The sequence below is a fragment of the Paenibacillus sp. 2003 genome (assembly GCF_031455635.1).
In the GTDB taxonomy this organism is placed as follows: domain Bacteria; phylum Bacillota; class Bacilli; order Paenibacillales; family Paenibacillaceae; genus Paenibacillus; species Paenibacillus amylolyticus_B.
The window spans coordinates 2,479,875-2,537,545 of record NZ_JAVDTB010000001.1; the positions used below are offsets into that span (position 1 = coordinate 2,479,875).

Annotated in this window: 38 protein-coding genes and 1 other annotated feature (1 of these 39 only partly in view); of the genes, 13 read left to right on the forward strand and 25 right to left on the reverse strand. The window is 43.8% G+C overall.

What is annotated here, in order from left to right; all coding sequences use genetic code 11:
• Nucleotides 1-58: 58 nt before the first annotated feature.
• The 7 genes from J2X75_RS10685 to J2X75_RS10715 all read right to left on the reverse strand — a co-directional run bounded on the left by J2X75_RS10685 (nt 59) and on the right by J2X75_RS10715 (nt 7,804).
• Complete coding sequence (locus tag J2X75_RS10685) at nt 59-1,309, reverse strand: putative amidoligase domain-containing protein (protein ID WP_310336261.1); 1,251 nt, start codon at nt 1,307-1,309, stop codon at nt 59-61.
• Between the two features lie 200 nt (nt 1,310-1,509).
• Complete coding sequence (locus tag J2X75_RS10690) at nt 1,510-2,070, reverse strand: outer spore coat protein CotE (protein WP_062835006.1); 561 nt, start codon at nt 2,068-2,070, stop codon at nt 1,510-1,512.
• 75 nt (nt 2,071-2,145) lie between these two features.
• The gene (locus J2X75_RS10695) at nt 2,146-3,123 is read right to left on the reverse strand and encodes an aromatic acid exporter family protein (protein ID WP_253437983.1); all 978 of its coding nucleotides are present in this window, start codon (nt 3,121-3,123) and stop codon (nt 2,146-2,148) included.
• Between the two features lie 348 nt (nt 3,124-3,471).
• On the reverse strand, nt 3,472-4,230 hold the full coding sequence (locus tag J2X75_RS10700) for an ABC transporter permease (protein ID WP_310336749.1): 759 nt from the start codon (nt 4,228-4,230) through the stop codon (nt 3,472-3,474).
• 71 nt (nt 4,231-4,301) lie between these two features.
• On the reverse strand, nt 4,302-5,096 hold the full coding sequence (locus tag J2X75_RS10705) for an ABC transporter ATP-binding protein (RefSeq protein WP_150366688.1): 795 nt from the start codon (nt 5,094-5,096) through the stop codon (nt 4,302-4,304).
• Nucleotides 5,097-5,125: 29 nt separating this feature from the next.
• Nucleotides 5,126-6,130 (reverse strand): ABC transporter substrate-binding protein, encoded by a 1,005-nt coding sequence (locus J2X75_RS10710; RefSeq protein ID WP_310336264.1) that lies wholly within the window; start codon nt 6,128-6,130, stop codon nt 5,126-5,128.
• Nucleotides 6,131-6,289: 159 nt separating this feature from the next.
• Entirely contained in the window at nt 6,290-7,804 is a 1,515-nt protein-coding gene (locus J2X75_RS10715; RefSeq protein WP_091011944.1) for a carboxypeptidase M32, read from the reverse strand.
• Nucleotides 7,805-8,153: 349 nt separating this feature from the next.
• Between J2X75_RS10715 and J2X75_RS10720 the strand changes: the two genes are divergently transcribed.
• From J2X75_RS10720 to J2X75_RS10735, 4 genes are all read left to right on the forward strand, one after another.
• Complete coding sequence (locus J2X75_RS10720) at nt 8,154-8,729, forward strand: beta-class carbonic anhydrase (protein ID WP_091011943.1); 576 nt, start codon at nt 8,154-8,156, stop codon at nt 8,727-8,729.
• 173 nt (nt 8,730-8,902) lie between these two features.
• A complete protein-coding gene (locus tag J2X75_RS10725; RefSeq protein WP_036613540.1) occupies nt 8,903-9,469 on the forward strand; it encodes a PadR family transcriptional regulator in 567 nt (188 codons plus the stop codon).
• A gap of 98 nt (nt 9,470-9,567) precedes the next feature.
• Nucleotides 9,568-10,071, forward strand: a complete 504-nt coding sequence (locus J2X75_RS10730; protein WP_124116370.1) for a hypothetical protein — start codon at nt 9,568-9,570, stop codon at nt 10,069-10,071.
• A gap of 5 nt (nt 10,072-10,076) precedes the next feature.
• The gene (locus tag J2X75_RS10735; RefSeq protein WP_017687903.1) at nt 10,077-10,355 is read left to right on the forward strand and encodes a YxcD family protein; all 279 of its coding nucleotides are present in this window, start codon (nt 10,077-10,079) and stop codon (nt 10,353-10,355) included.
• Between the two features lie 156 nt (nt 10,356-10,511).
• On the opposite strand, the gene tyrS is transcribed toward J2X75_RS10735, so the two are convergent.
• The 8 genes from tyrS to J2X75_RS10775 form a co-directional block, all read right to left on the reverse strand.
• Entirely contained in the window at nt 10,512-11,774 is a 1,263-nt protein-coding gene (gene tyrS, locus J2X75_RS10740; RefSeq protein ID WP_310336268.1) for a tyrosine--tRNA ligase, read from the reverse strand.
• 116 nt (nt 11,775-11,890) lie between these two features.
• Nucleotides 11,891-12,118, reverse strand: a binding site (T-box leader).
• Between the two features lie 99 nt (nt 12,119-12,217).
• Nucleotides 12,218-12,607 (reverse strand): DMP19 family protein, encoded by a 390-nt coding sequence (locus J2X75_RS10745; RefSeq protein WP_310336270.1) that lies wholly within the window; start codon nt 12,605-12,607, stop codon nt 12,218-12,220.
• A 51-nt stretch (nt 12,608-12,658) separates the two neighbouring features.
• A complete protein-coding gene (locus J2X75_RS10750) occupies nt 12,659-13,102 on the reverse strand; it encodes an Imm63 family immunity protein (protein WP_310336271.1) in 444 nt (147 codons plus the stop codon).
• A gap of 153 nt (nt 13,103-13,255) precedes the next feature.
• Nucleotides 13,256-14,725, reverse strand: a complete 1,470-nt coding sequence (locus J2X75_RS10755) for a protein adenylyltransferase SelO (RefSeq protein WP_310336272.1) — start codon at nt 14,723-14,725, stop codon at nt 13,256-13,258.
• Between the two features lie 296 nt (nt 14,726-15,021).
• Entirely contained in the window at nt 15,022-16,338 is a 1,317-nt protein-coding gene (locus J2X75_RS10760; RefSeq protein ID WP_310336273.1) for a nucleobase:cation symporter-2 family protein, read from the reverse strand.
• 321 nt (nt 16,339-16,659) lie between these two features.
• A complete protein-coding gene (locus J2X75_RS10765) occupies nt 16,660-17,430 on the reverse strand; it encodes an NRDE family protein (protein ID WP_310336276.1) in 771 nt (256 codons plus the stop codon).
• Nucleotides 17,431-17,462: 32 nt separating this feature from the next.
• Entirely contained in the window at nt 17,463-17,774 is a 312-nt protein-coding gene (locus J2X75_RS10770; protein ID WP_310336277.1) for a Dabb family protein, read from the reverse strand.
• Between the two features lie 54 nt (nt 17,775-17,828).
• A complete protein-coding gene (locus J2X75_RS10775) occupies nt 17,829-18,410 on the reverse strand; it encodes a TetR/AcrR family transcriptional regulator (protein ID WP_310336279.1) in 582 nt (193 codons plus the stop codon).
• 222 nt (nt 18,411-18,632) lie between these two features.
• Here J2X75_RS10775 and J2X75_RS10780 point away from each other — a divergent pair, with 222 nt between their 5' ends.
• The 3 genes from J2X75_RS10780 (at nt 18,633) to J2X75_RS10790 (ending at nt 21,751) form a co-directional block, all read left to right on the forward strand.
• Nucleotides 18,633-19,748 carry an NADH:flavin oxidoreductase gene (locus J2X75_RS10780; RefSeq protein ID WP_310336280.1) on the forward strand — a complete coding sequence of 372 codons (1,116 nt, stop codon included), beginning with the start codon at nt 18,633-18,635 and terminating at the stop codon, nt 19,746-19,748.
• A gap of 225 nt (nt 19,749-19,973) precedes the next feature.
• Nucleotides 19,974-20,825, forward strand: a complete 852-nt coding sequence (locus tag J2X75_RS10785; protein WP_310336282.1) for an AraC family ligand binding domain-containing protein — start codon at nt 19,974-19,976, stop codon at nt 20,823-20,825.
• Nucleotides 20,822-21,751, forward strand: coding sequence for a DMT family transporter (locus J2X75_RS10790; RefSeq protein ID WP_310336284.1), 930 nt, complete (start codon nt 20,822-20,824; stop codon nt 21,749-21,751). Before J2X75_RS10785 ends, J2X75_RS10790 begins: the two co-directional genes overlap by 4 nt.
• A 71-nt stretch (nt 21,752-21,822) precedes the next feature.
• On the opposite strand, the gene J2X75_RS10795 is transcribed toward J2X75_RS10790, so the two are convergent.
• Nucleotides 21,823-22,524, reverse strand: a complete 702-nt coding sequence (locus J2X75_RS10795; RefSeq protein ID WP_249912375.1) for a pseudouridine synthase — start codon at nt 22,522-22,524, stop codon at nt 21,823-21,825.
• A gap of 204 nt (nt 22,525-22,728) precedes the next feature.
• On the opposite strand from J2X75_RS10795, the gene J2X75_RS10800 reads away from it, so the two are divergent.
• From J2X75_RS10800 to J2X75_RS10820, 5 genes are all read left to right on the forward strand, one after another.
• The gene (locus tag J2X75_RS10800) at nt 22,729-23,361 is read left to right on the forward strand and encodes a hypothetical protein (protein ID WP_091029231.1); all 633 of its coding nucleotides are present in this window, start codon (nt 22,729-22,731) and stop codon (nt 23,359-23,361) included.
• Between the two features lie 342 nt (nt 23,362-23,703).
• Entirely contained in the window at nt 23,704-24,912 is a 1,209-nt protein-coding gene (locus tag J2X75_RS10805) for an MFS transporter (RefSeq protein ID WP_310336286.1), read from the forward strand.
• 90 nt (nt 24,913-25,002) lie between these two features.
• The gene (locus J2X75_RS10810; protein WP_310336288.1) at nt 25,003-26,241 is read left to right on the forward strand and encodes an aspartate aminotransferase family protein; all 1,239 of its coding nucleotides are present in this window, start codon (nt 25,003-25,005) and stop codon (nt 26,239-26,241) included.
• 277 nt (nt 26,242-26,518) lie between these two features.
• Nucleotides 26,519-27,568, forward strand: a complete 1,050-nt coding sequence (locus J2X75_RS10815) for a zinc-dependent alcohol dehydrogenase (protein ID WP_310336289.1) — start codon at nt 26,519-26,521, stop codon at nt 27,566-27,568.
• Nucleotides 27,569-27,639: 71 nt separating this feature from the next.
• Nucleotides 27,640-28,377, forward strand: coding sequence for an HAD family hydrolase (locus tag J2X75_RS10820; RefSeq protein ID WP_310336291.1), 738 nt, complete (start codon nt 27,640-27,642; stop codon nt 28,375-28,377).
• 144 nt (nt 28,378-28,521) lie between these two features.
• Here the strand turns inward: J2X75_RS10820 and J2X75_RS10825 are convergent, their stop codons facing one another.
• From J2X75_RS10825 to J2X75_RS10855, 7 genes are all read right to left on the reverse strand, one after another.
• Nucleotides 28,522-28,704: a YjfB family protein gene (locus J2X75_RS10825; RefSeq protein ID WP_091020566.1), complete on the reverse strand. Its 183-nt coding sequence runs from the start codon at nt 28,702-28,704 to the stop codon at nt 28,522-28,524.
• Nucleotides 28,705-28,898: 194 nt separating this feature from the next.
• Nucleotides 28,899-38,720: a non-ribosomal peptide synthetase gene (locus J2X75_RS10830; RefSeq protein ID WP_310336293.1), complete on the reverse strand. Its 9,822-nt coding sequence runs from the start codon at nt 38,718-38,720 to the stop codon at nt 28,899-28,901.
• 36 nt (nt 38,721-38,756) lie between these two features.
• Nucleotides 38,757-50,642: a non-ribosomal peptide synthetase gene (locus J2X75_RS10835; protein ID WP_310336296.1), complete on the reverse strand. Its 11,886-nt coding sequence runs from the start codon at nt 50,640-50,642 to the stop codon at nt 38,757-38,759.
• Between the two features lie 273 nt (nt 50,643-50,915).
• On the reverse strand, nt 50,916-52,121 hold the full coding sequence (gene fabD, locus J2X75_RS10840; protein ID WP_310336299.1) for an ACP S-malonyltransferase: 1,206 nt from the start codon (nt 52,119-52,121) through the stop codon (nt 50,916-50,918).
• Nucleotides 52,122-52,567: 446 nt separating this feature from the next.
• Entirely contained in the window at nt 52,568-53,425 is an 858-nt protein-coding gene (locus tag J2X75_RS10845) for a Cof-type HAD-IIB family hydrolase (protein WP_310336300.1), read from the reverse strand.
• 74 nt (nt 53,426-53,499) lie between these two features.
• Nucleotides 53,500-53,958: an SMI1/KNR4 family protein gene (locus tag J2X75_RS10850; protein ID WP_310336302.1), complete on the reverse strand. Its 459-nt coding sequence runs from the start codon at nt 53,956-53,958 to the stop codon at nt 53,500-53,502.
• Between the two features lie 50 nt (nt 53,959-54,008).
• On the reverse strand, nt 54,009-54,533 hold the full coding sequence (locus tag J2X75_RS10855) for a GNAT family N-acetyltransferase (RefSeq protein WP_256975397.1): 525 nt from the start codon (nt 54,531-54,533) through the stop codon (nt 54,009-54,011).
• Nucleotides 54,534-54,744: 211 nt separating this feature from the next.
• Here J2X75_RS10855 and J2X75_RS10860 point away from each other — a divergent pair, with 211 nt between their 5' ends.
• Nucleotides 54,745-55,905: a S8 family peptidase gene (locus J2X75_RS10860; RefSeq protein WP_310336304.1), complete on the forward strand. Its 1,161-nt coding sequence runs from the start codon at nt 54,745-54,747 to the stop codon at nt 55,903-55,905.
• 115 nt (nt 55,906-56,020) lie between these two features.
• Here the strand turns inward: J2X75_RS10860 and J2X75_RS10865 are convergent, their stop codons facing one another.
• Together J2X75_RS10865 and J2X75_RS10870 are read right to left on the reverse strand one after the other, a co-directional pair.
• Complete coding sequence (locus J2X75_RS10865) at nt 56,021-56,419, reverse strand: RidA family protein (RefSeq protein WP_310336306.1); 399 nt, start codon at nt 56,417-56,419, stop codon at nt 56,021-56,023.
• Nucleotides 56,420-56,733: 314 nt separating this feature from the next.
• Nucleotides 56,734-57,671, reverse strand: partial view of a 6-phospho-beta-glucosidase gene (locus J2X75_RS10870; RefSeq protein WP_310336308.1) — the 3' portion only. The gene runs 505 nt beyond the window's last position; 938 of the gene's 1,443 nt are visible here — the last part of the coding sequence; its start codon lies off the right edge, out of view — the gene reads right to left on this strand; the stop codon is at nt 56,734-56,736.

Below are 57,671 nucleotides of genomic sequence, written 5' to 3' on the forward strand. Positions count from 1 at the left end.
TCCGTAGCTATTACTTAAAAAGACTTGTATCTTATTATATCAAAAAAATGTCCATTCTTCATGAACCTGCCCGAATATTCCAGAGTTTGCGAATATCTCGGCTCTCATCCCAAGTTCTTCCCAGTTTTAATTGAAGAATTAACGGAGACGCATACCGTTCATAACGTGCATATCCATCCAACCTCTTCAGATCATCTACCAGAGCTGGGATGTGTTCCCGGATCACTTCACGCTTTCCTTCATAAAAAGCGGTGTGTACCTCAGCGTTCTCCAACGGACGCTGCCGTAATTGAGTATACCCGCTTGCGATTAGACCTGCCAAGGCCACTACGCCTTTCGCTACAAGGGGTGACACAAGAAAGCTGGGTAACGTACGATACTCAAACCCACCATAGGATTTCAGGCGAAAGTCACCAAGCGCTCCATAGCGGGGCCGTCTTCCCGATCCACGCGGGTCCTGAAGAAATGCCAGTGGCAATGCCAGATAATTGTCCAGTGCGCGGAGTAGTTCCCCGGTAAGATTCACCCCGCTAAAATGAATATGACCACCCAGAGGTAACCCCCGCTGTGGCATCCCTCCTGCCTGCCAGATGAGCGAGTGATCACTGATGCTGCGGGAAGCGGCTGCAAATGCCCTCATCAGATGAGCCAGTAGCTCTCGTGGTTCGGAGCTGGGAGCAGGCCGCAATTCGGCAACCGGATATATGCGCCGTCCACCAATCGTCACGGAATCACAGCCTGCCATTCCGCTACGTTCAAGAAATTTGGAGGCGGGTACGATTTTGGATTCCGGCATCTGCACCAGAAGAAACTCCGGGTCCATGCCGAGTATCGGAGTGGGTCTGTGACTCGTCTCCTCATCCAGCAGTTCCTGATGCTGCTTCCAGCTTTCCCTATAGGTAGCAGCAAGGTTGGTCCCCCCTTTCCAGGGACCCGGATCAATCGAAATCACTGCACATCCGCCGTTCCCTGAGGATTCCATTCGAACAGCCCCATGATCCAGACCTAACGTATACAGCGTTTTGATCGCAAGTCGTTCTATGCGCTTGAACAAGGTCGAACTCGCTTCACGCTCCAACAGAGTTTCCTGTGCGCCTCCCATGCCACTAGTATCCTTGCGCTTGATCCGGATCGCCTGCAGACAGCTTATCTCTACGTCATAGCGTACACGCAAGCCTGGTCCACGCTTGCGCCGATCCTGTAGCGACAAAACTTCTAGGCCTGCCTGTTTTAACCGCGCTGTTCGTTCAACAGAGGTCATATTTTCATATCGGCGTAACGCTTCCTCCGCTTGTTGCATCACACTCATTACGTCCCCCCTCCCAGATATGCAACTAAAATAAAAATAACCCCGCAATGCGGAGCCTTCCCGTGAAAGGTATTCCAGGCACAATGCGAGGCTCGTTACCACCCATTTTTCAATATTTAAGAAGAAAGAGGGCTTACGCCCTCTTCACCGCGCCTTCTGGCGCATATGATACCTTAGGTTATCAAAAACAGGCGTCAAACTCACAGTTCATCGTCGAGCAGATCGGGATCGAGATCGTCATAATCTCCATCGCCACTGCCAAAGTCATAGTCCTTGTCTTCGTAATCACCGCAACCATCTGTGCAGACCTTCACACAAACTTTGGTTTCGGCAACGAGTTCCACAGCGAATTCCCGTTCAACCCGGATAATTACACTGCTTCCACCTGCTGATACTGTGGCTTCCACACAGCTGGGTTCCTGCGTTGCATCCGCAGATACCTCCACTGTGGAAGTCCGGTGTTTCGGGTCCAGATAGGACAATGGCACATGTTCTACATACGAGACCGTTTCTTTGGCTACATCCGTCTGCGAATTCTTGTCGTAGGAATACCAAATGTTGATATCGTAAGTACCAATAACTTCAATTCCGTCACCCGCTGATACGGCTTCATATTGGTGGTTGATAATCCAAGCCCCCAAAATACTTGTCGGACCATTTGGCGGAGTCACGGTATGTGTTACGGTAGAGAACTTACGACCCTTGCCGCAGATCGCCTTCGTGATAATCTCTCTACATTGATGTTTATGACTCAATGACATCTTTAAACCTCCTCCATACAATCATTCACTACAAGTGTATGCAGGGCATTCGTCTAGGGTGACAACTATTTTCTATTATTCGTTTGTAGATTGGGACCGGTCCGATATTGGGGACGGTGCTTTGTCCTTCTTCGCGACTTTCAGATACAGCGCGAGTTCACGGCACAACTGGAGAATTGCGGAACGAATCTCGAATTCTTCCCTTGTATCCGGCAGCTCCATACGTTTGAATTCTTCTTGCACATCCGCAAGAAGTTTTTCAGTTCGTCCGGTGTAGGATTCAGTAAGCACATCCTGACTAAGCTGATCGAACAGCTCCGACACCATTTCCGCATGTGGCATCTTCTGATAGATCTGGGACACCAGATGCATCATGTGCTGGATGGAGTCGAGCTGCGTTTTGCGCATATAAAAGTAGACGCTCCATTCCTCATTCGGATGAATCACCTGATTTTCCAGAGAACGCTTGGCTGCATCAATACCGCCCAGAATCGCTTTATCTGCTTCAATCAGTTCTCTACCCGCCCATGCTTCATTGGGATTACGCAGCGTCGCCGCGAATTCTTTGAAAATCTTCGAAAAGAGTTCATCAATTCGTTTGCGAATGCGCAGCATCTGTGGATCCGCTGCCGGCATATAGGCCAGGTTAACCGCCATTGCAGAACCAAGACCAATCAGTAACAAAGCAATTTGTACGAGGACAACATTCACGTCCATCTCTCCGCCGCTGAACACCCGAAACACAACGACTGAACCTGTTACAATACCTTCCTTGAAGCCCACCCGGACAATAACCGGGAATGCAATCAATATGTATACGGCCAACACCCAATAATGGAAGCCTAAAAAGTGAAAAAGTACACTTGCAAATAAAAGTCCAACTACTGAAGCAAAAAATCGCGCCGATATGGTACGAATACTTCGTTTTCTCGTTACATCCACCCCAAGAATGGCAAGCAATCCCGCAGATGTTGGTCCTGGCAAGCCGCACCAGTCCGCAATCAGCACGGCCATTAATGCGGCGATTGCGGTTTTAATTACCCTAAAACCCATTTAACATTCCATCTCCTCTAAGCTGTAAAAAAATTCTTAGCCAGCTAGTCGCCTCATTCAATTATCTTGACTAGTATGTCTCATCCAAATGTAAACTAGACGACATCAACCGACATGCGCATGCATGCCGGTCACAGCAACACGCCCCGAATGAGGGACGCTGGCAAGTTAGATCGTTGCGACAGAACCTCAAGGCCCTCTTCTCCAATCATCGCATTCATTCCGGATCTGCGCGGAATAATCATACTAAATATGGTACTTGATTTTACGGTATCGGGCAACGTGACACCCCTTGTGAAATTGTATACATATCATACCCGGTCACATTACGAGTAAAACCCTTCCGAGTCACCTGCGACCAGCCAGCATTTTGCGTTCTGCATAGACAACAAGTTGGTACATGGCTGTTGCAACTGCAGCAATAATTAACAGACTTGATAATACAAGTGTGAAGTTGAATACCTGGAATCCGTAGATAATCAGATAACCGAGTCCTTGTTTGGCGACCAGAAACTCACCCACAATTACACCCACCCAGGCCATGCCCACGTTTACTTTCAAAGTGGATACAATCGCCGGAAAAGAAGCAGGTAATACAACTTTCGTAAAAATCTCGGAACGGTCTCCACCAAACGTACGAATGACTTTAATATAATTGGGATCCACTTCATTGAAGCTGTTATACACGACCAGTGTCGTAATAATGACCGTGATGGACAACGTTGTCATAACAATGGCTGTAAAACCAGCGCCAAACATAACAATAAAGATCGGGCCAAGTGCTACCTTTGGCATACTGTTGAACACAACCATATAGGGGTCCAGCACCTTGGACAAAAAAGGAGACCACCAAATTAAAACCGCAAGCAAGGTTCCAACGAGTGTTCCCAGTAAAAAACCAACTGCCGTTTCCCCTACGGTTACCCCAACATGTGCCCACAACTCGCCACTAGCGATGTCCTTGCCAATCTGGGCAAAAACTTTACTCGGATAACTGAACAACAACACATCAATCCAGCGAAGTCTGCCTGCCACTTCCCATAGCAAAAACATACATACTAGCATAGATAACTGTACGGCAAGCACTTGATGTCGCCATCTGGCCATCTGCTGAATATGGTTCCGATGCAGTTGCCCCATCCATTCGTCACGCTTTTCCTGCTTCGGATTCGTTTGATTCACGCGTCCTTCTCACCTCCCCCGGACTGATCCAGTTCACTCCATAACGCCTGAAACAACGCATTGAATCCTTCTTGCTCCCTGGCATGGAAGGGCTGAGCCTTCCGAATTCCATCGGGGATGATAAACTCACGACGGATGCGGCCGGGATTACGATCAAGCACAATGACGCGGTCACTGACCGCAATGGCTTCAGACAAATCATGGGTGACGAGTACAGAGGTTTTTCCAAATTGTTTTAACGTGTCCGAGACCAGATCCTCCAATTGCAGCTTGGTTTGATAATCGAGTGCTGAGAATGGTTCATCCAACAATAAAATTCCTGGGTCTGTCGCCAGCGTGCGCACCAGGGCTACTCGCTGTCTCATGCCTCCTGAAAGCTCTGAAGGGTACTGATTCTCCGTTCCGGCCAAGCCCATACTTACCAGTAGTTCCCGTACACGCTCACGGCTCCGTTCATCCAGTCTGCCTGTCAGTTCAAGACCGATCAATGCATTATCCAGAATGGTCCGCCATGGAAACAGATAGTCTTGTTGAAGCATATAACCAATCTGTGCTGAGGGGCCGCCAACGAGTTTGCCTTTAACCTTAACTTCTCCTCGGGTGGGTGTGAGCAGCCCGGCGATGATCGACAACAATGTTGTTTTACCGCATCCACTCGGTCCAACCAGACTGACGAACTCTCCTTTTTGGATCTCCAGACTCAAGTCTTCAATCACCAATGAAGCTTCCCGCTCGCTGACGTATACTTGAGAGATCCCCTCCAGTCGGATCACACTTTCGGATTCAGGCATTCTGCTCACTTCCTTTCCTGAATACCCCATTACTTTGATTTCGTAGCTTCTTCCGCATAGGCATTATCCACAATGGCATTCAAATCCACACGTTCTTTCAACTCTCCGGCGGCACTCATGACATCAAGCAGATTGTTCCACTCTTCCTCCTCAATGATCGGGTCCGTTGCATAGCTGCCCTGTTCCTTATAACGGTTTACACTACTGATCAAAATGGCTGAATCGATGTCTTTGAAAAAAGGAGAAATGACCTCCGCAATCTCTTCAGCACTGTGGGAATCTACCCATGCCTGCGCTTTGTGCAGACCATTCGTAAATTTCTGTACGATATCCTTATTGTCATTCAGATAACTCTGTTTCGTCATGAAGACGGTATAAGGCAGACGACCACTTTCTGTTCCAAACGATGCAACAACCTTGCCCCGATCTTCTTGTTCAAAGATGGATGCCTGGGGTTCAAACAGTTGAACATAATCTCCCGTACCTGAGGCGAAAGCAGACGCAATGTTGGCAAAGTCCACATTTTGAATCAGCTCCAGATCACTTTGCGGATCAATGCCATGTTTGTTCAGTGCGAACTCCCCTGCCATTTGCGGCATGCCACCTTTGCGCTGACCGAGAAATGTGGAATCCCTCAGTTGCTCCCAATCGAAGCTACCTTCTGTGTTACGAGCGAACAGAAATGTACCATCCGTCTGGGTGAGCTGGGCAAAGTTAATGACCGGATCTTCCGCTCCCTGCTGATAGACATATATGGACGTCTCCGCTCCTACCAGTGCGATATCCACTGAACCTGCGAGTAATGCCGCCATCGTTTTGTCTCCGCCAGCAGTCGTCTGAATATCCACCTCAAGTCCCTGCTCTTCAAAAAAACCTTGAGCCACAGCCACATATTCCGGTGCGTAAAATACCGAACGAGTCACTTCGCCAATCGTAATCTTGGCTTCATTCTCTTCCTTATTACAGCTGGTGAGCGCCACAATGATAATCAGCAGAATAACGATGCCCCGGACGAACCATGGCGTGTATTTCATGTTGTTTCCCTCCTTCACTGGTTTCAGCAGTTTCTCTCTATTATGGATATGCCGATGCCCAACAAAAGGTTAAGAACTTAAATGCAAAAAAGAGCCGGGCAATAATGCCCGACTCTTCAGCTCTTCGAAATGTTATTCAATATGTTATATATGGGTTACCTACAGCTTGTAAATCTCGGCGTATTTGGCTTCCAGATAATCGGCCAGATAATCCGGGTTCAACTCTTCACCCGTTACGGCAACAATCAATTCGGAAGGTGTGCGACTTTTGCCATACCGATAGATCTTGTCTGTAAGCCATTCCTTAATTGGAATCAGATTACCTTCGGCAATAAGAGTATCAAACTCCGGCATTTCCTTGCGCAATGTATGTAGAATTTGAGCTGCATACATATTACCCAGAGAATACGAAGCAAAGTAACCAAAGTCACCACCAGACCAGTGAACATCCTGAAGAACGCCGTCTCCATCATTCGTTGGCATAATACCGAGGTATTCCTTGTATTTTGCATTCCAGGTCTCCGGCAGGTCTTTCACTTCCAGACCATCGTTGAATAACATTTTCTCGATCTCATACCGGATAATAATATGCAGGTTATAGGTCAGTTCATCCGCTTCAATCCGAATGAGTGAACTCTCCACCCGATTGATTGCACGATAGAAATCTTCCAGTTCAACCTCGCTCAGTTGCGGGAAATGCTGCTGCAAATCTTTATAATAACGTGTCCAGAATGGCAGGCTGCGACCAATCATGTTTTCCCAAAGACGGGACTGTGACTCATGAATCCCCATGGACGTTCCTTCGGCAAGAAGGGTACCCGCGAGACTGTCATCAATATTTTGCTCGTACAGGGCATGTCCGCCCTCATGCAGTGAACTGAAGACTGCGCTTGCTACATCATCTTGCAGATAATGTGTTGTGATCCGCACATCACCCGGGTTAAGACCCGTTGCAAAAGGATGAACACTCTCGTCCAATCGTCCAGCTTCAAAGTCATAGCCCATTTGTTCCAAGATGAACAGACTGAATTTTTCCTGCTGTTCGGTGTCAAACAACTGATTCAGGAACTCTGTATTTGGCTTGTTTTCTGAAGCATTGATCTTCTCTTGCAAAGGTACCAAACGTGCCTTGAGGCGAGCGAACACAGCGTCCACTTTCTCAACCGTCAGATCTGGTTCATACATATCAAGCAACGTATCATAACGTGTATCCTTCACACCCCAATAATCAATAAACTCCTGTTTGAGCTTAACGATATCTGTCAGATATGGGGAGAATCCTGCAAAATCACTGTTATGCTTGGCATCTTCCCATGCCGTTTCTGACTTGGCCGTGAGCACGGTATATGCTTGCACTTTCTCAGGTGGTACAGACTGACTGCGATCATATTCTTTCTTGCAATCTTCAACCTGACGACGATCTATATCTTCGAGCTGTTCCAATACCGCTGGAGTCGTTAATGCATCCAGGTAAGTCTTCATGTCAGCCGAGGTTTGCAGCTTGAATGCTTCGGTGGACAACATACCCAGCGTCTCCGAACGTGTCGGAACGCCTTTTTTCGGCGCACCTGTGCGCAGATCCCAGTGAAGCAAACCAATGGCTTCATGATAGCTCTTAATTTTACGAGCCAGATTACGGAAGGATTCCAAATGTTCCTGTGTTTGTTTATCCATTGTTATCGTTCACCTCTTCAAAAAAAATGTTATACCCTATTGATGATACTTTTTGCATTGCGTATAATCAACTTTTAACAGATGAAAATTGCATTGTTCTCCTAAAGATACGTGTTCAAAAAGTCTGGTTTTCATTACCGAGAAGATAGAAATTGAATTCAACTTCGATGCTGATGATGCCCTTAGGCATGATTCGTAATCAAAAGTGGACTTTTTGAACAACCTCTAAAGGGTTGGAGTAATGCCATCTGCTGACCGTGAAATACTATTAAAGCAAAGGCGCGTAGGACAAGCTGCATCATATGCAAGTGGCCGTGCTCGTCGTATTGGATAACAGGAGGCAATGGACATGAACAACATTCAAGAGATTTTGGCTTACAACAAATCATTTGTCGAGACCAAAGAATACGAAAAGTATACGGCTGGCAAGTTTCCAACCAAAAAGATGGTTATCATCACTTGTATGGACACACGTCTAGTGGAATTGCTGCCCAAGGCTATGAACCTGAAAAACGGTGATGTGAAAATCATCAAAAACGCAGGCGCAATTATCTCTCAGCCTTTCGGGAGTGTAATGCGTAGTGTACTTGTCGCCATCTATGAACTGGGTGCAGATGAAGTCCTGGTAGTGGGACATACGGAATGTGGTATGGCTTCCCTTCACGCTGAGACCATGATTGGACATATGGTAGAGCGTGGTGTATCGGAAGAAGTCATGACTACTCTGGAGAATTCGGGCATCCGTTTGCAAAAATGGTTGCGTGGGTTTGACAGCGTCGAAGAAGGGGTAAAACATACTGTGGAAGTGATCAAGAAGCATCCTTTACTTCCTCCCAATGTACCCGTCCACGGCATGGTTATCGATTCTGCCACAGGTGAGCTTGATCTTGTCGCTGAGGGGTATGGACAACAGGCATCTCTCTAAATGGTTTGGAGTGCGGACCTTATGGTTCGCACTTTTTTTGTCTAAATTAAGGCAGTTGTTCTGTCAGGTTGTCAAACCATACAGTTTCAGTGTACACTTTTTATGAAAGCGGTCAAAGAAAGTAAAAACGATTGTTCTCTCTGACCTAGCCCTAATATTAAGGAGACATGTGCATGAACATACTTTCCTACGGATTGCTCGGGCTGCTTACCCGCGAGGAGTCATCGGGCTATGATCTGATGCTGAAAATCCAGCCTCATTGGCAGGCAAAACACAGCCAGATCTATCCACTCCTGTCCAAGATGGAAAACGATGAGTTATTGGCCTCCCGCTGGGTACAACAGTCTGACAAACCGGACAAGAAAATGTACGCAGTTACGGAAAAAGGCATTGAAAAGCTCTTGGAATGGATGATTACTCCTGTTACCGCACCGGTTACACGCGATGAATTTAATTTGCGTATTTTGTGTGTTGGCATAGCGGAAGACGGAAGTATGAGACGCATTCTGAATGAGCGTAAAAGCTGGTTCATGGAACGCATACGTTATTTCGAGGATCTGAAGTCACGTATACCTCAGGATAATCTTCGTGTAGGCAACCGAGATTTTGGAAGCTACATCCTGGTACAAAAAGGGTTAATGCACGCACAAACAGGCCTGGAATGGTGTCATTGGGTTACCCAATTGCTTGATGGCCAAGCTGCAATTCAAGACCCAAGTCCAAGCGTTTCGGAAATTTAATAAAATTTGAAACGTTCCTGCAAGTTGACCGTATTACATGAGTAAGGCCCATATTCGGGCGATTCAAACAAATTAATCGGGGGGTTACGATCTTTACAATGAAGAAAAAATTTGGAGTTAAACATCTAATGATGGTATTTATGGCCTTTACATTATTGTTCGCAACAGTGGGAGTAACGAATCCGGATTCTGCGGATGCAAGACGTGGTGGCGGATTCAAATCCGGTACAAAAAGTTATACCAACACACCTAAGAAATCCGATTCCAACAGCAACGTGAATCAATCCAATTCCGGTAATAACTCCGGTACTGGTGCAGCTGCAACCCGTGGTGGTGGATTCTTCGGCGGTGGCGGCGGATTCATGAAAGGCATGATGCTTGGTGGTCTTGCTGGTATGATGTTTGGCGGATTGTTCGGTGGCATGGGCGCTCTGGGTAACATCCTTGGATTGCTCGTGAACGTTGCAGCAATCATGTTGATTGTTATGCTGGCTATGGCACTCTTCAGAGCCATCTCCAATCGTCGTAAACCTGCAGCGGATGGTCGTTATGACCGTCGCAATGATCGTGATGATGACCGTAACAGAAACGGACGGTACTAATCCCTATGGTTCTGAGCATGGATGAAATTGTGAATGCAATCTGTATTCATATGGCAGAACGTAAGGGTGTACGTCCAACCGATGTGAACGTAGAACTGAGCTGGGAAGAAGATACCGGTTATTCCGCTGAAGTTTGGATTCAAGGCCGTAGTCAATATCTGGTCGAGTCCAATATGATTGAAGCGATTCTTCGTTACCTGCACAGTGAATACAACATCCGGGCGTACCGTGAGAACGTACGACTTGATCTGGATGAAGAGATCACAGCGATTGTCAATCAATAAAATAGGTCGCACACTGGCCTGTTATACTAAAGACCGTCTCCGCTCTGTCGCCTGACAGAGATGGAAGACGGTCTTTTTGTTTCTGTATTTGTAGCTTTATTTGTGTGTCTATTGTAGTCTCTATACGTTTTTGTGTTACGTTCTAATACTCAGACACTACGATTGGAGTTTAACCAGACTGTAGTTCTTCTTACCTTTACGGATAATGATGAATTTACCGCCAATGGCATGCTCTGCCGACACCGTGAATTCAAGCTCCGTGATCTTCTCACCATTCATGGAAATCGCACCTTTGGTGACATCCTCACGCGCCTGGCGTTTGGATGGCTCCAGCCCCAGATCTACGAGCCAGTCGACGATATTTTTCGCTTCGCCGTCCGTTTCGAATGTTGGCATTTCCTTAAAACCCTGCTCAATTTCATCTGCTGTCAGGGAACGGATATCACCACTGAACAGCGCCGCTGTAATCCGCTTAGCCTGTTCAAGCATTTCTTCGCCGTGAACGAATTTTGTCATTTCTTCCGCGAGTGCTTTCTGTGCTTCACGTCTGTGCGGCTCTGTCTCTACCTTTTCAGCCAAAGCTTCAATTTCTTCTTTGCTCAGGAAGGTAAAGTATTTCAAGTATTTAATGACATCCCGGTCATCTGTATTCGCCCAGAACTGGTAGAACTCAAATGGTGTCGTTTTGTTCGGATCAAGCCAGATTGCCCCGCGAGCTGTTTTACCAAATTTGGTACCGTCGGATTTGAGCATGAGCGGAATGGTCAGACCGTACGCCTTCGCTTCAGATCCTTCTTTTTTACGAATCAGATCAAGACCACTCGTGATATTCCCCCATTGATCCGAACCGCCGATTTGAAGCTGTACATCTTCGTTCTGGAACAGGTGCAGGTAGTCGAGTGATTGAAGGATCTGGTAGGAAAACTCGGTGAACGAGATTCCGCCTTCCAGTCTGCTCGCAACGACATCCTTAGCAAGCATTGTGTTGAGGTTAAAGTTTTTGCCGTAGTCACGCAAGAATTCAATGACATTAATTTTGTGTGTCCAATCGTAGTTGTTCACCATGCGAACCTGATTATCACCGTCTGTTACGAACAACTTCTTCATCTGCGCGGTCAGTGCATCCACATTCTCCTGCACTTGCTCCATCGTTTGCAAAGAACGTTCTGCCTGACGACCACTTGGATCACCAATCGTACCTGTAGCTCCACCAATCAGAATGACCGGACGATGTCCTGCCAGTTGAAAACGTTTCAGCATCATGAATGGAATGAGATGTCCGATATGCATGCTATCCCCCGTAGGGTCAACGCCGCAGTACAGTGAGACTGATTTGGTTTCAGTCAATTCACGCAGTCCCTCTGCATCCGTCTGCTGGTTAATGGCGTCACGCCACTGTAGTTCATCAATAATATTCATTTGTATAACCCCTTTTCTATCCTCAAGATTCAGTCATGATCTACGTTAAATTACGAAATTACACGCTGGAACGGCTTTTTGGGACACAAAAAAATCGCCTCCTTGTCTTCATTAGACACAGGGACGATTATCATAACCGTGGTACCACCCAAATTGCATGGACAACACGTAACCTTAACACGTTATCCATACCACTTTTGGCAATATATCGTTTGCCCATCCGCTTGGCATTACCCAAGTACTCCAGAGTGTAATTCGCAGCCCTTGTATGTATCAGGTTCCATCAACCCCTGACTTTCTGTAACAGGGACAAAGCCGCTACTGCGCTCTATCAACGTGATTCATGTATTCAATTTATAGCAAGTATAGCCGAACGTTTCAGTCATTGCAAGACCAAGTATGCAATCTTTGAACAGAACAACGGATGCACATTTGAAACCAGATTATATGATCATCATGTTCAATTTTCCGTGATAATAACCATAGGCTTTCTCCGCGATCTGATCCTCATTATTCCAAAATTGCTGATCCAGCTCATCTAACTGGCGTTCTTGTTCCTTTGTCAGTAATTTAGGAATGTCCCACAGTTCAGTAAGCCTTTCATCCTCTTTCAAGTGCTCGATACAGCCGTATGCTGACGTTATAATCTCCACGACTTGAGTCGCACCAATGATATGTAACGCCCGCAACGCGTAACGATATACCTCTTCCCCCCAGTTACAAAAAAACTGTATAAAACCGCCATTAAAGACATCCGCCTCTAACAGCCATAAAGCAGCAATGTCCTGCTCGTTCGAAGTCAACGATGCCCAGCCCTGTTCGGATATAGTCATACCATACGTCATTAATATCTTGCTCGCTCATGTAACACACCTCACTTTTCTTTATGCCATGCCCTCTAACTCCTGACGTTTACCCGTCTGATGCCAATGTAAATACGGAATACCGATCTGCTGGAAGGCTTCCAGAACCCCCCTGTTCAGGTCCTTCATCACATCATTTGTATAGTTCAAATGCGTCTCTTTATTATCCACGCCATGTCTTTCCAACAACCCTACATGCGTCGCGGTGAAAATAATATCTTCCAGCAACCAATAGATGACTTCATCCGGCTGTTTCACCTGTTTCTCCAATGAGACTAGACCACGTTCGTATATTCGAACGATATACGTTTCTTCTCTACTCTCCACATAGGGCACACCATCCCATTTAAAGGTCTCAAACAAGCGGTTAACATAGTTCTGCATCTGTTCCATAGGGAAAGATGTACGCTCTAAAAGCTGTATAAGGATGTCTGCCAATTGTTGTTTGCTTAACATGTTGGACATGAATGCACCTGCCTCTGTAAAAGTAAATCTCTACTTCTCTAATTATTGCATGACATTCTCCAAATTCAATAAATACGTTGGATTCTAACGTCGAAGACAGAATGAAAAATGAAAAAGCTGCCCAAGGCAGCCTCTTCATTCCATACTGTTCAATCAGGTTCCACAAAAAGTCTGATACGAAGTATTGCACTGTGCTGGCAGTTCGGCATATTCAGCCTGCTCAGGTGAGTGCGCGAACGGGTCTGAAAGAACTGCCAAAAGCTTCTGCATCACGCTAAGATCTCTGTGGTTCTCCGCTTGCTCAAGGGCTTCCTCGACCCGATGATTTCGGGGAATGACGGCTGGATTGCTTGTTCTCATCAACTGCCGAGAGACTTCCTTCTCCTCTTGCTGTCTGTCCAATCTTGCTTGCCACCGCTCATTCCATTCAGCAAATTCTGGCGTGCCAAACAAAGCTGTCCCTTCCAACCTATCAAAGGTCAATGCCAGAAACGTATTGGTGTAATCTGCACTATGCTTCTCCATGAGTTCAAGAAGCTCCTTGATCAACGCTTCATCTTCGGCCTCTTCATCCAACAAGCCCAGTTTGGCACACATTCCCTTGAGCCAATGATGATGGTACAATTCAGAAAATTGTGCGATAGCATCCTGAGCGACTTGCACCGCCTGTTCTTCATCTTCATGCAACAACGGCAGAAGCGTCTCGGCAAAACGAGCCAAATTCCACCCGGCAATATACGGTTGATTACCATAAGCATAGCGACCTTGCCTGTCAATGGAGCTGAATACGGTTGAAGGATTGTAAGCATCCATAAAGGCGCACGGACCATAATCGATGGTCTCACCACTGATCGCCATGTTATCCGTGTTCATCACGCCATGAATGAAACCAACACGCTGCCATTGGGCAATGAGTGCCGCCTGCCGTTTAATTACTTCCTGAAGGAGCAAAAGATAGCGATTCTCAGCTTGAGCAACCTCAGGAAAATGTCGATGCAACGTATAATCTGCCAATGCCCGAAGATCGTCGATAGACCCCCATCTGGCTGCATACTGGAAGGTTGCTACCCGGATATGACTGGAAGCCACCCGGGTTAAAATGGCACCCGGCCGCTCTGTTTCGCGGATAATGTTTTCTCCTGTTGATACCACAGCCAGACTGCGTGTCGTTGGGATCCCCAGTGCATACATCGCTTCACTAATAATATACTCTCGCAACATGGGCCCTACAGCAGCACGTCCATCTCCTCCACGAGAGTACGGTGTTCTCCCTGAACCTTTCAGCTGGATATCCACTCGCTCGCCCTGTGGCGTTATCTGTTCACCCAGCAGCAAAGCACGACCATCTCCAAGCATGTTAAAATTGCCGAATTGATGTCCTGCATAGGCCTGAGCCAAAGGCTCGGCTCCTTCCGGAATCGAATTACCTGCAAAAATTTGCGCCCCTTCATCACTGTCAAGAGACTCCACATCCAGTCCCAAGCTGGATGCAAGCAATCTATTGAAAATGATCAACTTTGGTGATTCAACAGGCACCGCGCCCTGACTTGTAAAAAAGGGTTGCGGTAACTGCGCATAACTATTCTCCAAGTTCCACCCTTTATTCAACGTTTCTTGTTGCATGGTGATCACAACTCCTTTTCTGTACCCAAGGGATATCCCCTGGTTATATTGTAGCCTTGTGAACCAATGCTCATTTATGTAGTCGCATGGAAATTCATTGTAGGGAACATATTAAATGTTCTTGATGAAACTTTAGCATATTTGCAGGCCTTTTGCATTCCTCATGAATCGTAAGCACCAAAAAATCCAAGAGGTTTCTTTGCCAAGTGGAATCATTGTCTTGCATTCCACTTCCCAGAAAACCATCTTGGATCCATTCCACTTACTACCAGATTACACGTCTATTATTACAAGAATTACGTGTGTGCTTCTTGAGTCTGTACTGGCTGTATTGGCAAGCTCTCTTTTTTCAAAGCAAGGTTAAAGAAGACATTAAGCAGGATCGCTGACAGGCTTCCCGTAATAATACCATCGCTAACAATAATCCGAATACTTTGAGGAAGCTGGGCAAACAGGTCGGGTACAGCAGTAACACCGAGCCCAAGTGAAACGGAGCAAGCCACGATCAATAGATTGGATTGTTTGCCAAAGTCGACGTTTTGCAGCATTTTGATCCCGGATGAGACGACCATTCCAAACAGGACAACAGTCGCTCCTCCGAGGACAGCACTTGGAATAATGGTTGCAAAAGCAGCTACCTTCGGAATGAGCCCCAGAAAGACCAGAATACCTCCGGCTGCAACAACAACATTAGTCGTTTTCACTTTGGAGAGCTGAACCAAACCAACATTCTGTGCAAATGTATTGTATGGAAAAGCATTGAATATGCCGCCAAGGACAAACGCGAGACCTTCTGCACGATATCCCCGTGCCAGATCGTTTTCGTTGATCGGTTGATCACAGATTTTGCTCAAAGCCATAAATACACCTGTTGATTCGATGATAACCACCGTACCTACAATAATCATTGTAATGATTGGGCCGATTTCGAAGGTAGGCCATCCAAAGTAAAAGGGTTGAGGTAAATGGAACCAGGAGGCTTCCTGTACAGAGGCAAAATTCACTTTTCCCATGATGGCTGCGATGAGGGTTCCCACGATAATACCAAGGAGAACAGCCAGGGATTTAACAAACCCGCGAGCATATCGATTCAGGAGTAGAATAAAAAGTAATACACCAAATGAAAGCGCCAAATTATCCAAACTTCCGAAATTCTCACTGTTTGCTCCACCCGCCATGTTTTTAATGCCGGTTGGGATTAGCGCAAGACCGATAATGGTTACCACTGTACCGATCACGACTGGCGGAAACAATTTGACGATTTTGCTAAAAAATACGGCAAAGATGACGATAAATAACCCCGCTGCGATGATCGACCCATATATGGCAGGAATTCCGTATTGCGATCCAATCGCAATCATCGGTGTCACCGCTACAAAAGAACTTCCGAGCACCGCTGGCAAACCAATCCCCAAGTACTTCCCTTTCCGAGCCTGAAGCCATGTGGCAATCCCACACGTTAACAGGTCAATGGATACCAGATACGCCAACTGCTCTGCAGTCAGATTTAGTGCTCTGCCCACAAGCAAAGGCACCAGAATCGCTCCCGCATACATCGCGAGTACGTGCTGAATCCCCAGTGAAAAAACTCTCATCTTTTTGGTTTCTTTCATCCCACGTTGCCCCCCTGAAATTAGAATCAACAGAACCGCTGCAAAATCATGTTATGTTGATTCACATTATATAAACTATTCAGGGAAGTTCCATGATTCATAACATAGAATTGTGATCAGAGATAAAGAGCCCAACTAAAATTGGGCGTGTTATACAAAAGGTAGTCTCATACCGATTATTTCGCGTTATATTAGTTGACACAAAAAAACGAAAGTACTCTTTACACTCAGAAGCAATGAAACATGAACGTGAGATGTAACTTCATTGATTCATGTTAATGCATAATGTCAGAACATCACTTGTTTCATATTCTCAGCTTGTCAGTTGAGAAGTTTGATGTTAAAACGTTGCTCCATTACCTCTCCGTTCTGGTGAACCCTCTCCGTAAAAAACACTTCTTCTCTATTCATCAGAACAACGGATGAAGCTCTGGTCCCATAGTCAAATTTTTCACTTTTAACGAAGATGGGAGAAAGTAAACGTTCCCATTCCAATGGAACACCTGTATGGGGGAGAAGCTCATCCACTGAAGGGTCTGCCATTTGCAGCAAACCTAATATTTCTTCTGTCAGGGTAGCTTCGTCCTCCCCTTGGATGATTTTCTCCAGCCCTTCTTTTCCACGTTTTACCTTGGGCCAATCTGTATTGATCAAGTGATTACTAATCCCGTATATTCCCGGTTTCAACTTCATCACAACATTACCCACATTAGAATAATAATAGAGGTCGTCAGGATCACCCACTAACAAATTGTAACCAGGATAATCATTTTGGCTTTGCTCCGCATGTTGCATATGTTGCTCAGGTGTGGACGTTCCCTTTAAAAAATAAGCAACCAGATCTCCTCTTGAGCCTTTCGCATGTACCTCTTCATTCGGATCACGATAATTCGTGACAGCAGCCAGACGCCCCTCTGTGGTTACGCCCATCCAGGTTCCCATTTTCGACAAATCCCGGCCAGCCAGTATATGAGGATGGTCTTCCCAATAGTGTGCTTGAGCCGTAGGTCTGTGATAGAATTCATCCCTATTTGATCCCAATATAAGCGGATACTTTGGATGCATGTTGTAAGCAAATAAAATTAAACACATGGGAATCTTCAACTCCTATATTCGTTAAACCTCTAATTTCGCGCCTTTATATCATAATCAACTACGATTACATCTTCCACCCAACCATCGAGGGAAGCTACAAATGCCTGATGAGCAGGATGTGGACCATAGGCGCGCAATGCCTTCTGATCTTCAAACGTCACTCTCAATCCAATCGTGTAACCTTGAATACGGTCCGTTTCTTCCGTTGCATTGATTCCTGCGGTCAGCCCGACAATCCCCGGGATTTGTTCCTGTAACGCGAGTAATTGATCCACCAACTCCTGCTGTTTGACTAGTGTGGTTTTATTGTTAAATTTAAAAACAACCAAATGTTCAAACATCTTGTTATTCCTCCCATGTCCATTTGAATAATAATGCAATTTCTTTAAATGAAGTCAATTCAACAATTCCAATCCACCCATCATATAAGGAACAACTCGCTGGGCCAAGTCAGCCGGGGATTCCTGCCCGCCTTCAATATTCCATCGATACGTCATTCCATAGATCGACCAGCTTAGCATGGTTGCAGTAATTTTCAGCGTTTTGGGATCTACATCCCCCGCTACTTTGCTCATTAATTCAAGAAGGAATTGCTCCAGTTGAGTCTTGATGTTCTCTTCAATAATTGGTGCAACTGTCTCATATTTTTTGATGCAACCATTACTTGAGACGTGATAATCACATAATGAAAATATAAGCTGCTGTATGGTTTCGGCTGATAACCGTGCATCCGGGTCCACCCTTTTCGTTACATATTCCATAAAAGCATCCGATAACAAGGCTTGAAGCAGTGCATATTTATCCTGAAAATGGGCATAGAATGTAGCCCTGTTAATTGTGGCTTGTTCCGTAATGTTTTGAATCGTAATGCTGTTGAAATTTTTAAGATTCAATTGGTTTAAAAACGCATCAAGAATTAATTGACGCGTGCGAATTACACGCGGATCGTTCGAGTTTGGAGACAATACACCAGACATGTCCCAATCCTCCTTGTACACAAAATATTTGGTTAGACTCCTTTATTATAGATAAGTGTTATTTGTTCAACAAGTGAAAGTAAGTGCAAAGACACCATACAATAATCCGTGTCTTTCGCTTAAGCAACAAAATGCTCCGATTGTTGGTTGAGCATGCCTATACACCTTGTTAAGATTGCACTCGTACCCGATTGAAGGTGCATAATAATGGAGGTGCTTAGTTTGAGTAATCAACAACAAAACGTTATTTCTACGGAGTTTCTGTTCCAACCATACACTGTTCAAAAATTAACCCTGTCCTCGCGCATCGTCATGTCCCCCATGGCTCGTGCCTTCTCCCCGGATGGTGTCCCGGGCCCCGATGTAGCCGCATATTATCGTCGGCGTGCCGAGCATGGTGTTGGACTCATTATTACAGAAGGTGCGACCATTGAGCATCCATCTGCATCAAGTGAGCCTAGAATCCCTCATATGTATGGAGAAGCAGCTCTTCAAGGCTGGGCTGAAGTGGTCGAACAAGTCCATGAAGCCGGCGGCAAGATTTTTCCGCAGATTTTACACATGGGAATCGTTCGTCCTTCAGGATCTAACTCACACCCGGAAGCTGCATCACTAAGTCCATCGGGAGTTGATATGGAAGGTACTCAAGTAGGTGCACCTATGACGGAGACAGAGATCGCAACTGTGATTCAAGCTTATGCTGATGCAGCAGTTAATGCGCAACGCATCGGTTTTGACGGAATTGAGCTTCACGGTGCACACGGTTTTCTGATCGATCAGTTTTTCTGGAAAACAACGAATAGGAGAACGGACCGCTATGGCGGTGACCTTCAGAAACGAACTCAATTCGCGGTTGAACTTGTAATGGCAGTTCGTGCTGCGGTAGGTCCTGATTTTCCTATTGCGATGCGGATTTCCCAATGGAAGATGAATGATTATCAAGCCAGACTGTTCGACACCCCCGAACAATTGGAACAATTCCTTCGTTTGTTAGTTGACGCAGGTGTAGATATCTTTCATTGCTCGACACGACGCTTCTGGGAGCCAGAGTTCGAAGGATCTGAGCTTGGATTTGCAGGTTGGGTAAGAAAACTGAGTGGCCGAACCACAATTACCGTTGGTTCTGTGGGTATGCCAGATGAGCCTGAAGCAGGAGCAGATAAAACAACACATCCAGGTATGGGCGAACTCATGAAGCGATATGAGCAACAGGAATTTGATCTGGTAGCTGTTGGACGTGCACTCCTTGGTGATCCGGCATGGGCTGCCAAAATACGCGAAGGACGCGTATTCGAGATTCAGGCTTTTACACCTGAAGCACTCGCTACGTTACACTAAGAACAATTACTTATTGTTCCAGAGATTTTTTCTCCCCTATATATAGGTTTGAACTCATGAATCAACTATACTAAGCAAAGGGCTCGCTTTCCCTCCGGGATTGCGGGTATTTTGCTTTTGGAAATATCTGTCCAATCAAACACTTCGAACAATAGCAATATCATTCAAGAAAATTCCTTCTTTGCAACCTATAATGACGTTAACATACCAGAAAGAAGGTGCATCATGACTCGGGAAGTCCGGACTGTAGTATTTGATACCGAGCTACAGCTAGAAGCTTATCAATTTGAAGGCATTATGCAGAAGTTTCCCAATCATTTTCATGACTATTACGTCATTGGATTCATTGAACAAGGCAAGCGACACCTCGTCTGCAACAACGAAGAATACATTTTGAATAGTGGTGATATGATTGTCTTTAATCCACATGATCCTCATGCCTGCGAACAGGTCGATGGCAGAACCCTGGATTATCGCTGTATCAACGTCCAGCCTGAGGTTATGCGAGAATATGCGAGAGAGATTACTGGACAAGCTTACTTGCCACGGTTTACATCCCCCGTTCTCTACCAAAGTGAACTTGTAGGTTCCCTGCACGAGCTGCATCAGATGATTCTAGAGGAGCAATCCGATTTTTGCAAAGAAGAATTGTTACTCTTACTACTGGATCAATTGCTGCGAGATTATTCAGATGCTGAACCACCTGTTTCCACACAGGATGTGACCACAGAGATCAGACGCATATGTGATTACATAGAAGCTCATTACATGGAGAGCATCTCGCTGAACGAGTTAGCCGATTTGACGGAGATGAGCAAGTACCACCTGCTGCGTTTATTCACTCGCCAGAAAGGGATATCCCCTTACCGCTACCTGGAAACGATTCGCATAAATCAAGCCAAACGTCTGCTGGAAGAAGGCCTGCTTCCGATTGAAGTAGCCGCACAGACAGGATTCAGTGACCAGAGCCATTTCACGAATTTTTTCAAAAAACTGATCGGCCTGACACCCAAGCAATATAGACGTATCTTCAATCATGATACCGAGCCGAAACGAAACACCGATCACATCATATGACGAGTCATCATAATACCAAGGTATCTACCGGACATTTGCTCGCTTTGTTTACCATCTTAGTCTGGGGGACTACGTTTGTCTCGACGAAGGTTCTGCTGATTGACTTTACTCCAGTGGAGATTCTATTTTTCCGTTTCCTGATCGGGTATTTGGTACTGTTATTGATCTATCCACGTTCACTGCGGATCGCCTCATTCAGAGAAGAATGGTTATTTATCGGAGCAGGACTATGTGGGGTGACGTTATATTTTCTTATTGAAAATATTGCTCTGGTGTACACAACAGCTTCCAACGTGGGGGTTATTGTCTCCATTGCCCCGTTCTTCACTGCCGTACTCGCACACTTTTTCTTAGATGGTGAGAAGTTAACTCGCCGCTTTATTATCGGATTCGGGATTGCCTTGAGCGGCATCCTACTTATCGCACTGAACGGCAGTTTCATTCTGCAACTGAATCCGATAGGTGATCTGCTTGCTTTCATCGCACCTGCGGTATGGGCGATCTACTCTGTGTTAATGCGGAAAATTGGCGAGCTTTGTTATCACACCATTGGTGCGACCCGCAAAGTATTCTTCTATGGCCTGATCTTCATGCTGCCAGCTCTTTTCCTGTTTGAATTCCATTGGGAACTCGGGCGCTTCACAAGTATGACCAACCTTTCTAATGTTCTCTACCTCGGTCTGGGTGCCTCCGCGTTGTGTTTCGTGACCTGGAACCGGGCTGTGAATCTTCTCGGAGCTATCCAAACGAGTGTATATATCTATCTGGTGCCTGTCATTACTGTTGTGTCATCTGTACTCATTCTTCGGGAACAGATAACCTGGGTCATCCTGCTCGGGGCGTTCTTAACCTTATTCGGTTCTTACATTTCAGAGCGAAAAGGACACAAGCTTAACAACAAAAACACTAATCCGCATAGGGGTTAGTGTTTGCTTCATTTTTTACTGATAAAACTGGACATCGTGGTTGACCACCGTTGACATGCAGCAGAATTCATTCATTTTATCTTATTCAATTGAGACAGCAGAATCTCCAGTTCCTCTTGCTCCAGATGACGCCATTGCCCCCGCTCCAGTTGATCCAGCGTAATATTCATAATTCGCACGCGCTCAAGCTTCAATACTCGGTACCCCAAAGCTTTGCACATTCTGCGAATTTGCAGGTTGAGTCCCTGTGTCAAAATAATACGAAATACATCTTCACTTTGCCTATACACTTCGCAAGGTTTGGTCACCACGTCCAGAATTTCAACGCCTTCAGACATGGACTTTACAAATTCATCTGTTATGGGTTTGTCTACAGTCACTACATATTCTTTATCATGGTTATGCTCCGAACGCATCATCTTGTTCACAATGCCTCCATCATTCGTAAGCAAAATCAACCCCTCAGATGCCTTATCCAGCCTGCCTATCGCAAATATGCGAGAAGGATAATTCATATATTGAATGATATTCCCTTCCACATGTGCTGCTGCTGTGCAGACAATACCGATGGGTTTGTTCAGAGCAATGTAGACAGGTTCACTGTCATTACGAGGAATCTCCTTGCCATCAATGAGTACCACATCGTGAGGTTCAACTTCCGCCCCTTTTTCACATACCCTGCCATTGATCGTTATGCGTCCAGCTGCAATTAAACGATTCGTTTCCCTGCGGGAGCAGAATCCCGTTTCACTTATGTATTTGTTAATTAACATGTGTCACCACTTCTCATCTATAGTATTGCCACTGGTTCTTAGAGTGTTGGTACGTTCATTCGCTTCTTGCAATGAGTTAGTACCTTGTACTGATTTTCATTCCACATCATCTCATTTATACTGAAACGAAGCAATGAATGGTTATATAAAAACACATACAACGTTACATAGGAAAGCCAAAATACACGCTGGAAGGAGCTTCTCATGTACAAAGTTACTCGAATTACAGTTGACCCCGATGATCCAAACCAAGACTCTGGCATGTGGATTGGTGGAGAAACTGCATACGTTTCCGACTGGCCGCTCAACCCTGAGGGTCAGCCTTTATTACATCTGTTCTCCATCAATTGCAATACACTTTCACAGCAGGTCCATATCCCTTCTTTACCACAAGATAAATATATCTCGGTCTTCTCGACCTACTCCGCCTCCGAATATTTTCTGGATCAGGTAACCTATACGGGAGATGAGCTGGAATGGAACGAGAATATTCTCGCCGGGTGCACTTATGTCTCGGTATCTTCGCATCCACTCACTTCCGTATGTCCCGTTCCACCCATTCCGTTAAGCGGCGTACGTTTGATTGAAATGGAGTTAGACGATCAGGCATTCCCTGCATTCTCATTTTTCTCTCCCACGTTACCAAATGGTGTGAAAGGAATTGACCATTTGGTAGAGGAACATCAACTGGTGTGTCAAATATATTCCGGAGATTTTCCTGAGCCTTATCGGGATATATTGGGTCTTCCCGATGCAAACGGTTATTTATTTTTGCGAAGGGGTCCCGCGTCTGCTCACGCGCCATTCGATGGAATATTCTTTGTACAGACTGCTTAATGGCGATACGTTGAGGTCAGGTAACATCATATAAAAGGGCTAATCAGAACGTTTCCCGTCTACTCAGACAGGGAACGTTTTTTATATATGCACGTGTTACTATCCTCGATCAATACAAATGCCAAACCCTGTTAAAAGGTCATATGGATTGGATCATATTTATCCTTTCGACACGAAATCGTTTTAGATGAAACTTAGCACGAGAAATATTTCTCCTCATCAAAATTTAACATTATTTTACAACAAAAAGCATGTACATTTGTGCATTTATGGTATAAGTTATATATGAAATAAACATTAATTACATAATATAAAATTTTTATCCAACTAGGAGGCAGACTTATGAAAAGAATATTCGCTCTAAGCTGCGGTTTTTATCTGTTAATCGGCATAACCAGCGTTGTGCTCGGCGCCCTTCTCCCTGTTTTATTGACATATTATGAGCGCGGTTATAGTGATGGCGGATTTTTGTTATTTCTGCAGTTCCTTGGATTTCTTGTCGGGGTTCTTGTCGCTCCTTCAATGACTGCCCGGATCGGAAGAAAAGTTATGTTACTGATTGCACTGGTCTGTATTGTAGCGGCTTATGCTGTTCTCGGACTTTTGCCATCTTGGACTAGCGTTCTTCTACTTACTATTCTCATCGGCTTTGGCTCAGGCATTATTGAGCCTTCCGTTGGAGCATTCACGATCGAATTCACTGAGAATCAGAAAGCCGTAGCGATGTCCAAGCTTGATGTGTTCTTTGCTCTTGGAGCACTTCTCATCCCCGCTGTCGCTGCTTTATTTATCTGGATGGATCTGTGGCATCTTACTTTTTATACAGTGGCCGTGTTGTCACTCGTTCTCATGCTACTGTGGATCACCATGCCCCGTTCAGCCGCACTGTATCTGGAACAGGCTGGCGAGAATACAGTGGCACACTCAGCAGGTAAAGCCCGATATTCTAGAAAACAGCTGGGTCTGCTGACGATCTTTGTCATCTTCTTTTTCATCTACATGGGACTGGAACTGGGATTAATGAACTTCCTGCCCTCCATTCTCGTAGAACGATTGCAGCTTCAAGAATCTGTCGCATCGCTGAGTGTCTCCATCCTGTGGATTGCGATGATCATCGGTCGTCTTTTCTCCGGGAAAATAGCGGAAGCCGTCAACTATATGCCTTTCCTGATCTGGAGTACGGTTGGCACGCTTTTGTTTACGGTCGCTATGGTATTTGTAACTGGACAGTGGGCAACGTATGTGCTCATCTTCGGAACCGGTCTGTTCATGTCTGGGCTGTTCTGTATCGCACTGGTCTACGCAAATGTTCTGATTCCCGGTATGACCGAGCGGACAACCAGTATCCTGATCGCATCGGGTGGTATTGGAGGTGCCATCTTGCAGTATGTGACTGGATGGAGTATGAGCACAGGGCCTGTCGTGAATACGGTCTGGATTTTGGCCGGATTCTGTCTGATCCTGCTGCTCACATTGATGATCTCTCATCTATGGACTGTAAAAAATAATGCAGTACGTACTGCTCTCGCACAACATAGTAAGGAAATGTAAACATCGTTTCTTAAGGGAGGTGATGCCCGCATCATCCGGGATTGTTGAGCTTCGTTCGAGTTAGTACACCATTATATTGGAGGAAATCGTATGCAAACTTTAACCAACAACCGCTTCATAGCCGGAAAAGGGATTAAGTTGATTGACGATTCAGGTGTTGAATACCTGGATGGCGTGTCGGGCACGTTCAATCTGTCACTGGGCTATAATCACCCACATGTTGTCAGCAAAATTCAGGAACAAGTCGGCAATCTGACGCATATGTCTTCCTCCTTCACCGAACCGTACGTAAATGAAGTACTTGATCACTTAATCGAATATGCTCCAAACGACATTAATGCCGGATGGATGCGGGATATCACTGGTTCAACTGCCAACGAATGTGCAACCAAAATTGCACAGAAGTATACCGAATCAACAGACATCATCAGCCTGTATCTGTCCCATCATGGGCAGACCCAATTTGCCACCGGGATTTCGGGGAATGCCTTCCGGCGGAAACGGTTCCCCAATTCGGCTGTGGCTAACGCTGTCCATGTACCTGCCCCATACTGTTATCGCTGCCCATTCAAATCCTCAAATGGAGACTGCGGCTATCAATGCGTTGAAGCTATATCTGATGCGATAGAATATGCAAGTTCCGGCTCAGTCGCATGTATGATTATCGAACCCATTCTTGGAAATGGCGGCAACATCATCCCTCCCGCCGGGTATTTCAAACGTCTGCGTAAACTGTGTGATGAGTACAATATTATTCTTATTGCTGACGAAGTGCAGACAGGCATCGGTCGTACCGGAACCATGTTCGCCAGCGAACTGTTTGATATCCAGCCTGATATGATTACCCTTGCAAAAGGTCTTGGCGGGATCGGTGTACCTGTTGCTGCGGTATTAATGCAATCCCGGCTGAATGTGCTCGAAAAGCACGAACACTCCTTTACCTCAGGAAGCAATCTGATCTCCGTAACCGCTGCCAAATCCACCTTGGAAGTGGTATCCGAACCCGGGTTTCTGGATGCCGTAAAACGCAAAGGTGAAATTCTGGGTGAATTGCTGCATGAATTGGCTACGAAATACCCAAGTATCGGTGAAGCTCGTGGTGTCGGGTTAATGTGGGGGTTAGAGATCGTAGGTGACGGTAATGAACCCGATACGCTCAAAACCAATGCCATTGTTGACCGTGCTTTTACAGATGAGCATCTAATCTTGAGAAGTTCAAGATATGGCTTCGGTAACGTTGTTAAGGTCCGGCCTTCCCTTACCACAACCGAAGACGAACTGGTAGAGATCGTGGAGCGACTGGATTCGGTGCTTGCCAGCGTTAATTAAAACATTTCAATGCAACTGTTCGAAGTGGTCGTTTCGGTTACGAATCGTTCTTATGATCGCTGTTATCCACGGATTTTCTTGATTTTCCTTTCCCAAGGGAAAAATCCGTTGATAGCGTATGCTTCCGAAGCAGCTTTCTTTCAGAAAGCTTTTAGGCTAACGCTTCGCTTCTCCAGAATCGATTTCGTCCCCTTAACTACTTTCGTATCTTGTCAGAAACAGTTTTAAGATGAATCGCTATATTTATATTTTTATATAATTATAAGGAGGTTATATCATGCTTGCATTGGTATACAAATCGGCTTGGGATGTGGCGCTTGAGGAACGGCCTGTCCCGGAAATTACAAGAGATAATCAGGTGTTGGTTCGTATTCGAGCAACCGGAGTATGTGGTACCGACTTAGGCATCGTAAGCGGTAAATATCATGCGGTTCCTTCTGTCATTCTCGGTCATGAGTCTGCCGGGGAAGTCATTGCTGTTGGCTCTGCGGTAACGACATTACAACCGGGCGACCGTGTTGTGATCGACCCTACCTACTATTGCGGACAATGTGACATGTGCAGAACAGGCAGACCAAATCATTGCACACATAAGTCTGTTACCGAGACAGGTGTGAGTGCTGACGGAACATTTACAGATTATTATGTGACCGAAGATCGCTTTTTGTACAAATTGAAGGATCATGTGAGCTATGAAGAAGCAACTTTGACGGAACCGCTCAGCTGTATGCTGACGGGGATTAATCAGATTCATCTACTGCCGAATTTCAGAACAATCATCCTCGGCGCAGGACCGATTGGCATTCTGTACAGCTATGCGCTCGCTTCCAAAGGGGTCACCGGCTGTCTGGTCGACATCTCCGAAGAACGCTTAGCCATTGCTGGTTCGATTGCACCTGATCGTTGGGAAGTTCATTCATCCTTCGAAAATGCAATCGAATCACTGTCACCCGCAACCCATCAGGTCGATATGATCGTGGATACAACAGGTGTTGTGGGCACACAAGTACTTTCCCAGCTCGCCAGTGGCGGTTATCTGATGCTGGTAGGTCTAAGAGATGGAAATACGTCCTTTAATCCAAAAGAAGTCGTGGACCGCAGTCTGAAAATTATTGGTTCCATCGATTCTCTGGGGACATTTGCTACCGCACATTATATGATTGAACAAGGGATTATTCCGGCAAAAAAAATCATCACCCACTCCTTCCCGTTGGAGGATTACGAAGAGGCATTCCGTACACTTGGCTGCGATATTCAGGGACGCACACTTCAAGCCTCTTCACATGCCATTAAAGTTGTGCTGCAATCCAGCGGTTCCAGTTTCTAAAGTGGAAGGTTAACCATGAATGGATTACATTAGAGATATATGTACACACAATCCTGGAGGAGGAATACAACATGGCAGCAAACAAAGAATCTAACGGACTGGGAGCCCCCAATGATGACATCATTCAAGCAGTCATTTTTGACATGGATGGTGTACTGATTGACAGCGAACCGATTTATTTCGAGATTGAGCGCAGCTCTTTTACCCATTTTGGAGCAAGGGTGACTGATGAAGAACATCATACCTATGTTGGAGTTACGCTGGAATCCATGTGGCAGCAAGTATTGGACAAACATCAACTGACAGCTACGCTGGAAGAAATATTTGCTTATCATCAGCATAATGTGATGCAAACGATGCTTGCCCATCCGAATCTCACAGCAATGCCTTCCGTGGAACGCTGGTTAAGCTGGCTGCATGAGCAACACGTACCCATAGCCGTTGCTTCTTCCTCTCCACGTGCACTGATTGATCTGATCATGGACAAAACCGGACTTGGACAATACTTTGAGGTGCGAATGACAGGTGAGGAAGTTACGAATGGCAAGCCGGCACCAGATATTTTCCTGACCACAGCTGAAATGATTGGTGCATCCCCTTCGAATTGTCTGGTGATCGAGGACTCACGCAATGGTGTTCAGGCCGCCAAAAGTGCAGGCATGCGCTGTATCGGATATCGCAATCCGGGATCAGGCAACCAGGACTTGTCCAAATCCGATCTTCAGATTTCCAGTTACGATGAGTTATGGACATTGAAGGACACACTGCCCTTTGAAGGCAGATTGCCAAGTTTGTCAAAGTTTCGCTGAGAAGATCGTAATAAAAAGATCGTAATTTCGGAATGAGTATTTAAAATAAAACAACCCAAACGGCTTCAATTCATTTGAATTGGAGCTGTTTGGGTTTTGCTTGCTGCAATGGGTGTTACATAAGAACACATGCTGTAATTTCAACTAAACCGAAAGATCGAGACTTCTACCCAGATTGGGATGAGGAGCAGGCACAGACTTCAACATTTCCGTCATCTGCTGGCCTTGCTGCTGTGCCATGTCTTTCGTAATCGACATCACTTGCAAGCTTGCCGACTGTACGACTGAAGCTTGGCTCATTGCCATTGATAATGCTGCAATATCCATGTTTTTCACTCCTTTCACTTTCTGATTACATAGATGTACTTATTATATATCGGTTAGAAGGGAGGAATTGTTAAAAAGTCGATCAAAATGTATACGGAAATCCATTCCATTCAATCCCAACCACCCCAGGTCTGTGGTGTAACGAATCACAGAGACGTTATTTCGTCGATTGGGTCGATTTTTTTACTTGTGCATTAATAACTGTTCGACGTAATCAATGCAAGTTCGTTTATTTTAACTTCCGGATTACTTACCACCTGTTGAATCATGGAAATAAAGTGTTTTTGAATCTGTTCAACGGTAGAAAGGTCATACACATTGGCATTGTACATCAAAATGATCTTCATATTTTCATGGGGTTTGACAATCAAGGTAAAATCAAAACTATTGTGTTCTGTACCCCCAACATTCATAATCTCAAGCGGTATTTCGCCTTTTTGACCCAAACTCTCCATTCGATGATCTACCGGGAAGTTCTGATACACAACAACATGGTTAATCAGAGATTGTTTTTGCTTGGTCAGATTTTGAATATCATATAACGAATACGTATCATATGCATGTGACTCCACAGCTTGTGCCTGATTCCTTTTCATTAGAGATATAAATGACTCATCGGCCTGAACCTGGATACGAACAGGAATCGCATTAATAAATAATCCAATCATACTTTCGATCCCAGGAATGACAGGTGGTCTGCCCGATACAACACTTCCGAATACAACATCGTTGCTTTCATTGTATTGCTGCAACAATACACCCCAGACCGTCTGCACTAACGTATGGAGCGTTACATGCTGCTGTTCTGCAATCTGTTTCATTTGCTCGATTAGTACATCATCCAAATAACAGTTTAGTGTTCTGGAATCCTGTCTTTCATGTTTCGGTTTGATTTTTTCTCCAGGCAGTTTCGTTTGCCCCTCATAACCATCCAAGTAATGACTCCAATAGGTTATTGCACCTTGATGATTTTGCTGTTCCAACCATTCAATGAATTGACTATAAGGTGTTAATAGAGTCACTTGAGGCTTTCTATTCTCCCGAATCGCAAAGTAATTCTCAAATATTTCTTTACTTACCAGAGACATACACCAGCCGTCCATCAAAATATGGTGAAAACTCCATATGACGCGGTATTCCTCATGCTTTGTTCGTAAAACAGACATACGTATTAGCGAATCTCGTTGTAAGTCAAATCCTCTCGCCTTGTCCTGCTCGATATACTCGTCAACATACGTTTTACGTTGCAGCTCACTTGTGCCAGCTACATCTTCATAGTGAAATTCAAATTTCTTCTCTTGATACACGATTTGAAGAGGGATGTCCACGAAATCACTGTAAAAATTCGTTCTTAATATCGCATGCCTTTGCATTAATTGATCCAAACTTTGCGCAAAAGAAGTAACATCAAAATCTCCACGCATATTAAACATGATTTGTACAAAGTAAGCGCCCGAAATTGGATTCCGTTCACTTTCGTACAACATTTCCTTCTGTAATGGTGTAAGTGGGTACACATTTTCGATTCGACCGATGTGCCCAGTTTGTTCCACGATTTGATCCAATTGATCAATGGTTAATGACTTGCATGAAATATCACTTGGCGTAAGCTCGGTTTGTTCCTTCGTTACACAATGTTCAACGACTCTATTAAGACCTTCCTTATAGAGACAAGCCAATTGCTCCATCGTTTCCCGGCGATATTGTTTTGAACTATAATTAATGGACAGCGACAACCGCCCCTCTGTAACAATTCCATTGATATTAAGCACAAATGGTCTCTTGTTGTTTTCACTTACGGATGGCCCGCTGGAATAATGCGAGAATTTAATGCCATCCTGGCCCGAATCCTGGTTCACCTGTCCCATATAGTTGAAACTAATTTCGGGATTTTTCTCTAACTTGAATCCTTCATTTCCATGTGACAAATACCTCGAAATCCCGTAACCAATGCCCTTGGTTGGGATCTGGCGCAGTCCTTCCTTGACGGTCTTAATCTTCCTTGATAAGTCAGCCCCGGACTCCATCGTAATCATAACGGGGTACATACTCGTAAACCATCCCACTGTACGCGTAATGTCCAGCTCTGGCAGGATGTCTTCTCTACCATGCCCTTCCAGATTTACGAGGATTTCTTCCATGCCTGTCCAATCATGAACAGCCATTCCTAATGCCGTTAGCAATATATCATTAATTTCCGTATGGTACGCATGATGTGTCTGCTTTAATAATTGCTCGGTCTCCGCTGCGGTCCAATGAATGGTGATCGTTTCACTATCCTTGCCAGTCGTCTCATCACAATCCATATCTTTAGGCAGCGGGCTTAGCTGGGCCTGCTCCACACGACTCCAGTATGGATTCTCTTGCTTCATCGCTGCGCTGTCTGCAAACGTAGACAATTGTTCTGACCATTGTTTAAACGAGGTCGTTTTTTGAGGTAGCCGAATTTCTTCACCTCTTAAGAACTGGTCTTGCCCTGTCTGAATATCTTCATATAAAATACGCCATGAAACCCCGTCTACCAACAAATGATGAATGGCTATAAGCAGGTGATCCCCTTCAGCACATTGGAACAACCCAAGTTTGATCAAAGGTCCGTGAGACAGATCCATACCACTCTGAATTTCTTTTGCTTTATTTTCAATGAACGATGCAGGATCAACCTCATTCTTCAGGTCAATGATCTCCAGACTGTATAATCCTTCTTCGTCTGCCCCTCGATTCCACGCTTCATATCCGACTTCAGGCGATTGACTATAAAGGATGCGGAGAGCATCATGCTGTTTTACGATCTGATTCATGATGCTGTGAATAAAACGGACATCAAACCCTTTTTCACGAAAGAACATCATTTCCTGATTGTAATGATGGGCGTCCACCATATTTTGATCAAAGAACCAGCGCTGAACAGGTGTCAGCATCACTTGTCCCGTAACTTCCCCTTGGTCAGAAATAGTGCTCACAGATGTAACGTGTTCACTCAACTCTGCTACTGTTGGATAGGTGAAGAAATGCTTCATCTCCACTTTATACCCTGCTTGAAGCAGTCGTGAGGAAACTTGAATACATTTAATCGAATCGCCCCCGAGTTCAAAGAAATGATCTGATGTGCTAACCTTTTGCACACCAAGCACAGCTTCCCAGGCAGAGACGATCGCTTGTTCTACAGCGTTTTGTGGCGCCACATACTCGGTACCTTTTTGCATACGTTCTTGTGGAGAAGGCAATGCCTTTCGGTCAACCTTTCCATTGGATGTTAACGGTATATGCTCTAATTGAATAAAATAAGACGGGATCATATAATCCGGAATTTCATGAGATAATGCCATTCTGATTTTCTTCGCTGTCAGTGAGCTGTCGCCTTTCCAGTACGCACACAACTGCTTCGAACCATCCTCATGCTCACGGGCAATAACGACCGCTTCCTGAATGGAGTCTATTTTCAAAAGCGCAGTTTCCACTTCGCCAAGCTCAATTCGGTAACCGCGAATTTTTACCTGATGATCGATTCGTCCCAGATATTCAATATTTCCATCCGGCAGCCATCTTGCCGCATCTCCTGTGCGATACATTTTCCCTTCTGTAATCCAGGGATGCTTCACAAATTTCTCTGCGGTTAAATCAGGTCGGTTCAGATATCCTCTGGCAAGCCCTTCACCTGCTACAACTAATTCTCCCTGAACACCGATCGGTTGAATCCGTTGATGTTGATCCAAAATATAGGTTTGCAACGTCGGGATTGGTTTTCCAATATTGCTCTTTCCAGCATGTATTTCAATGTCGGTTATTTCCTTATACGTTACATGAACCGTTGTTTCGGTTATCCCATACATATTAATTAACTGGATAAATGGATATTTCAGCTTCCAGTCCTTCAATAACATTGGATTGAGGGCTTCTCCTCCAAAAATCACTTTTCTTAATTTCAGATCTGCTGTATGACTTGCCAGTTCTTCCTGAAGAAGATGATAGAAGTACGTTGGCGTTTGGTTCAAGATCGTCACTTGCTCGTCTTTTAACAATTGTAGAAATTGTTCCGGACTTTTTGCCGTCATTTGAGGTACGATAACCAGTTTTCCGCCATATAGCAATGCCCCGTACATCTCCCATACCGAAAAATCAAAACAAAAGGAATGGAACAGTGTCCATGTATCTGATGCCTTAAAATCAAACAAATTTTTACTGTTGAACAACAATCGCACCACATTTTTATGTTCAATACATGTCCCTTTTGGTTTACCTGTCGTTCCTGAAGTATAGATCACGTAGGCCAAGCCTGTTGGTGTAGCAGTAACTCCCAAGTTCGAATGATCTTCATGATAGGACTTAGGTTGATCCAGGTAAACGACCTCTCCTGCAAAAGAGATGCGTTCTTGCAAATGACTTTGCATTAATAATACATGTACACCCGAATCCTGAAGCATGTAGTTTATACGATCCTCTGGATATTCAGGATCGATCGGCACGTATGCGCCACCCGCTTTCAAAATCGCAAGGATTCCTACAACCATGTCTAGCGAACGATCAGCGATGATCCCGATTAACTGATCATTTTGAATGCCTATAGCCTTCAGCGTTCTTGCCAATTGGTTGGCTTTCTCGTTCAGCCCTTCATAGGTCAAATCTTGATCCTCATATACAACCGCAACGTTTTCGGGAGTTCTTGCTGCTTGTTCCTCAAACAGTCCATGAATTGTCTTGTTCATTGGGTATTCAGCCATAGAATCATTAAACTGCTCCAAAATTTGTTTTTTCTCCTGTGTTGTAGTCAAGTCAATGTCATGGATAGGGATAAGCGGATTCTTGACCACTTGCTCCAACATCTGAATCAAGTGACCTTGAATGCGTTCTACGCTTGCCCGATCATAGACGTTAGCATTGTAATAGAACATACATTTCATGGATTGGCCTGGTTTAATAATCAGGTTAAAATCATAGTTCGTTTGTTCATCTGCTTCTACATTCGTAATCCGAAGAGCTGTCTCTTCCTGATCCCCAAACTGTTCCATAATGCCCTGTACAGGATAATTCTCGAATATCAGGATATGATCAATCAAATTTTGCTTTTGCGATGTTTCCGCTTGAATCTCGTATAACGGATACGTGTCATGTGGATGCGAAGCGACAGCATGTTCCTGATTCCGCTTCATAATCGCTGCAAATGTCTCGTTACCTTGAGTCTGAACGCGTACAGGAATGGTATTGATGAATAAACCAATGATTCGCTCCACTCCAACAATCGCCGCAGGTCTGCCCGACACCACGCTTCCGAATACAACATCCTCACTGCCGTTATATATTTGTAGCAACATTCCCCACGCTGTCTGCATGAACGTATTCAACGTCACCTGATTCTGACTGGCCACTTGTGCGATTTGTCCGGTTAATTCCTGACTAAGTGTACAAATCATATGCTCTGAATGATATTCATCACTCTTCGTAATTGAATGTTCTTTTAGCAAAGTGGTCTGCTCATCATAACCTTGCAAATAGTCACGCCAGTATTTCAGGGACTCTTCATGATCTTGGTTGTCCAGCCATTCAATATAGTGTTTGTATGGAATCGTACTCTTTGCCTCCAGTTTTCGTTGTTCCTGAATAGTAAAATATCCATCAAACAACTCCTGGATTACAAGAGACAGGCACCAGCCATCCATTAAAATATGATGATAATTCCAAATGAAACGATAGGTTTGGTCTTGCGTTTGCAAGATCGAGATACGCATTAACACATCCTGAGACAGGTCGAAACCTTTTATTTTATCTGCTCTTGTATAGTCTGCCACGTATGCTTTACGATCTTTTTCATTCATCTCACGCAAATCTTCGTATATAAGCCCATTCCGTTTATGACGGTATACCACTTGCAGAGGTCCATTCTTCCATTTGCTGTGGAAATTCGTTCTGAGAATCGAATTACGCTGCATCAACTGATCCAGACTCTTCGTAAAAGCTTCCACGTCTAACGAACCATGAAGATCCAGCGTGGTTTGAAGGAAATACGCTTCAGACTTTGAATGAAGCAGATGATGAAAGAACATTCCATTTTGCATCGGTGACAAAGCATATATATCTTCGATTTCACCAATGTGTTCCGATTCTTGAACAAATCCTTCTAATTCTTCAATCGTAATTCCTTTTAACGTTAGATCACTTGGTGTACATTCCGGCTTCTCTTTTGTCACACAATGCATCACGATTTCTTGCAGATGATCTCTAAAATATGTTGCCACTCGTTCCATCGTTTCTTTTTGATATTGGGTGCGACTATACCGAAGTGACAACGTCAATTTGCCTTCCACAATTAAGGCATTCATATCGATCAGAACATTTCTTCTGTGATTGTCGCTTGCTGTTGTTCCTTCTGGATAGGGAGAGATCTGCATCCCACTATTCTGAAGATCCTGATCAAATTGTCCCAAATAGTTAAAACTAATTTCAGGATTCAAGGTAAAGGGCGTTTCTTGCTGATGTGCACTTAAATATCGTAAAATACCATAACCAATCCCTTTTTTAGGGATTTGACGAATCATTTCTTTGTTTGTTTTGATGAAAAGAGACATATTTGAACTTGCTTCCATATCAAGTACAACCGGATACTGGCTCGTAAACCATCCGATCGTTCGTGTAATATCGAGATCCGGTAAAATTTGTTCTCTTCCATGTCCCTCCAGATTGACCAGCACTTTATCCATGCCCGTCCATTGGTGAATAGACATGCCTAATGCATGGAGCAGCAAATCGCTAATCTCCGTTTTATAAGCACGATTCGCTTGTTTTAATAATTGTTCCGTTTCTGCCGCTGACCATTCCATCGTGATTTCTTCGCTGTCTTTTTCCAGTGCATGATCCGCTTCGAAATCTGTAGGTAACGGCTTATAGGTTGCTTTTTCAATTTCATTCCAATATGCAATCTCTTGTGTTATCGCATCACTGTTCGCATACAACTGGAGCTGTTCTGCCCATAATTGGAATGAAGCCGTTTTTTGCGGTAGTTGAATCGATTCTCCATCACTTAATTGTTCATAGCCCCTCGATAGGTCTTCGATCAAAATTCGCCATGAAACTCCGTCGATGACTAGATGATGAATAACGATGAGTAAATGATCTCCGTCTGCACATCGAAATACGCCCAGCTTCATCAAGGGCCCACGTTCCAAAGTGAACGTGCTTTGCATTTCATTTGCCTTCTTCTCGATTTCTTGAGACGGATCTGCTAATGACTTGAAGTCCATCACTTCAAGTGTATATAAGGGGTCCTTTTCCTGCCCTTCATTCCACGCTTCATAACCCTGTTCTGTAAGGCGATATGCCGTACGAAGTGCATCATGATGCTCACTCAGTTTATCGAATACACCGCGAAGTGTGGCTTCGTGAAAACCTTCTTTCCGATACAGCATCACGGACTGATTATAATGATGGGCGTCCACCTTGTATTGCCCAAAAAACCAATGCTGGATTGGAGTCAGCATCACTTTTCCAGTGATGATTCCCTGTTCTGACAGGGTACTTATGGGTTGGACATAGGGAATCAAGCTTGCTATGGTTGGATTTTTAAACAGATGATCCATCTGCACCTGGTAACCTGCTTGATATAATCTTGAAGAGACTTGAATGGATTTAATCGAATCTCCTCCAAGCTCGAAGAAATTATCCAAAATCCCAATGTTCTCTACCCCAAGTACCTCTTCCCAGATCGATACAAGTTGTTGTTCCACCATCGTTCGGGGTGCTTCGTACTCCATTCCCTTTAACATATGTTCTTTAGGAGCAGGCAGCGCTTTGCGATCTATTTTCCCGTTGGACGTGAGCGGCATCTGATCCAGCTGTACAAAATAGGACGGAATCATGTAGTTTGGCAGCTGCTGGGACAGCGCCTCCCGCAGTTCCCCGATCGTGATTGCATTCTCTCCTACCAGGTACGCACATAATTGTTTGGTTCCCGTTTCATCTTCTCTGGCCAGAACGATGACCTCTTGTATGTTGGACATGTTCAAAAGGGCTGTCTCCACTTCACCAAGTTCAATCCGGTGTCCACGAATTTTCTCTTGATGATCTACCCTTCCTATATACTCTATGTTCCCATCGGGCAGCCATCTTGCGAAGTCACCTGTCTTGTACATTTTTGCTCCCGAAACAAATGGATCATCCACGAATTTCTCCGCCGTCAGATCTGGACGGTTCAAGTAACCTCTGGATAGCCCTGCTCCGGCTACACATAATTCTCCCTGAACTCCAATAGGCTGCAATTCATTCCGTTCTCCTAAAATGTAGACTCTATTGTTCGCAATAGGCTTCCCGATTGAGATATTTTGATCTGCCGACTTGATCGACAGAACTGTGGATACAACACTATTTTCGGTTGGACCGTATTCATTACACACTTCGATGCGTGGATTGATGCGCTGCAATTTGTGTATTAAGGCAGGAACAATCTTCTCTCCCGCAGCCACCACATTTTTCATGGATGCCCAATCTTCCGCGCTTACTTGTTCCAATAGGGTCATCAAGAAACTGGGTGTACTTTGGATGTGCGTGATTTGCTGTTTTTTGACCATCGTATTGATGGCTATAGCATCTTTACACTGTTGCTGGTTTAACAAATACACTGTCGAGCCAGATATCATCGGACCAAAGAAATGAGTAATAAATGAATCAAAAACGAAAGGATTCAGCATTAATACCCGATTATCTCCGGTAAAATGATAAAAATCCGATTTCCATTGCAGGGAATTCACAATGCTGGCATGTTCAATCATTACGCCTTTGGGATGGCCTGTTGTTCCAGACGTGTAGATCATGTATGCCAAATCACTGGAGATCGCTCCATCTTCCAAATTTAAATGATCATCATGGTGATTTACTTCAGAATCCAGAATGACACATGTCCCTGCATAATGTTCCGGCTTCTGTATATGACTTTGATGCAGCAACCAAGCCACCTTTGAATCCTCAAGGATATAGTGAATACGGTCTGCCGGATATTCCGGATCGATTGGGACATATGCCCCGCCAGCTTTTAGAATACCGAATAGACCTATGATCATCTCAAGTGAGCGCTCTGCCATAATGCCAACGAACTGACCCGCCTGCACCCCCTTAGCTTGAAGCAATCGGGCCAATTGGTTGGATTTTTGATTTAACTCTCTGTACGTTAACTGTCTATTCTCAAATACGACTGCCGGATGGTCCGGTGTTCGTTCCACCTGTTCTTCAAATAATTGATGCATCGTTTTGTTCTGTGGATACCCCACCCTTGTATCGTTAAAGTCATATAACAGCTTGTTTCGATGAAACTCTGATAACATATCAACTTGACATAGCTCCAGATCAGGTTGGTTTAGAACTACGGAAAATAATTGATCAAGATGTTCAACAATTTGTACCATATAATCCCGATCATAACGATCATCATCATAAACTAATCTTAACTGAATGGAGTCGTTCTCCAGATCAAAGTGGAACATTGTCGCCGCTTTTACATGATTTTCATCAAGGGTGGGATGAATTTCATTCAACGAAACCAAGGTATGAATTAATGGGACATGGTTCGAATCATATTGAACATTTAGATGTTCAACCATTTTTCTGAAAGGAATTCGTTGATGCTGAATGGCTTCGGTTAAACTGGTCTTCACTTGATTAAATAAGGACTTGAATGACATCGCATGATTGATATTATTTTTTAAGACAAGAACCTTATTCGAGAGCGACAGATCATTGTTCTTTTCTTCCATCGTTGGTATGCCAATAATCATCTTGGTTTCATTCGTGTATTTATATAACAAACACTGAACTCCCGTTAATAAGATCGTATATATCGCCATAGGAGCATTTCGCGACATGGACTTGATTTTATATGAAACATCGGCTGACAAAGACTTATATATATCATTCTGGTGCTGCGTATCGTCTGGATGTTTGGAGGTTGTCTTGCAATAAGGCAAATGAACAAGATGATCCTCATCTTCAAATCGGCTTGCCCAATACGATTCCTGTTTTTTAAAAATAGACATACGGCACCCCGATCACATTTATATTTTTAGGTTATTTTAGAAATCTACTTCAATTAGATCAGCCAGCGTATCCCCATCTATTAATTCTTCAACAAATTGAATCTTCTTGATTTCAATATGAGGGTCGTTGGCAATGGTTGTTAATATGACCAACAGATTTTGTGACATCGCTTCAATCGTTGTTTTCTCAAATAAAATCGTACTGTATTCAAATGCCACTTCTAACTTGTGTTGCAATTCGGTAACATACAACGTTAAATCGAATTTGGATACTCTCGTATTTGGAGCATAAGGCTTACAGGTTACCCCATCCATCTGAATCTCTGAAGCATCTGTATTCTGCAATACAAACATGGTGTCAAACAACGGATTCCGCCGAGCATCTTTGGTTACATTCACTTTCTCAATCAGTTCTTCAAACGGATAATCCTGATTCTCATATGCGTTCAACATATTTTCTTTGACTTCCAGCAGATACTCCGTAAAAGTTTTATCCGCGGCAGGATAATTTCGAATAGCCAGTGTATTCACGAACATCCCCATGACCGGTTCAAGCTCAGCATGTGTCCTGCCTGCAATCGGCGCGCCTACAATGATATCTTCTTGCCCGCTGTATTTAGATAATAGAATCGTATAGGCGGCTAATAGAATCATATATAACGTTGTTCCTGTCCGTACTTCCATGTTCCTTAAGCCTGGAAGGATGTCTTCTTGCAAAACAATGTCCAATACATCTCCCGCATAGCTTAGCGTTTCAGGTCTTGCGTAGTCTGTTGGCAGATCCAATAGCGGGATACTCTCATCAAACACAGTAAGCCAATACTTCTCCTGCTTTTTCATCCGCTCACTATGAAGTTGCATTCGCTGCCATTCAGCATAGTCCTTATACTGAATTCGAAGAGGAGATAGCTCCTCTCCCTTATAGAAATGGCTAAGTTCAGTCATCAGAAGATGCACGGATAGTCCGTCTGCAATGATATGGTGGAGATCTACCAGCAATACATGACGCTCCTGCTGAAGTTCAATAAGTCCCACCCTCATAAGAGGTGCTTGCCCGAGATCAAATGTGCGAACAAACTGTTCAATGCGATCTTCGATCTCTTCTTCCGTTGACTCGATCAATTCAATTCCAAAGTTCACTTTAGGGTATACGATCTGTTTCGGTTCTCCGTGTATGACTTTGAATGAGGTCCGAAGCGATTCATGACGATGAATCAATTGTTGGAATGCTTCTTCCAATCGGATCCGATCAAGCGATCCTTCCAGCATAAACATACCTGACATGTTGTACATGAGTTCCTTGCCAGCTTTGATGCTCATAATGTACATTCTCATTTGCGCCGAAGAAATAGCATAGTATTCTTTTTCCTCTACTTGAGGAATGGACACTAATACATCCTGTTCCATTTGTTCAATCGATTGAGCCATCTGTTCAATGGTCTGCCATTCAAAGACGTTTCTTACCGATATGCGGATATTCAGCTTTTGATTGATTTTGGCGGCCAGCTTGGTCGCACGTAAAGAGTTGCCTCCTACATCAAAAAAACTGTCTTTTACACTGATTTTTTTCACGGCAAGCACAGCCTGCCATATAGGCAGCAACTGTTTTTCCACCCCAGTTTGGGGTTCTATATATTCACTTCCCGTTTGTATGTTTTCTTCTGGACTCGGAAGCGATTTGCGATCGATTTTCCCGTTTGATGTCAGAGGCATGTGATCCAAGTGTATAAAGTAGGCTGGAACCATATAATTCGGCAACACCTTAGAGAGGCTTTGTTTTAACTCTCCCACCGTCAGCGTGGAATCCGCTGTAAAGTATGCACATAACGATTTGTCCCCGTGATCATCCTCATGTGCCATGACGATAACTTCTTTCACACACTCTAGATCTAACAGCGCCGCTTCGACTTCTCCTACTTCGATCCGGTATCCGCGAATCTTAATTTGGTGATCCATTCTTCCCAAATACTCGATATGGCCACCGGGAAGCCATCTCACCAAATCTCCCGTTTTGTACATTGTCGCTCCCTGGACAAACGGATCACGTACAAATTTTTCTGCTGTCAGCTCAGGTAAATTCAAGTATCCTCTACCCACCCCATCGCCAGAGATACATAATTCCCCTATGACGCCTACAGGCTGAACTTTGTCATGTTTGTTCAATACATACAGGCGATTATTTCCTAATGTTCGACCAATCGGTAGGTGAGCTCGTTGATTCGCTGTATCCAGGTGTTCTGGAAGTACACGGTATGTCGCAACATCCACACAACATTCTGTTGGACCGTACACATTAATTATGGCTGGAGGCGTTATATGATTGAGAGCAAATAATGATGTGATTTCATTTACACTTTGCTGAGAAAGAGCTTCACCGCCAATGAGCATATATTTTAGCGATATGCCTTGAACGTTTTTTGCCTTCGAAAGTAATTTCAGGTGTGCAGGTGTTCCGTCCGTCAAATCAATTTGGTGGTGCTGATAATAATTCATTAAATCTTGTCCATCCAGTACTGTGTCCTTGTCTACAATAAACAAGGCATGTCCTGACAGCAGTGCGCCAAAAATCTGCTTCACAGATGCATCGAAATAGTAAGGCGCAAGTAAAGCGACATGCAAACCACTATGCTGATCATCTATAACTTGACTGTACAACGCTTTAACCAAGTGATGAACCTGACGATGTTCGATCATCACACCTTTTGGCATGCCTGTTGTGCCTGAAGTATAGATCACATAAGCCAACTGCTCGGAATTCCCCGCTGGTTCCAGATTCGACAGATTAGCTGCATAGGTTTCTTTATCGTCCAAATCAATCATTTTTCCATTAAACGATACCAACTGCTTCAAATGCTTTTGCGTGACTAACAACGTTGCCCCCGAATCATGCAGGATATAGCGGATACGCTCTTCAGGAGAATCCGGATCAATCGGTACATACGCCCCGCCTGCTTTTAGAATGCCAAAGATGCCAACGATCATATCAATCGAACGATCTGTCAGAATACCTACAAATTGATCCTGCTGCACTCCCTCAGTTCTCAGCGTATGTGCCAATTGATTCGCCCGTTCGTTCAGTTGACGATACGTCCATTGCTCATCTCCAAAAGCAACGGCTAATTGATCAGGTGTCCGTTCCACCTGTGCTTCGAATAATTCCTGGATGGTCTGATCACGGGAATATTCTATGTTGGGTTCATTAAAGTCATATAAAAGAACGTTCTGCTCATGTTCAGACAGCATTTGAATATCGGACAAGGCAATATCAGGTTCGATCATAATGTCTCTGAGGATGTTGAACAGATGTGTTTTCATTCTGTCGATGGTATCCCGTTCAAACAGCTCCGTCTTGTAATTAAAGTGCATTTCCAGACACTCGTTATCATCCTCAACGATGAACATCAGATCATATAACGATACACCGACATTTAATTCTCTAACTTTAAAGCTGCAATCCTGTTCTTGCCGTTGATTCATCGCGGTATTTAAGAAGATATACATCGTATTGAAAAGTGCTGTCCCGGTTGTATCCCGATGCGTGTTTAAATTCTCTACAAGGTTGTCAAAAAGATAGTCCTGGTTATCCAATGCATCCAGGGATTGTTTTTTAATTTCCTCGAGATAGGATCGAAACGACTTATTCCCCACCGGCTGTGATCGAATCGCTACCGTCTGGATAAAGACACCTATCATATTCTCGACATCCGGATGATTTCTTCCTGATGTTGGCGTACCTACAATCATGTCTTCTTGTGCTGTGTATTGATGAAGCAGCACATTATACGCTGCCAATAACACCATAAACATCGTAGTTCCCGTTTGTTTCGCAAGCTTCTCCAGCGACTGCTTCAAGTGTGTGTCCAACACAAATGACAGTCTTGAACCTGCCGAAGTCAAATGAGGTGTCCGAACAAAATCAGTAGGCAGATTAAGGTTCGGGAGTTCTCCTTTGAATTGATCCAGCCAATATTTTTCTTGCTGCTTATAAGACTCTCCTGCCAGAAATTCTTTCTGCCAAGCTGCAAAGTCTTTGTATTCAATCTCAATGTCCGACATGTTTCTTCCGTCATACACATCAATCAGTTCATTCGCAAGAATGCCAACGGAATATCCGTCCGATATAATATGATGCATCTCAATGAGGATCTCTGCATGATCATCGTCTATACGAATGAATTCGGCACGTATTAACGGCGCTTTGGAGCAATCAAATGGTTTGGCAAACGTCATAACATGTTGTTCGAATGAAGGAGAGCTTTCCTGAGATCGTTGTACTTCAAAATCAATCGTTGGAGCAATACGCTGGTAAAGCTCTCCATCCATCAGATGGAAACTGGTGCGAAAAGCTTCGTGACGGTGCACGATTTGTTCCAATGACGAAATTAGTTTAGCTTCATCGATATTTCCTGTGACCGTGATATGGCCGCACATGTTCTGAAACACACTATTTGGCTCAAATTGATCCAAAAAGTAGATCCGTTGTTGTGCAGATGACGTCTCATAGAATTCCTTGACGTCCAATGCCTTAATCGGAATGAATGTTTCCTCGTTCTCGCCTGTAATCAGACTCGCTAGCTCCTTCAGACGTTGATTATTGAAAAATTGAACGATTGAAATTTTATGATTAAGCTGCTCATGTACCTTGGAAAGCATTACTGTCGCCTTGAGCGAGTTTCCTCCGAGATCAAAAAAATGATCATGTCTCCCCACTTGATCGAGGGATAATACGTCCTCCCAGATCAAAGCCAGCTTTTTCTCCACGTCATTGACTGGAGGCTCGAACATGGCTGCATGATTAACGTGAGGAAGACGCTCCGTAACAAACCGTTTATATATTTCCTGTAATTGGTCCTGTTGCTCGGATGAGAACAACGTCAAAGACGAGATTTCAGCCTCTGGATGACTCACCATTTTTTGCAGCAAACCCTTAAATCCTTCAGACCACAATTTCATCATCTCAGGTCCAATAAGCTCGGTATTGTAATCAAAATCCAGGTACAATTCATGGCTAACATCCGTAATATTAAGAAACAAATCGTAAGAAATATGTTTGATCGGATACGACATGAATTCAGTCTTGATATTTTCAAATTGAAGATGATGAATCGTTCTGTCCATATTGAATAAAATCCGGGTATCCGGTGCAGTCATAGGAGCAAGCTGTTCGGATACGAGGGTCAATGGAACATGCTGATGCTTCATGACAAGAGCCAGCGTTTCCTTGAGCTGAAGAACATGCTCTACAATGGATTGCTTCGTTAACAAGGCATGATGAACAGGTACAATGTTGACACAGTTGCCAATCAGCGCATTTTTTCGCATATGAGACTGACCCGCTGTAGGCACGCCGATGACAAGGTGAGAGTGCCCTGTTAGTTGATGCAAATATAAATGAAACGCTGCAAACATCGTTACAAACAAACTGCTCTTATTATTGATACTTAACGTTCGCAAAGACTCTGTTAATTGATGATCCAGCTTGATGGAATATCTTTCACCGTCATATCCCTTGGGCACATAATCAGACGGTGCCGTTGGAAGTGTAATGTTGGGATAGGATAAGGAGAATTGTTCTTTCCAGAACTGGACTCCTTCGGTAAATGAGCCTTTTTCATGTTCAAGTCGTTGCCAGCTTAAATACTCACGGAATGGAGTGGCTTCAGGTAATTGAACCGGAACTCCTCGGACCAGAGAAGAATAGGTATGTTCCAACTCTTGGATGAATACAGCAATCGACCAGCCATCTGCAACAATATGATGAAATGTCAGCACCATAAGGTATTGATCCGCTGTCTGTTTAAGCAAGGTGATTCTAAATAGAGGTTCCCCAGACTGTAAATCGAAGGCTTCATTTGCATCGGCAGATAACCAATTGGAAATTTCCCGTTCTTGATCCTCACCCACATATGCCGAGAAATCCAACCATGTACATTGAAATTCCATTACGGATCTGATTTGTTGTGTTTCACGATCGGCATAAATGACTGTTCTCAGGGCTTCGTGACGCTGTGCGATCTGATTCACGGCCTGATCCAGTGTGGAAGGCTTTATTCCACCTGTCATTTTTAAAATAACACTCTGATTTAATGCAGCATTCGCATCTTCCCCAAGTAACGAAGTTAATAACAATTGTTGTTGCTCTAAAGAGAGCGGATATTCCGAAACAGGCGATTCACCAGGGATAAATCCCCATTCGCGGAGTTCATGGATCGTCTCTTTCACAATCTTGATTATGGTATCCATATCATCCATGGAATGAACGGTCGATATAAAACAGTTGCGACCTTCCCAAATATATAAACCTTTATAAATTAAATGGTAGAAGAATAATTCCATATCCCCAAATGAAATAAATCGAAATAAGGATCCATAGTTCACCATTTGCATCGGTACATTCGCTGTTTTGAAAAACGTATTTAATTCTTTAACAAGATAATCTGTTTTTTCATTTAATTCCTTATATAAAGTTTCTGCTTCGGATTGAAGATACTGCAGTACCGTTAACGTCACTCTCATCGTAAGAGGGTGTGTACAGAAGGTTCCACCAACAAACGTTTTCTTATCTGCATCGGAAGGGTAAGAATCATCACCAAAGTTCCAGGTTCCACCATCTACCGGATTCATAAATTCAGCTTTACCCGCGACTATGCCAATAGGAAGCCCGCCACCGACCACTTTCCCATACGTAACTAAATCTGCTTGAACCCCAAACCAATCCTGTGCTCCACCCAGACCAATTCTAAATCCAGTGATGACTTCATCGAAAATAAGTGCAATCCCAAATTGATTTGTTATTTCTCTAAGTTCCCGTAAGAATTGTGTTGGCTGCATATCTGGTCTTCGACTTTGCACCGGCTCTACAAGCACAGCAGCCAATTCATCACCCAGGTTCTGAATCATATCCAGGGATTGCGGATGGTTATAATTAAGAATAATCAAATCATCCATAGCGCTTTGTACAATACCAGGAGCCATAGGCAGTGCAGATGATAAAGCATCCCCAGGATTCGCTACACCCAACACGCCGTCATGTGTTCCATGATATGATCCGGAAAATAATACAACTTTGGAACGCCCTGTTGCCGCCCTCGCTAAACGAAGTGCCACCATGACAGCTTCTGTTCCTGAATTATAAAATGCGACACGCTCTACACCCGTCAGCTCGGAAATTTTAGCTGCGACATCTCCTGCCAAGTCTGACATAGGGCCCAATGGAGGCAATTGTTCCTGGAGGCTGTCTGCTATTACATTTTGAATAAACGCTGGATTATGGCCAAATAGATTTACACCAAATCCCATCGTCAGATCCAAATACTCATTCCCATCCATATCCCATAACTTTGCTCCCTCTGCACGCGTTGAAATGATGGGATACACCATTTCCTTCCAATACGAGCGAAATCCGGATACATTGCGATTATTCGCATGAACTAAACGTGTTTGGCCTGTTTTTAATTTGGAGCCTTTGGTTCTTGCGGTATACTTGGCTATAAATTGTTCAACATACTGGTTCTGAAGCGGTGATAATCCGCTCTCTTCATGAATTTTCAACGATTGATAGGGTATAAAAGGTTTGGCTTCCTTCGAATCCGAATTGGGTTGGATCTCTTTGGTTGGTTTGGTTTCATGATGTTTCATTTCCAAAAGCGGGGATTGAACAGCATTCATTTGCTCGCCTAACAGCACATTCAAACTTTTTAATTGGGATTCCATGAGCTGAATGGCAGACATCACAATTTGTTCCGACACATTCCCTGATGATTTTGCCGTGTTTATATTGTTCACAGATGCCAGATTTCGTTGTTCAGTATGCTCGTGAACTGTTTGATTGTTTATACTTTCAGATACATCATGATGCTTTATATTCTCTGACACATACTTAACTAAGGAATTAATATTTGTAAGGGTTTCAAAAAACATTTCCATCGGGATATCCAAACGGAACAGCTCTGAGATCTCCTTCTGAATTTGCACAAGAATGATGGAATCCAATCCCATTTGGAGAAAATGAGCTTGATGATCCAGCTCTTCCAACTTCAAACCAGATGCACGACTGATGCTTGTTTTAATCTTTAATTCAATATCGTTTGTATTCATCTCCATTTGAACCTCACTCCTCCCAGACCTATGCTCCGCTGGTATCGGCTGTTTAACTTCAATCCAACACCGTTTCTGTTCAAATGGGTATAACGGCAATGGAATTTTCGAAATGACTTCATGGTTATAGAACCTTTTCCAATCAATCACTGCCCCCAGTATAAATAACTGACCGAGTTCATTTAAAGATTCTGCCTTTCCCCGAGCATAGAGATGATCGCTAACAAGCGTCTTGTCTTTTTTGGCATAACCAAAATAAACATTTGGCAGTTTACCTTCTCCGCTTGCAATTCGTTTCAATTTTTCATGTAATTCTTGTGTACTCGTGACTACGATGGCAAGCCGATAATCCAGATTAGCCCTTCCCGTACTGGCTGTATAACAGATTTGTTGAATGGAAACATCCGTGTGATCGGTTAGATATTCATGATACGTTCTGACCAATTCATCCAGCGCCCGTTCCGTGGCAGCAGACAGAACAAATAAATTAGGCTCTTGGGACATTCTTTTATCTACGGTTGGGGAAGGAACATATTCTTCGAGAACCACATGCGCATTCGTGCCACTGAAACCAAAAGAACTAACCCCGCATCGCAAAGGACTCTCTTTTTCACCAAAAGCCATTAACTCCTGATTCACATAAAAAGGTGAAGCTTCAAACTTAAGCAGGGGATTAGGCTTGTCAAAGTGAACCAATGGTGGAATCTTTCTATGTTGAAACATAAGAATAGATTTAATTAATCCAGCGATCCCCGCCGCTTCAAAGCCATGTCCAATGTTAGCTTTGGCAGATCCGATTGCACAAAATTGTTTCCGAGCCGTATATTTCTCAAAAGCTTTACGCAAAGCATTGAACTCAACCGGATCACCTAATTTTGTCCCTGTTCCATGTGCTTCAATAAAGTTAAGCGTATCAGGAGAAATACCGGCTTCCTTCCAAGCCTGTTCGATCACATTGGTCTGTGACTCCGGGTTAGGTGCTGTGATTCCTACCGTCTTGCCATCCTGATTAATCGCACTTCCCTTAATCACACCATAGATATGATCCCCGTCCTTAATCGCTTGCTGCATTGGCTTCAACATGACCGACCCAACACCTTCGCCAAATCCCGTGCCGTTGGCATCTTCACTAAACGTTCTCGTCAATGCATCTGGAGATTCCATATCCAGTCCGATACTTATCGGTAATAATGCCGTTCGAATGCCTCCTGCGATTGCCATTTCACAGTCTCCAGCGAGCAACCCTTTACATGCCATGTGAACAGCAACAAGTGAGGAGGAACAAGCGGTATCAATCGTTAAGGCCGGGCCTTTTAAATTCAAGAAATATGCAATTCTGCTCGCCAGTACAGATGGTAAATTTCCAATGATATAATTTTTGAGTTCTGCAGGGTAACTCGCCGTCACGAGCCGTTCATAATCATACCCAACTTTGGAATATCCCACGTACACGCCCACATTTCTTCCATTGATTCCTTCCCCTGCATACCCGGCATCTTCAATCGTATGCCATGCCGTTTGCAAGAACATCCTTTGATTCGGGTCCATAAATTGTGCAGTTTTTGGGGTTATGCCAAAGAAAGAATAGTCGAATTGATCAATTTGATCCAAGTAACCACCCTTGATCCATTGAACTTCGCTCATTTCACTTCGCATGGATTGTATATAATCCGCTGCGTCTTTTATCCGACTTTCAGGGTAGTCCCGAATGTTATGCGTTCCATTTTCCAAAACACGCCAAAAATCGCTTGCATTTGATGCACCAGGGAGATTCAAAGACATACCGATAATAGCAATATCTTTGGATGGCGTATGATCCTCTTGAGTTTTGTTGACTTGCATGGTCTCACTGTAACCTCTAGCCAGATATGCTGCCAATTCAGTTATCGAGGGATAGGTAAAGAGGTCCGTAACAGCAAGCTCTTCTCCGTATTTTTGTTCTATACGTTCAGCGATTTGGGCCAACTGTAATGAAGTTGCACCCATATCAAAATAGCTATCCTCAAGTTCTACCTTCTTCCCAACCAGCACTTCAGAAAATAGTGAAGTTAATTCACGTTCTATGACTCGAACCGAAACAGCAGCCTTTTCTTTTGCCTTGTCATTGTCACTCTTGATCGAGTCATGGATGAATGCAGATTCTGTTGAAAATTTTCCAGCTTCATACTGCTTGGCTAACTGATACCGCTGGATTTTCCCACTTGTTGTTTTGGGTAATTTTTTGATGGGCAGTACCTCTTTGACACTCCATCCCCCATGTTTATATAGGTGTCTTTTGATTTCTTTAACAAGCGGCAGGAAGTGTTCGATCTTTTTTTTGTACACGACAAACACAATAATTTCTTCACTTTGACTATTCGTATCATACACACCACAAGCAGCAACTCTTCCGAGTTCAATATCATCTAATTGTATGGCGACACGTTCAATGTCATGGGGATATACATTTTTACCATTGATAAAGATAATGTCTTTTTCCCGCCCTGTTACAACCAGTTTTCCGTTCATGATAAAACCCAGATCTCCTGTATTCACCCACCCGTCGTGCGTTAATAACTTCTCCGTTGCAAGTGAATTATTATAATAACCTTGGGTGACGTTATCCCCCTTGATTTGAATTTTTCCAATAACCAAATCGGGAACACTGTTCATTTCCTCATCGCAAATTCTAACATGGCAATAATCAATTGCTTCGCCAACGGCAACAAATGATGCTACATGTTCAGCATGTTTCTCGACTTCAATGACACGCTCCCCCAAGTTCAGATGATCCCGGTGAACGTACACCGCAGTAAATTCTTCATCTACCTTGGGAAAGGAGACAGCAACAGAGGCCTCTGCTAATCCATATACGGTAAACATGGCTGTTTTCTTTAAGTGATATGCTGACAATACATTTAGGAATTCATCACACACTTCGGGTAATATAGGTTCCGCCCCATTATAAATGACTCTGACAGATGACAGATCCCATCCCTCCGCTTTGTCTTCGCGAAAGAAATTCAGGAAGTATTTATAACCAAAGTTAGGAGAAGACAGTATGGTTGCTTTGTGTTCATTTACTTTTTTCATCCATAGAATCGGTTTGCGAATAAATAATTCCGTTGGGAGCAAGTACTGATGAATTCCTGCCACGAGGGGTACGAGATGAAATCCAATCAAACCCATATCATGGGTAAGGGGCATCCAGGAGAGAAAACTATCGTTTGAGCTAATTTGTGTGCCATTAATAGCAGCACAAGTATTATAAATCAGGTTTCGATGGGTGAGCATTACGCCTTTGGGATCACCGGTTGATCCAGAAGAGAATTGAATAAATGCCAAGTCATCAGACTGAGGTTCAACTATATTATTAATAGATTCATAATGATATATGGTGTCTTGGATCATATCCGTTCTGACTTCTAATTGATGATGGAAATCAAGCATGTCATGTTCCAAAACAAATCTCTTCATTTTATCCAGCACATTCTCAGATACAATCATGAAAGGGTTATTTAGCAAATTCCAAATACGGCATACTTTCAAGTTTTGTTCTTCATCTTCACCAATACTTACAGGGATAGGGATCATTCCACCGAGTATACAAGCCCAGAATGCGACTAAAAACCGTTTGTTTTCTTGAATCTGAAAAATAATCTCTTGTTTAGGTTTAATTCCGATGGCTTGTAGATAACCTAAATACCCTTGTGCCTCAGTAAATAATTGATGATAAGATATAAAAGTTTCACGTTTGTCCGCATCGATAAAACGAATACCGCGGTCCGTTATTTTACCTCTGTCGCGGATAACATCCACTAGTGTTTGAAACTGATTAGTATACATATCTCTCCTCCAAATGAATCATCTCTAACATGCTTATCTAATTATTTACACATATTTTCAAGCAAAATTTTACCATAGAAATATATGTAAAATCAATCAATTTATTGTTACTATATGGTAAAAAATAGAGATTGATTCGTGAGTTATTGACATATTTATTACAAAACATCTGAAGCTTCAACAAGTTCAGATGCATTAAAGGACAAAAAGACTACCTTATAAAAAGGTAGCCTTTCGCTGTAAAATAGATCTTGCAAAAGAACAGATCGGGTACTAGATTGCATCAATCAACGCGGTTCCATCCAATGGAATTTTTTTTGCTATAATAATGGAATGACATACCTGTAGAGCATCATTTATCTCTTCTTCGCTGAGTTCGTATCCATTCTTGTGTATTTGTTCCTGTACCCGTTGTAAATGATGAAATAAGGGGGCAACCGTTTGGGTATATGATATCGAATCTGGGTTATAATTCCGTGAAATGAGTGCGGTTACTATTAGTTCTGATAACAACTTTTTACGAATCGTTAACCGTTTATTTTTCCTTTCTTGTGTATTTGTAAGTATTATTAAATCGGAAGTCTGACTTAGCGAGTAAGGTATAATACGCTTCGTTATTTTACTCATAAGACTAACTAACACATGTTTAGAACCCAACTCTATAACTTCAGTAACCCCATTTGCAACCAGATAGAGCATAGACTCTGACCATCTTACAGGCATCGTCATCTGCATGTTTAAATATTCAACGACAGATCGATCAGACTCATAGGGTGCTGCTGTAACATTGGAAATAATCGGGGTTATTGCATGGGCATATTGATATTGATCCAATTCAACTTTGAATTGTTCTGCTGCGGTTTGCATCATGGGAGAATGATAGGGACCACTTACATTGATATAAGAATGTTTCGTTCCCAGGGTTTCTGTCCTTTTAATAATTTCTTGTATAGAGTGCCGATGTCCCGAAATGACAAGCTGCTGGTCAGCGTTCATACAAGCCACACAAGCAGGACGCTCGATCGTGGAAACTTGTTCGCATATGTTTTGAAGTGTATCTAAATGAATACCTGAAATGGCGGCCATGTTACCTTTCTGATCCGGGTCTGCATTGTGCATAATGATACCTCGTTGTCTTACCAGTTTAATGGCGTCATGAAATGAGAGCACACCTGCGCATACCAGAGCCGAATATTCTCCCAAACTATGCCCAGCCAAATAAGCAGGTTCCATCCCTATTTCTTGCATATACACCTGATACGCTATGACACTAACAGTCAAAAGTGCAGGCTGAGCGTTCATTGTCATTGTCAAATCAGCCATGCTACCTTCAAAACATAACTTTCTCAAATCGAAAGAAATGGCATCACTGGCTTCTTCAAATAACTTCTTAGCCACATCAAAGTTATTCCAAAAGTCTCTACCCATCCCAACCATCTGAGAACCTTGTCCAGGAAACAACAGAGCTACATTACTCATCCAGCATCCTCCATGTATCAACTTTATATTTCATGCACTTCGACAACTGAAAACCAATAAATTCCTTGTTTGCAAAATTTATAATAAACTTTCATTAGGAGTTATGCAATAATAAAGTCAAAAGGAGGGTCATCTATTTCTATGAACGGAAAAAAATTCGTGGTTCTTTTTGGGCTCCTTGTTGGCCTCTGTATTGGAACATTTAGTGCTGTTCTTTATTGGATCTTGTCTGGAGTCTGAGTACTATGCAAATAGACACCTCCATTGAGGAGATGCCTGTTCCATTCTGATCTGGTCATTCAAGACTCACGATTCTGCTTACCTGGAATCCTATACTGCAACGGACGTGAAAAAAAGACCCTGCAATAATATATGCAGGATCTAAAATAAGGTTTGGGACAAAGGGTGTACGTATTACCCGTTTTCCAGATTGTCTCATTACTTTATCAAGAGATCAATCCATACTTCACAAAACTATGATACAATCCATCTTCCTCTACTGTTCCAGTAATATCATCTGCAATGGCTTTCAGACCTGGCTTTGCATTACCCATGGCAATGCCGATGTTACAAAATTCCAACATCTCGGCATCATTCATGCCATCACCGATGGCAAATGTATCTTCTTGGGACATGCCTAGATGCTTCAGCAGATCGGCGATCGCAATGGCTTTGTGAATGCCAGGGATCATCAGTTCACCACTTCCTTCACCAAAGATCGGCACAGTGCACTGAATGACTTCGAATTTCCCTTCAAACTCTTGCTTGATTCGCTCAAACGGGATAGCTGAGCTCTCCAAGAAACATACTTTGTTCACATCATCCTTGTACAGATCGGCCTCTCCATACGTCAATCCGGCAATAAACGGGTGCGGTTTCAGCTCCTTCTTCTCTCTGGCTACAGGGTCATTCTCCACATCGCCATAGATACGGCGTTCCAGGTGAGGTTGAAGATTGCTACTCGCATACAATGCCGAATTGGATTCAAGGTAGAAGTCAATGCCATTTTCATTAAAGAAATCGACCATATGTCGAACATCTTCCGCTGTTACCCTTTTGTGATATAACACATCCTTGCCAAACTCCACATAACCCCCACCTGCACCAATCAGACCATCGAATCCGACATCCCAGATGGAATCATAAATTTCTGCTTTGGATCGGCCTGTACATAAATAGAGCAGATGTCCGTTCTCTCTGGCCTGTTTACAAGCCTTCTGTGCTGACAACGGAATGTTTCCATCATCGTCGACCAATGTGCCATCAATATCAATAAAAACAATTTTTCGCTTCGTTTCGTTCATCTGCCTAGCCCCCATCATGTATATTGTCTATGTCTAACCGAGCGAGTGCCGACAGGCATTTTCCTTATACAAAATTAACTATTCCGTGGTGTTCGCTGATCGATCAACTTCTCCAAAAATTCGGCAAAAGAATCCGCGTATACTTCAGGTTCCCCATTAAAGTAATCCAAACGCATCACTTTGTACTCTCCAAGCTGATCAGCCGTCCGCGTATCAAAATAGTAATATTCATCCTCGTCCGGTACAAACAGCTCCAGCTTCCCTTCCTTCTTCGTGTCTTCATCGGTAAGTCGGTATCTATACAAAATGTCAGCATCCGTATACTCTCGGTGTTCTGAAGATGTTATGGTCAGAATTTCTGTCCCGCTTAACAGCGCTTGACCATAATTCAGAAGCCACCAGCGATAGGACGGAGGTAACGGAAAAGCCAACTCCTGTTCCACTTCTACAATCCAGCTCTCTTGAACTTGATGATTCGGGAACCAGCGTATAACCTCGGTATGCTCCAGTTTCTCAATCAGACTTGAATACATGGATAGATCTCCTCCAATACCATTGTAATGTCATTTGGTTATGATTACCTTCATCCCAACTTGTCCATATGTACAGTTTGCCAGTCATCATTTTCCTCAGCAATAACCGTATACCCTTGACGTTTCCAGAAATCTACGGCTCCTGGCAAGAAGCGATGTGTATGCAAGTAGAGTGTCGTATAGTGCATATCCTTCACCACATTCTCCAGTTCTTTTACCAGCAGGGAACCAATGCCGTATCTGCGATACGCAGGATCTACATAACATTTCACAATTTCGGCTGCGGACTGGGCTGCATATCGGCCGTCCACGGCCTGAATACGTCCATCATATGGTAATATCCCAATCGTTCCGACGATGCCCGCATCCCCTGTCATTGCAACAAGAAAAATCGATTCATTGGATTCCAGATAATGTTCTGTGAACTGCTCGAAATCCACAGGTAACCTCGTGTGATCCATCATGGGAAACACTTCTCTGCGTACACGCATGGCAAAATCAATGGCATCATGAATCTGGTGTGCCTGAACTGGTGTGACTGTCGGTATACTCTGAAGTTGTGTCAATAAATCCACATTCCTTATCCTCTGTATTAGGAGCTACCTCTCGGCCCTACCTTAAATCTTGTTCATGCCAAAGCGGCTCACTTCATATCATCTTACCGAATTTATCCCTTCCTATCAATCTATCTACACTACTAACCAAATTAAAAACATGCCCTCACAGTCTGATAGAGTTCGCATACGATAAGGCGTGTCACAATCCATGTTGGAGGGAGAAACGCAAATGTGGTTATGGTTAGGTGTTTTTGGTTTCATTTCGCTAGCAATAATCGTGTTCGTGTATCGTTTTCTGGACCAACGTGCCGAGAGCAAGTTTCACCCACATGCCCCCAAGCAGCTCTTAGTCAAATTCAAGGAAGGTACACCACCAGATGAGATGCACACCCTTCACAAAAAAGGGAGATGTAAAGTCGCGGAAACATACGAGGATTTGGGTTGGTACCGTGTGGAATCCCGCAAAAAAATGCACCGGATCCTGAAACATTACAAAGATCATGAGTTGATTGAACATGCTGAGCCGAATTACCTCGTTGAGGCATCCTTCACTCCCAATGACCCTTTCTTTCCTTATCAGTATAACTTGTCCAAAATCAATGCACCCGCTGCATGGGATATCACTCAAAGTAACAGCTCTGTTAAAATCGCCATTATCGATACAGGTGTACAGCTAAACCATCCAGAATTGGCCTCCAAGCTCCTCCCCGGTTATGATTATGTTGATTATGATAACATCCCTGAGGACGGGAACGGCCACGGTACCCACGTAGCCGGGATCGCTGCCTCCGTTACCAACAATGGAGTGGGCATCGCAGGCGCTGCACCACTCGCATCCATCGTTCCGCTCCGGGTACTGGATAACAACGGGCAAGGAACGATAGGTAATGTGGGTAACGGGCTTGTCTTTGCTGCCAATAACGGTGTACAGGTTGTTAACCTGAGCCTTGGTGGTCCGATGGGAGACGCATTCCTCCAAGCTGCTGTGCAGTATGCCTGGGATCGTGGAGCCGTAATTATTGCTGCAGCCGGCAACGACAACACTACATTCCCGATCGTACCCGCATCGTATCCCAACGTCATTGCTGTCGCTTCAACCAATCCTTCCGATCTCAAATCCAATTTCTCCAACTATGGTTCGTGGGTCGATATGGCTGCACCAGGAGATACCATCCTATCCACTTATCTGGGTGGTTCCTATGCCTACCTGAGTGGAACATCCATGGCAGCACCACATGTGGCTGGAGTAGCCGCACTTCTCGCTGCACAAGGTAAAACCAATGCCCAGATTCGGGATGCACTATGCTTTGCTTCTGATCCAGTATCCGGCTCCGGAGTCTACTGGACGTATGGACGATTGAATGCCTATCGGAGCTTACAGGTGCCATAATACACTGACTACCCCTCATAATTGCCGGGCATATCCTTTCCGCTTTTCACGAATAAAAAAAAGAAGGGCATCTGTATGTAAGATGCTCCTTCTTTTGCTTAAAAAGTATTCGATGTTAAACTTTTGCTGCCCAAAGCTCTATCTCAATTTTTATCTCTGGCAGACCCAACTCCGTAATATATCCAATCGTCATTGCAGGATAATCATTACCGAATAACTGTCCCCACTCAGCATAAAAGAAATCCCAATCAATTTTCTCGGTAGCCCATACGTTCACTTTGATAATATGTTCAGCATCTAAACGCTCAGATTCGAGCACTGTTTTAATATTATTAAATGTATTAGTGACTTGCTCATTCAGACTCTCTGGAAAAAGTCCATTATGATCTGCTCCAATCTGACCCGAAGTTACAAATAACTCTGCGTTCCTTGGGATTCTTGTAATATGCGTGTACTGTCCTACAGGAGCTGGCATATTTTCTGGATTTGTTCTAGTAATTTTGTCCATATTCATCTGGATTACCTCATCATTCTTAAGATTTTTCTGCGTTATTTCCTGGTTTTCTTCCGATTTTGGGCAGACTTCACCCTTGGAATAGATTCTAGAAAAAGACAGCAGTGGAGTATCCATATCCCGAAGATATAAACGCAAGTGATTTTTTCTTCATGAGTGGATGCTCCTCCCTTCTTAAGTGACAAGATTCTCTTCATTTCTTTATAATATCTGAAAGCCACATCAAGGGTCAAATTCATCTCATTATAAACAAAGAGCAATCCCGTTATAACGAGACTGCTCTTTGTTTATTCTATAGCATCGAACACCTTGTATCAGAAATATTGTGCGCCATTACTTGCAATGACATCTTTGTACCAGTGAAAACTCTTCTTTTTCACTCTGCGAAGTGTGCCCGTACCATCATTATTTCGGTCTACATAGATATAGCCATAACGTTTCTTCATCTCTCCGGTACCCGCACTGACCAGGTCAATCGGTCCCCAGCTTGTGTAACCTATGAGCTCGACACCATCTTGAATCGCTTCAGCCATCTCGGCAAAATGACTATTCAAATATTCGATGCGATAGTCATCTTCAACGGAGTCATTGTCTGACAACACATCGGTTGCGCCAAGTCCATTTTCTACGATAAACAACGGTTTGCCATAGCGGTCATGAAGCTGATTACATGTAATACGGAGTCCTTTGGGATCAATAGTCCATCCCCACTCGGAAGCTTGCAGATAAGGGTTCTTCACCGAACCAAATACATTGCCTTCTGTCGAATCTTTCAAAATCTCAGGGTCTGTACTGGTACAACGGCTTGCATAGTAGCTAAAACCAATATAATCGACTGTATTCTGCATCAAGATATCTTGGTCTTCTGGTTGCATCTCAATCTGAATATCATTTTCTCTGAAAAATCTTTTGGTATAACCCGGATATGTTCCCTTCGACTGCACGTCAATGAAGAAGAACGATTCACGGTCTTTCTCCATGGCCTTCCACACGTCATCCGGATTAGAGCTGTACGGATAGACCATGCCAGCAGCTAACATACACCCGATCTGTGCATCAGGAATGATCTCATGACAAGCCTTAACAGCAAGTGCACTCGCTACCAATTCATGATGTGCTGCCTGATACAAAACCTGATCTTTGTTTTCATCATCCTGCAGAACAATACCCGCTCCAATGTACGGGAGATGCAGCAACATGTTGATTTCATTAAACGTCATCCAGTATTTCACTTTATTCTTGTATCGATTGA

Bases quoted from the DNA above. Each gene is read 5' to 3' on its own strand.
- J2X75_RS10795 (WP_249912375.1), bottom strand. From the start codon at position 22,524: ATGTTAATTAACAAATACATAAGTGAAACGGGATTCTGCTCCCGCAGG.
- J2X75_RS10745 (WP_310336270.1), bottom strand. From the start codon at position 12,607: ATGACTATATCCGAACAGGGCTGGGCATCGTTGACTTCGAACGAGCAG.
- J2X75_RS10860 (WP_310336304.1), top strand. From the start codon at position 54,745: ATGTGGTTATGGTTAGGTGTTTTTGGTTTCATTTCGCTAGCAATAATC.
- J2X75_RS10700 (WP_310336749.1), bottom strand. From the start codon at position 4,230: ATGGCCAGATGGCGACATCAAGTGCTTGCCGTACAGTTATCTATGCTA.
- J2X75_RS10735 (WP_017687903.1), top strand. From the start codon at position 10,077: ATGGTTCTGAGCATGGATGAAATTGTGAATGCAATCTGTATTCATATG.
- J2X75_RS10690 (WP_062835006.1), bottom strand. From the start codon at position 2,070: ATGTCATTGAGTCATAAACATCAATGTAGAGAGATTATCACGAAGGCG.
- J2X75_RS10685 (WP_310336261.1), bottom strand. From the start codon at position 1,309: ATGAGTGTGATGCAACAAGCGGAGGAAGCGTTACGCCGATATGAAAAT.
- J2X75_RS10775 (WP_310336279.1), bottom strand. From the start codon at position 18,410: ATGTCTGGTGTATTGTCTCCAAACTCGAACGATCCGCGTGTAATTCGC.
- J2X75_RS10750 (WP_310336271.1), bottom strand. From the start codon at position 13,102: ATGTCCAACATGTTAAGCAAACAACAATTGGCAGACATCCTTATACAG.
- J2X75_RS10695 (WP_253437983.1), bottom strand. From the start codon at position 3,123: ATGGGTTTTAGGGTAATTAAAACCGCAATCGCCGCATTAATGGCCGTG.
- J2X75_RS10705 (WP_150366688.1), bottom strand. From the start codon at position 5,096: ATGCCTGAATCCGAAAGTGTGATCCGACTGGAGGGGATCTCTCAAGTA.
- J2X75_RS10755 (WP_310336272.1), bottom strand. From the start codon at position 14,725: ATGCAACAAGAAACGTTGAATAAAGGGTGGAACTTGGAGAATAGTTAT.
- J2X75_RS10815 (WP_310336289.1), top strand. From the start codon at position 26,519: ATGCTTGCATTGGTATACAAATCGGCTTGGGATGTGGCGCTTGAGGAA.
- J2X75_RS10800 (WP_091029231.1), top strand. From the start codon at position 22,729: ATGTACAAAGTTACTCGAATTACAGTTGACCCCGATGATCCAAACCAA.
- J2X75_RS10770 (WP_310336277.1), bottom strand. From the start codon at position 17,774: ATGTTTGAACATTTGGTTGTTTTTAAATTTAACAATAAAACCACACTA.
- J2X75_RS10835 (WP_310336296.1), bottom strand. From the start codon at position 50,642: ATGTATACTAATCAGTTTCAAACACTAGTGGATGTTATCCGCGACAGA.
- J2X75_RS10820 (WP_310336291.1), top strand. From the start codon at position 27,640: ATGGCAGCAAACAAAGAATCTAACGGACTGGGAGCCCCCAATGATGAC.
- J2X75_RS10760 (WP_310336273.1), bottom strand. From the start codon at position 16,338: ATGAAAGAAACCAAAAAGATGAGAGTTTTTTCACTGGGGATTCAGCAC.
- J2X75_RS10810 (WP_310336288.1), top strand. From the start codon at position 25,003: ATGCAAACTTTAACCAACAACCGCTTCATAGCCGGAAAAGGGATTAAG.
- J2X75_RS10790 (WP_310336284.1), top strand. From the start codon at position 20,822: ATGACGAGTCATCATAATACCAAGGTATCTACCGGACATTTGCTCGCT.
- J2X75_RS10805 (WP_310336286.1), top strand. From the start codon at position 23,704: ATGAAAAGAATATTCGCTCTAAGCTGCGGTTTTTATCTGTTAATCGGC.
- J2X75_RS10850 (WP_310336302.1), bottom strand. From the start codon at position 53,958: ATGTATTCAAGTCTGATTGAGAAACTGGAGCATACCGAGGTTATACGC.
- J2X75_RS10825 (WP_091020566.1), bottom strand. From the start codon at position 28,704: ATGGATATTGCAGCATTATCAATGGCAATGAGCCAAGCTTCAGTCGTA.
- J2X75_RS10765 (WP_310336276.1), bottom strand. From the start codon at position 17,430: ATGTGTTTAATTTTATTTGCTTACAACATGCATCCAAAGTATCCGCTT.
- J2X75_RS10865 (WP_310336306.1), bottom strand. From the start codon at position 56,419: ATGAATATGGACAAAATTACTAGAACAAATCCAGAAAATATGCCAGCT.
- J2X75_RS10715 (WP_091011944.1), bottom strand. From the start codon at position 7,804: ATGGATAAACAAACACAGGAACATTTGGAATCCTTCCGTAATCTGGCT.
- J2X75_RS10710 (WP_310336264.1), bottom strand. From the start codon at position 6,130: ATGAAATACACGCCATGGTTCGTCCGGGGCATCGTTATTCTGCTGATT.
- J2X75_RS10725 (WP_036613540.1), top strand. From the start codon at position 8,903: ATGAACATACTTTCCTACGGATTGCTCGGGCTGCTTACCCGCGAGGAG.
- J2X75_RS10720 (WP_091011943.1), top strand. From the start codon at position 8,154: ATGAACAACATTCAAGAGATTTTGGCTTACAACAAATCATTTGTCGAG.
- J2X75_RS10830 (WP_310336293.1), bottom strand. From the start codon at position 38,720: ATGTCTATTTTTAAAAAACAGGAATCGTATTGGGCAAGCCGATTTGAA.
- J2X75_RS10730 (WP_124116370.1), top strand. From the start codon at position 9,568: ATGAAGAAAAAATTTGGAGTTAAACATCTAATGATGGTATTTATGGCC.
- J2X75_RS10845 (WP_310336300.1), bottom strand. From the start codon at position 53,425: ATGAACGAAACGAAGCGAAAAATTGTTTTTATTGATATTGATGGCACA.
- J2X75_RS10785 (WP_310336282.1), top strand. From the start codon at position 19,974: ATGACTCGGGAAGTCCGGACTGTAGTATTTGATACCGAGCTACAGCTA.
- tyrS (WP_310336268.1), bottom strand. From the start codon at position 11,774: ATGAATATTATTGATGAACTACAGTGGCGTGACGCCATTAACCAGCAG.
- fabD (WP_310336299.1), bottom strand. From the start codon at position 52,121: ATGAGTAATGTAGCTCTGTTGTTTCCTGGACAAGGTTCTCAGATGGTT.